The sequence below is a fragment of the Turicimonas muris genome, assembly GCF_002221595.1.
In the GTDB taxonomy this organism is placed as follows: Bacteria; Pseudomonadota; Gammaproteobacteria; order Burkholderiales; family Burkholderiaceae_F; genus Turicimonas; species Turicimonas muris.
This window is the reverse complement of record NZ_NHMP01000001.1, coordinates 283,408-341,078: the sequence shown is the minus strand read 5'-3', so window position 1 is coordinate 341,078 and position 57,671 is coordinate 283,408. Positions and strand designations below refer to the sequence as shown.

The following is a 57,671-nucleotide window of genomic DNA, read 5'->3' as shown; positions in this document are numbered from 1 at the left end:
GAACGGGTCGCCTGTCATCTGCTTGACGCCGAGAGAGATACGTTCGCGTTCTACGTCGATGGAGAGAACTGTAGCTTCGAGTTCGTCGCCCTTCTTGTAGTTGCGCTTGGCTTCTTCGCCTGGTTCTGTCCAAGAAAGGTCAGAGAGGTGAACCAAACCGTCGATGCCGCCTGGCAAGCCGATGAATACACCGAAGTCAGTGATGGACTTGATCTGGCCGCTGACTTTGTCGCCCTTCTGGTGAGAAGCTGCGAATTCTTCCCATGGATTTGGTTTGCACTGTTTCATGCCAAGGGAAATACGACGGCGTTCTTCGTCGATTTCGAGAACCATGACTTCAACTTCGTCGCCGAGCTGAACAACTTTCTTCGGATCAACATTCTTGTTTGTCCAATCCATTTCGGAAACGTGGACAAGACCTTCGATGCCTGTTTCGATTTCAACGAAAGCACCGTATTCAGTGATGTTGGTAACTTTACCGAACAAACGTGTGTTCTGTGGGTAGCGGCGTGCAATACCGAGCCATGGATCTTCACCAAGCTGTTTGATGCCGAGGGAAACACGGTTCTTGTCCTGATCGAACTTAAGAACCTTGGCTGTGATTTCCTGACCTTGTTCAAGAACTTCGCTCGGATGACGTACGCGTCTCCAGGCCAAGTCGGTGATGTGAAGAAGACCGTCGATACCGCCGAGGTCAACGAATGCACCGTAGTCGGTAATGTTCTTGACGATACCCTTAACAACTGCACCTTCCTGAAGGTTTTCAAGAAGTCTGGCTCTTTCTTCGCCCATGTTGGCTTCAACAACGGCACGGCGGCTGACAACAACGTTGTTGCGCTTGCGGTCAAGTTTAATTACCTTGAATTCCAGTGTCTGACCTTCGTAAGGAGTAGTGTCCTTAACCGGACGTGTGTCAACCAAGGAACCTGGAAGGAAAGCACGGATGCCGTTTGTCATAACAGTCAAGCCGCCTTTGACCTTGCCGGTAACTGTACCAGTGACTAGTTCGCCGGATTCAAGAGCTTTTTCAAGATTCATCCAAGCAGCAAGTCTCTTGGCTTTGTCACGGGAAAGAATTGTGTCGCCGTAGCCGTTTTCAAGACTTTCGATAGCAACGGAAACGAAGTCACCCGGTTGAACGTCAACTTCACCGCGATCGTTTTTGAACTCTTCGATAGGAATGAAGGATTCGCTCTTCAAGCCTGCGTTAACAACAACAAAGTTATAGTCAACACGAACAACTTCAGCAGTGATGACTTCGCCTTGTTTCATTTCTTGTTTAGCAAGGCTCTGTTCAAAAAGATCGGCAAAGGATTCTTTTACGGGTTGGTTTTGTTTATCTGTCATGTAAATAAATAAGTTGTTTTAAAGAGACAAGTTCTTTAAAACGGGTTAGTTAGATTCCCATATTCCAACGCGAAATACAGGGGCACACTTCTAAGGCTTAAGCCTCGGTTCCGCGGTACCACTCCAGAACCTGGTTAATCGTTTCTTCCAGCGTCAAGTCCGATGAATCAAGGATCTTCGCACCGGGTGCGGGAACTAAAGGAGCTACCGAACGCTTCAAATCACGCTCGTCCCGCTCTTTCAAATCCTTCACAAGGTCAGCAATGTTACTATGAATTCCTTTCTCTTTCAACTGGTTATAACGTCTTTTTGCTCTAGCTTCGGCAGAAGCTGTGAGGAAAATTTTCAATGTCGCTTCCGGAAAGACCACGCTTCCCATGTCCCGGCCATCAGCCACCAGCCCCGGAGCCTGCGCGTATTCTCTCTGAAGCTTGAATAATGCTTTTCTCACCTTGGGGTGCACTGCCACTTTGCTTGCGGCCAAACCCACTTCTTCCTGACGGATGGCATCGGTGACATCTTCCCCTTCGAGCAAAATCTTTCCGCCTTTGAAAACCGCTTTCAAATTGACAGCCGTCTGTTTAATCTGCTCTTCATCCTCCAGAGGTTTCTGCTGCTGTAACGCCGCATAAGCCGTCAAGCGATAAAGTGAGCCGCTGTCGAGAACGTTAAATCCTAAAACTTTAGCAACACCGGCAGAGACACTGCCCTTGCCCGAAGCGACCGGTCCGTCAATCGTAATAATCGGAATGTTCTGCTCCATGCTTACTCCTTAATGACCGAAGCCAGTCTTTCAAAATAATCCGGGAATGTCTTGGCTACGCAGCCCGGATCGCGAATCTCTACTTCAACACCTCCGGCTGCAATCAAAGACATGCACATCGCCATGCGGTGATCTTTATACGTATCAAATGTAGCGCCCTGCAGTTTTTCAGGGGGCACAATCCTCAGCCAGTCTGAGCCGGAAGTTATTTGACATCCCACCTTTCTCAGCTCTTTTGCCATCGCTTCAATACGATCGGTTTCTTTAACGCGCCAGCTGGCGATACCTCGCAACGTTGTCGGACCCTCGCACATCGGTGCGATAGCAGCAATTGTCATCGCGGCATCCGGAATCTGCCGAAAATCTTCATCAATTCCTTGAAGCTTCGGACCATAGATGGAAGGAGCTGTCTTAATCCAGTTTTCTCCCCGGATAACCGAAGCACCGGTTTTTGCTAAATACTCAACAAAAGCCGCATCCCCCTGCAGACTGTCCCGACCCACGCCTTTGACGGTCAGCGGACCGACTAGAGCTCCTAAAGCAAGAAAGTAGGATGCACTCGAAGCATCTGCCTCTACCATCATCTCACCCGGAGAAATATAAGGATGAGAGGGAACAACATAGGTTTCTACGTCGATTGAAACGATAACGCCGAAACGAGCCATCAGTTTGCATGTCAAGGAGACATAGGGAGAGCTGACCAGCTCTCCGTCAATGATGATATTGAGACCTTGGGAGGGAGCCACGAGCGGAGCGGCCATTAAAAGTCCTGAGGCAAACTGACTGGAAACGTTTCCTTTAACGTGCACTACATCGCTCGTAATTCGTGTGCTCGGATAAATCTTTAACGGCGGAAAGCCTTGTTCTCCCAGACAAACGATTTGGGCGCCGATGGAGTTCAGTGCTTCGACCAAGTGTCCCATCGGTCTTTCACGCATTCTTTGAACTCCGTCTAAAACGTACTCGCCGCCGGAAAATGCCAAGGCAGAAGCCAGTGGTCGCATAGAAGTTCCGGAATTGCCTAAGAACAAATCGGCCCTTTTAACAGGAAAATTTCCCTCGCAGCCTTGAACGATGACTTCATCGCCGTGTTGCTCAAGCTTGACTCCCAATTCTTTGAGCGCGCCGATCATCATGTCGGTGTCTTCCGCAACCAGCAGATTCTTTAAATGCGTTGTTCCTCTGGACAGTGCCGCTAAAAGAAGAGCACGATTAGAAATGCTTTTTGAGCCGGGAAGACTCACCGTACCCCCGACTTTCTTAATGGGTTTAATGACTCTTACTTCTTCCATCGTCTTTTCCTAGATCTTGTTTACTGGCAGAAAACACAAGTCCTCTGCGGTTCTTCATGGCGTTTTCAAAGCAGGCTTCCAGCTTTTGCGCATCTGAGTTTTCAATGGCTTCTTGAAGTTCTTCAAGCCCTTGTCTATAGCGCTTCAGCTCTTTGGATATCGCCGTGCGGTTGCTCAGGCAAATATCACGCCACATCGCCGGAGAACTGGCAGCGATTCTGGTGAAGTCACGGAATCCGGCCCCGGCCATACCGAGCTTTTCTTTCGCATATTTTTCTTTGCTAATCATATCTACCAATGCGTAGGCAAGAACGTGCGGCAAATGGCTGACCGAAGCGAAGATAGCATCGTGAAGTTCGGGCGACATCACTTTGATCTTTGCGCCCGCTTTGGTCCATGCATCTTCAATAAATTTAACCTTCTCCGGATCCATTTCATCGGTCGGCGTAGAAATGACCCACTTGTCGTTGAATAAATCCTTCGTGGCGTAAGCAACGCCGGGCAGTTCTCCGCCGGCAATAGGATGGCCCGGCGCATATTGGCAGAACTTCTCTTTGAGTCCTTTTCTGGCCGCCTCAATAACCGTCATGCGAGTTGAACCGACATCGGTGACGACTGCGTCCGGCTTGAGATAGTCTGCTAAATCAGAAAATACCTTTTCCATCGCTTGGACCGGCACGGCCACGACAACAATATCTGCGTCTTTTACGGCTTCCGGAATGGAAGTGGTCCAGCTGTCGGCCGCTCCCATTTCCTTAGCCAGCTTCAGACTTTCCTCCCGGTGTCCGCAAGCGATAACTTCATCGACCAACCGGGCCTGCTTCCAGCTCAATGCCATTGAGCCGCCAATCAGACCGAAGCCGATAACTGCCATTTTTGTCATTCTTTACGATTCCTTGCTTACAGAAGCTCTTTCAACTCTTCTAAAAATCTTTCGTTTTGCTCTTTGGTCCCGACTGTTACTCGGATCCATTCAGGCAAATCGTAAGAGTTCATCTTGCGGACAATAATGCCCTTCTTTAGAAGCTCTCCCACAATCTTAGCCCCGTCTCCGACTTTGACCGTGATGAAATTGGAATGAAGTCCCATGTAGGAGAGTCCCAATTCATCAAAAGCTTTAGCAAGCTGTGCAATTCCTTCTCTATTGTTTTTCAGCGTTGTTTCCAAGAACTCCTGATCTTCTAGGGCTGCGATAGCTGCAAGCTGAGACAAATCGTTCACGTTGAACGGATGGCGTACACGGTTAATAAGCTCAAGCAACTCCGGCTGAGCAATGCCGTAACCGACGCGGCAGCCGGCCAGACCATAAGCCTTAGAGAAGGTTCTGGCAATAATCACGTTCGGGAAGCGTTTAACGATTTCCAATGAATCCGGCTGGAGTTCTTTTTCCAAGAATTCAACATAGGCTTCGTCAAAGAGCACGACGACATTAGAGGGAACTTTTTCTAAGAAATCGATGATTTCTTTTTCAGACAGATATGTACCCGTCGGATTGTTGGGGTTAGTTAGGAAGATTAATCGAGTGTTTTCGTCGATTTGTTCAAGAATTCTCTGCAAGTCGGCATTGTAATCACTTGTTGCCGGAACCTCTCTGATCTCAGCCCCGCAAAGTTTAGCAACCATCGGATACAAGGAAAAGCTGTATTGCGGAATAATCGCATTCTTTCCTTCAGATAAAACAGTTTGAGCAGTTAAACCCAATAGTTCGCTCGAACCGCTGGTAACCACAAACCAGTCTTGCGGCAGACCGTATTTCTTGGACAAAGCTTTCTGCAGATAGCAGGAGTCGGCATCCGGATAGCGGTTTAAGTTCAATGCGGCGTGAGCAATCTTATCTTTGACCTTTTGAGACATCCCATAAGGATTTTCATTGGCCACAAGCATGATGATTTCTTTTGGCTCAAGCCCTAAATCAGCAGCTAATTCTTCAATCGGCTTACTGGCAACATACTTGTCTAAAGCTTGAACCCATGCAGGAGTAGAAGTTGCAATAGTGGTCACAGTTTTGCTCCGGTATTGTGTTTCGGTCCGAAATCCTGTTCAATGGGATAAGACCCTAAATTTTTAAAAAATGCGCATTCGTCTTTCAAATCATCCAAGGCGCGGATGATGTCCGGGGATTTGCAATGTCCTTCAATATCAATATAGAAGTAGTACTCCCAGGTACCGCTTCGTGCCGGACGGCTCTCGAACTTGGTCATCGAGACATTGTGATAATCAAGTGGCTTTAAAGCATGGTAAATCGCACCGGCCTTATGAGGAACGGAAATAATCAACGAAGTTTTGTCTTTGACCGGAGCCTTGGAAGGCTCGGTTCCTTGCTTTGCCAATACCACAAAACGTGTACGGTTGCCGGCATCGTCCTGAATATGTTCAAAGACCGGTTTCAACCCAAAAGCTTCAGCTGCGGTTTCACCGGCAATGGCCGCAATGGTCGGATCTTCCGATGCCTTTTTAGCAGCCTCTCCGTTGCTTGAGGCAGACATTCTCGGCAAATCTGGAACATTGCTGTTAAGCCATCCGACGCATTGGCCTAAAGACTGCGGATGAGAATAAATTCTGGTGATGCCTTCGAGCGTGCCGGACTTTGTCAGCAGGTTATGATGAACCGGGACGGATACTTCGGAGATAATTGACAAGCTGGTCCTCAGCAGAGCATCAAGGGTACGGTTTACCGAACCTTCCGTAGAGTTTTCCATCGGTACGATGCCGAACTGCGAGGTACCGGCTTCAACTGCGCGGAAAACTTCTTCAATCTGGTCGCAGGCAATCCCTTGAATGGAACGGCCGAACTGCTTAAACATCGCCATCTCGCTGAAAGTTCCGCGAGGGCCCAAAAAAGCAACGGTCGTCTTTTTTTCTAAAGAACGGCATGCACTCATAATCTCCTTGAAGATGCTGGAGATTCCTTCGGGCTTGAGTGTCCCATCACTGTGGTTTACAGCCATCAGAATGACTTCATTTTCACGCTCGGGACGGTAGACGGGAGAGTCGGTTTTGCCCTTAATTTCTCCAATCTTTCTGGCGTTCTTTGCTCTTTTATCCAGCAGTTCAACGATCCGAGCGTCAATCTGATTGATTTCTTCCCTCAGGGGCTGGATTTCTTTATCAGTAGATTGAGATTCTTGAGACATTGGAACCTCTTAGTGAGAAGCCTTGAAATCTTTCATAAACTCGGCCAATTTCTCAGTCGCTTCAATCGTCACGGCGTTGTACAAGGAAGCCCTCATGCCTCCGACAATGCGGTGTCCTTTGATGTTAACGATGTTTCTTTCTCTGGCCTTAGCGAGGAATTCATCATTGAGAGATTCATCAGCCAAATTAAACACTACATTCATCAAAGAGCGGCTGTCTTTTTCGACTTTATTGGTGTAGAAACCGGCCGAACCATCGATCACATCATAGAGCATGGAACTCTTAACAACGGAGCGGCGCTGCATTTCTTGGACGCCTCCCTGATCTAAAAGCCATCTGGAAACCAAACAGGAAACATAAATTGCAAATGTCGGCGGCGTGTTGTACATCGACTCCGAATTAGCATAGGTTAGGTAATCCAGCATGGAGGGCGTTGTCGGTGAACAGTTGCCCAACAAATCTTTCTTAACTATGACTACGGTGAGACCTGCCGGACCGAAATTCTTTTGTGCACCGGCATAAATCAATCCGTACTTGGAAATATCGACGGGCTTGGACAAAAAGTCGCTAGACATGTCGCTTACTAAAATAGCCTCGGACTGCGGCACATAATGATATTGAATGCCGTTGACGGTTTCGTTGGAGCAGTAATAAAGATAGCCTGCTTCTTCTGACATCGCGATTTCATCTTGTCTGGGCACTCTGTTGACAACGCGGGCAGCTTCAGCGGCACTGCCGAGCTTAACGGCTTCTTTGAAGGCCTTTTGAGACCAAACACCGTTGACCAGATAGTTGCCTGTGCCGTAGAAATTGAAATTCAGCGGAACCATGGCAAATTCCATGTGGCCTCCACCCTGCACAAACAAAACTTCGTATTCATCAGAGATGCCGTAGAGTTCACGCAGATTCTTTACGGTTTCATAATAAATACCCATAAAATCTTTACTCCGATGGCTCATCTCCAAAACGGAAATGCCCGTACCGTTCCAGTCGGGAAGTTCCTTTTGGACTTCCAACAAAACTTCAAGAGGCAGCGGGGATGGCCCCGGTGCAAAATTCAGAACTCTATTCATCCTTTTTCTCCTCGTCATCGATTTCTTCGATGATTTCACCGGCAATGATCTCATCATCGCGTTTCTGGATTTCTTCCTGCTTTTCTTTTTCTTCGGCAACGGCTTCGGCTTCGAGCTGCTTAGTTTCGTCTTCAGCAGCGCCGTCATCGTTTTCCGTGACGCGTTCTACACCGATAACTGTGACGCCCTGATCCATGGAAATTAAGCGGACACCCTGAGTGTTTCTTCCCATCACGCGGATTTCATTAACTCTGGTTCTGACCAGTTTGCCAGCAGAGTTGAGCAGAATAATTTCATCATTGTCGTTGACGAGCAAGGCGGACACGACTTTACCGTTTCTTTCGCTGGTTTGGATGGAAATCATCCCCTTAGTTCCGCGGCCGTGACGGGTGTAGTCATTGATAGGAGTACGTTTGCCGTAGCCGTTTTCGGTCACAGTCAAAACAGTTACGTCGTCTTCTTGAGCAACAAGCATGGCAATAACCTTCGAGTCCCCTTCCAATCTCATGCCGCGAACGCCAGTGGCGGTTCTACCCATGCTTCGGACATCTTCTTCGGCAAAGCGCACTGCCTTACCTTCATCGTTAAACAGCATGACATCATGAACTCCGTCGGTGATAGCGGCCCCAATAAGATAGTCGCCTTCAACAAGGTTGACGGCGATAATGCCGGCCTTTCTCTGATTCTTGAAATCGCTGATCGGCGTCTTCTTGACTGTACCGTTGGCTGTTGCCATAAATACATACAAGTCTTTTTGGAAGTCCTCGTCGGAAATCGGAAGAACCACGGAAACTTTTTCGTCGTTAAGTTCGAGAAGGTTGACGATAGGACGGCCCTTGGAGTTGGAAGAACCTTCCGGCAAGTCCCAAACGTTGAGCCAGAACATTCTGCCCTTATCGGTGAAGCAGAGAAGAACATCGTGTGTCGTGGCAACGAAGAGCTTGCTGATGATATCTCCTTCTTTAACCTCGGTAGCTTTTCTGCCCTGACCGCCTCTTTTTTGAGCACGGTATTCGGCGGAAGCTTGACTCTTGATATAGCCGGTGTCGGTCATGGTAACGACCATTTCGCGAAGCGGAATCAAATCTTTAGTCTTGAAGTCTTTGGCGTCGGCAACGATTTCGCTTCTGCGGGCATCTCCGTAGCTTTCTTGAACTTCACGCAAATCAGCGGCAATCTTCTGCTGCATCAAATCGCGGTTGTTGAGCAAGGTGACCAATTGATGAATCTCTTCAGCCAATTCTGCGTAATCTTTTTCGATGCGTTCATGTTCTAAGCCGGTCAGAGTCTGCAGTCTTAACTGCAGAATATTCTTGGCCTGCGCACTGGTTAAGTAGTATGTGCCGTCAGACTGCAACCCCTTGGTTAAGTCTTCGCCTTCCGGGCGGAAATACTTCGGCTCGAGTTTGGTTCTGGAAATAAGTTCTCCCACCAAAGCAGACGGCCAAGATCTAGACAGCAATCGTTCTTCGGCTTCGGCTCCGTTAGCGCTTGTCTTAATCACCTCGATAAATTCATCAATGTTTGCCAATGCAACAGCCTGGCCTTCTAAGAGATAAATCTTGGAGCGTGCCGTCTTCAACTGGAACAAGGCCGCACGGGTCGTAACTTCCCAGCGGTGGTTGATGAAAGCCTCGATGATTTCTTTGATATTAAGAAGCTTAGGTTGGCCGTCGACCAAGGCAACTAAGTTGATGCCGAAGCTGCTTTCCAATTCCGTAATTTTGTACAGATTGTTAAGGACAACTTCTGTATTAGCGCCTCTCTTTAATTCGATAACACCACGAATACCGTCTTTATCGGATTCATCACGAACGAAAGAAATGCCCTCAATCTTCTTTTCTGAACCGAGCTGGGCGATTTTTTCCAACATCTGACTCTTATTAACCTGATACGGAATTTCTTTAACGATGATGGCTTCTCTGTCGGTGCCTTCGATTTCTTCAATTTCCGTCTTGGCACGGATAATAGCTTTGCCACGGCCGGTTCTGTAGGCCTCGCGGATGCCGCCTAACCCGTAAATGATGCCGCCTGTCGGGAAGTCAGGAGCCGGCAGCAATTCCATGATTTCATCGATGGTACAGTCAGGACGGTCAAGTACTAAAAGACAAGCATTAATGGCTTCAACAATATTATGAGGAGGAACGTTGGTGGCCATACCAACGGCAATACCAGCAGAACCGTTAATCAAGAGTGTAGGCACTCGGGTCGGAAGAACGGTCGGCTCCACTTCGCTGGCGTCGTAGTTTGGCACGAAGTCAACAGTCTCTTGATCAATGCCCGCAAGCATATCGGAAGCGATGCGGGTCATTCTGACTTCGGTATAACGCTGAGCAGCCGGGCTGTCACCATCAACCGAACCGAAGTTGCCTTGCCCGTCGACTGTGCAGTAGCGCATGGAGAAGTCTTGAGCCATACGGACAATAGTTTCGTACGCAGCTGCATCTCCGTGAGGATGGTATTTACCGATGACGTCACCGACCACACGAGCTGACTTTTTATACGGACTGCGGTAAGTATTGCCGAGCTCGCTCATGGCATAAAGCACACGGCGGTGAACCGGCTTTAAGCCGTCTCTGACATCCGGCAGAGCACGTCCCATGATCACGCTCATGGCGTAATCCAAATACGAGGTCTGCATCTCGTCGGTCAGATTTACTTTCTCGTAATGAGTCTCGAGAATGTCGCGGATATCGTCTTTATCTTTAGGTGACTTGGCCATCTAAATATTCCTTCTAACTTATATACAGATATAGTGAATCTGTAGATTTTAATTTAGATAAGCCTTTAAATCGCTCAAAAATAGCATTATTTTATTTTTATAATATCGTCTTACGATAGTATCGTTAAGAGTAAGTATTTATGAATAGTCGAATTGTTCACCCAGGAATTATTTTGAAGCAGTCTTTCTTAGAACCACTCAAAATCACGGCTTACCGACTGGCTAAAGAGACAAAAATCAGTCAGACAAGAATCAGCGAGATTATTCAAGGCAAAAGAGCTATCTCTATAGACACAGGCTTAAGGCTTTCCAAATTCTTTCGGCTTGATGACTCATTTTGGCTGCAAGCTCAAATGATCTACGACATTCAAAAAGCAAAAGAGAAATTGGAAGAAGAGATAGAAAAGATTCGGCCTTATGACGCCTAAATGATTTCAAATATTGAATCGAATTCCTTCAATTCGAGCATTTTTATAAAGTGGAAATTATTCGCAAAGGGACTTTCGAAACAGTTTTTCGGAAGCAAAACTTTACTAGGCGCAACAACAGCTCTTTGTGAAAGAATCTTCTTCCTATTCAAGGAATTAAGACTCTAATATCACTTTTCTTCCTATTTGCCAACAAACATAATTGCTACTTTTAATTTCCAAAAGCGTTACAATCCGTTTCCGTTAGTTGGCATCAAAAATAGTGCTGACTCTTTTGTTTTCGGCATAGGTGCTTCTCAAGCGTTGCCCGTTTTGGAGGTCGAAGCAGATCCAAAATGTTTCGTTAGTACACAATTACAAACAAGATGTTTTGGATGGAAAATTTTACTGTTGTTTAGAAACAACAGTAATTTTCGAAATTCACGGAACGGAGGCGCGACTCTCGGAAAGAAACGCTATGTCGTGGCAAAATAGTGAGTGTGAGATACTATGGGCGGCTAATTTAGTGCGCCGTTTGGTACACTCGATATTGATTACGGCCGTTCCCTATAAAAATGCCGTATCATGTTGTTTTATCTGCATCAAAGAGGAAAATGATGAATACAAAGACAAAAATCGGAATGCTTATTGCTTCCCTCGCAATGGCTGCTTCCGGAGTAGTTTGTTCAGCTGATGCGCCTGCAAATCCTTACGTTCAGGCCGCTGGCAAGACATTGAAGACAGCCTACGGTTTGTGCGTTCGCACTGGTTACTGGACACCTGCTCTTGCTGAAGCTCAGGGCGCTCTCGGCCAGAACTGCGACTGCGATACAGACATCATCAAATGTGAAGCCGGCGCTGAAAAAGTTGTCCTTTCTGCTGACACACTCTTCGCTTTCGACAAAGCTGTTCTTAAACCTGAAGGCAAGGCAATGCTCAAGGAACTCACAAGCCGTATGGCTGGTTTGAACCTCGACGTTGTTATGATCAACGGCTATGCTGACCGTATCGGCGGTGCTGCTTACAACTTGAAGCTCTCTGATCGCCGTGCTAACGCTGTTAAGGCTTTCTTGGCTGAAAACGGTGTTCCAGCTGCCCGCATCCACGCTGAAGGTAAAGGTCAGGCTGATCCGGTTGTTGATTGCCCGAACCCATCCAAGGCTGGCGAAATCAAGACATTCCAACAGTTGATCAACTGCTTGCAGCCTAACCGCCGCGCTGTTATCGAAGTTGTTGGTACACGTCCAGCAAAGTAATGCATAACTAATGCGTACAGGGACCTCCGGGTCCCTTTATTTTTATGACTCCAGAAATCTTTCTTTTTGACTTTGACGGTACGTTGGTTGATTCTGCTCCTGACCTTGCAGCAGCGGCCAATCATTTGCGCCTGGTAAGAAGCCTCCCTCCCGTCCCCTACGATAAACTCAAGGTGACCGCCTCCAGCGGAGCCAGAGGTTTGATTAAAGCCGCCTTTGACATGGATCCGGGCTCTCCGGATTATGAAGAGATAGTCAAGGAGTTTTTAGATTACTACCAGGATCATTTAGCTGACCACAGCGGCCTCTTCCCCGGAGTGCAAGAAGTTTTGAACTGGTTTGACGATAATTCGATCGTTTGGGGTGTGGTTACCAACAAACATGAACGTTTTACTTATCCGCTTATCGAGGCATTGAGAATCCATCCTCATGTGGTCGTGTGCGGAGACACGCTTCCGGAAAGAAAACCCTCTCCTCTGCCCTTGATTTACGCGGCAGAAAAAGTCGGTAAAGACATCACCAAGGGTATTTATTGCGGCGACGATAAACGCGATATTACGGCAGCCAACTCTGCTGAGTGCTTTAGCATTGCCGCCCAATGGGGATATCTCGGAAAAACCAATCCGATTGAAGAGTGGGGAGCCGATTTAATCATGCGCAATCCGAGCGAGCTAATTCGTTTTCAGATCCCCTAATTTGCCATACTTAAGACAATCTTTTGGTAGAAAAATAATAAGGGGTTGTCATGGGCAAGAAACTGTATATTACCGGGGGTATAGCAGCCGGCTTAATTTTGGTTTATGTAGCCGGCGGTTTCTGGGCCATTCCAGCAAGCACTAACTGGGCTCTCAAAAAATACGTTGATCCTTTGATTGACCGTGAGGTCACAACAGAAAAGGTGGAATTTAATCCTTTTACTCTGCATTTGAACGTCAAAGGACTCAATGTTCAGAAATCAGGCACCCCGGACGCCCTTCTCCGCATCGAAGAAATCGATACAAAGCTCAAATGGAGCTCACTTTTCAAGTTTGCTCCGCTGGTTCAGCATTTTAAAGTTAACCAGCTTCAAGCCAACATCGTTCGTACCGGATTAGCAACTTTTAATTTCTCGGACATTATTGATAAATTTGTTAATCAGCCCGAAGAACCAAAGGAAGAAGACAAAGACAAAAAAACTCAGAAGTTCAGTATTGATAACTTCGAGATTATTAATTCCGGCGTTAAACTTGACGACAAATTCAGAGGAAAAGTAGACGAGATAACAGATCTTCAATTTGCGCTCCCTTTAATTTCCAATTTCGAGACTCAGGCAGAAAACCCAATTACTCCGAAATTGTCTCTTAAATTTGACGGTGAACCTTTATCCATCGATGCTAAGAGTCTTCCTTTCTCGATTTCGAAGAAGACCGGTGTTGATTTCGAACTGAAGTCGCTGAATCTTTCCAATGCCGCTTCCTTTAACCCGGTTCCGCTGAATGCACATATCGTTGGGGGCACAGCAGACGCCAAACTTAACTTAGCTTTTGCCAATGAAGACGCCAAGATCCATGAAGTTAAGCACTTGCGGCTCAAAGGTCAAATCACAATCAACAATCTCGTCGTTCAAGACGATGTTAATAAACCGTACGACGTCTTGAAAGTTAAGAGAATTGACGCAAACTTGAAAGAATTTGCGCTTTTTGCTCAACGCCTCGATTTCGGAGAAATCAAGGTTACGGATCCGGATGTTGTAGTGACAAGAAATACCGACGGATTAAATCTCGCGATTTTGGCTCAGAACATTATCAAGGAGGACGGTTCCGTCAAGTCTGAATCTCAAGATCGGACACCTTCCACAAGCAAGGAAACAGCAAAAGAATCCAACGAAACCGCTTCCGCTCAAACAGATCATTTCGAATCCAAGGCTTCTGCTGAAGAAGCTGTCACGGCTCAAGCTAAACAGGAACCAGCAGCTCCTGCAGCGACAACCGCTAATAATGAACCATCCCTTGCAGCAAAGACAGCAGAAGCATCAAAACTAACTTCGGATACTCAAGTTCAAGAAAAAGAAAAGGTTGAAGCAGCTTCGGAAGAAACAGAACAAAAACCGGAACCTGCTGCTAAGTCAGAAACAAAGACTGCACAAGATAAGTCCGATACACAGTCCGCAGATACAACCAAGGCGGAAGCTAAGCCGGGAGATAAACCTGTTGCCGAAGCCCCAATGAAAGCTGCTGATGTTCCTACAGCAAAACAAACTGCAGAAACTGCAACACCTCCTGTTCCTGCCAATGTCAATGAGAAGGCAGAGCCAGCAACAAAAGCCGAAGCAACACCAGCTTCTGATCTAACAACTCAACCGGCTTCCGACAATAACGCTAAGCCAGAAAGCAAACCTAAGACTGAGCCAACTTCTGAAGCCGAAAGGAAGGAAACCTCGGTTAATGTTGGTAAAGAATCTGGTGAAACTCAATCGGCTAGTGAAAATAAGCTAGAAGCACAAGAAAAAGCAGAACCAATTTTCAAAGCTGTTGAGAAAGCAAATTCTGAGGAACAGCAAAAAGCTATTTCCGATACGGAACCAAAACCGGCTTCCAATGGTGTAGCTAAGACCGAAAGCAAGCAGGACACAAAAACAGCTGAACCTGTGAAGACGGGAACTTCTATCCCGGCAGCTAAGGAACCTGCTGCAACTGAGTCTGTCACAGCGACCCAACCGACAATGCAAAAAGCAGAAGCCACCGCAAAGGCCGACAATTCTGCAGTTCAAAACAAAGCAATTAAATCGGCTCCAAAACCTGCTGTAAAGACTTCTCCAAAGAAAGAACCCAAACCAGCTCCAAAAGTTGCATCTAAGCAAACAGCTCCTTCGCAGCCTGTTGTTAGTGCAGCAGAATCTGTGGCACCCGCTCCTCAGAGCAACGTCATCAGAGAAACAATTGAGTACATTCCGCAGTCTGCTCTGCCGGGAACCTCTACCCCCGTCCAAACGCAGCCACAAGTTCAGCCGGCTCCGGACACACCTGCAGCAACGCCGGCACAAGAAACGGTAGTGCCCGGAGCAACGTTTATTCCGCCCGGAGAAATAAGAGAAACGGTCACACCGCTTTCTCAGCTTGAGTCAGCTCCTTCATATGCCAGAATTGAATCGGTTCAGGCATCAGCCGGATCCGTGACTAGCACTTCTGCTGCTGTGAACCTAGTTAACTATCTGTTGAGTCCTGCCTCAGCTCAAACAACAGACAAGGCTGAACCTGCGGCCGCTGAAGAACCGTTAAAAGTTGCTGAGACATCTAACCCTGCAGCGGTGGCCCCAACTGGACTTGAACCTGATAAGTCAAAGGTAGAAACTTCTCCGACTGCACCTGCAGCGTCGGAAGCCAATAAACCGGATACATCCTCGCAGCCAGCTACACAGACCGCTGAAGCTGAACCAAAGGTTTCTGGGGAAACTCAGGCTGCTAGCCCGGCTCCTCAGACAGCTCAACCTGCGGGGCTGCCTTCTGAAGGCCAGGCCGATACCTCAACTCAGAAAACAGAAGAAAGCATCTCAGCTCCTCAGCGAATTCAACAGGGTGCAGAATCCGTCGCCAAGACAAACGTTGAACAATCAGTTCCCGCTGCACAACCTGCTGACTCAGGAACGCCATCGGCTTCCAATCAGCCTGCGTTGAACTCAGCTGAAGCAACCGAGCAGCCAGCTTCTGAGCCACAGGAAAACGCTCAAACTGCTGAAACCGCCGCCCCCGGTTGGTATTGGAATTTCGATAAGATTGCAGTTATAAACGGAACGGTTAACTTCACTGACAATACGGTTAAATTCCAACAGAACCTTTCTAATATCAACGCAACCATTTCTTCTCTTAACGGAGAAAAAGGCAGCAAAGCTAACTTTGAAGCTAATTTGAATGTTCTTGATGGAAATATCGAAGCAAAAGGTGACGTAGGTCTCACGCCTTTGCTAATCAACATTGAAGAAAACACAAAAGATCTGAGTATTCCTAAAGTAATGCCGTATATCAGTCCCTTCGTGGCGGCCAAGATTAATGACGGCAAACTTTCTAATCAAGGCAAGATTACTCTTGATTTAAGTCAGGCAACGCCTAACATTGCGTTTACAGGAAGCGCGGGGGCGTCTTCCGTGGCAGTTGCTGATGCTAACAATGCTCAGGTCGCTAAATGGAATTCTTTGAATGTCAGCAATATCGACGTGAAGAGCGGAAAGGATATTTCCGTTGCTTTGGGAGATATCGCATTGGCAGGACCATCTGTGAACGTTATTAGATTCTCCGATGGTACGTTTAATTTTGACAAGCTGACTAAGAGCGCATCCTCGACTACGCAAACCGCTACACCTAAGACTGCGGCTAAAGCCGAACCCGCTCCTGCGGTTTATTGGAATATTGGCAAAGCCACGGTCTCCAACGGCCAGATCCAATTTAATGATCAGACCGTTAACTTCAGCAAGACCATTTCTAACCTTGCAGCTACGGTTTCGGGACTGTCTAGTCAGCCGGGCACGTCCTCAGCCTTTACAGCATCTTTCGGTGCTCTTGGCGGAAGCTTGAATGCATCCGGATCCTTCAACCTATCTCCGTTCAAACTTAACCTGAAGGAATCGGTTAAAGGACTCCATCTCGCTGAGTTAACTCCTTATATCAAGCAGTTTACAAATGCCCACGTCGTCAACGGTCAATTGACAAGTCAAGGTGATGTTGCGGTGAAATTAGGAGGATCAGCTCCAGAGATTACTTTCAATGGAAATTCTGAAGCAACTTCCATTAACCTGACGGATGCACAAGGAACACCCTTTGCTAAGTGGCAAGATCTAAAAGTAACGGGAATTAATTTCTCAAGTGACTCAAAGCTATCCCTTGTCGTTAAGAACATTGCCTTATCTTCTCCTTCTTTCTATATTGCAAAGAGTGCCAAGGGCAAATTCAATATCGAGACTCTGGTTAAGTCAGAGAGCAAAGCTCCTGTGAAAACAGCGTCTTCCGCAAAAGCGACGATTAAGACAAGCAATTCTAAAGCCTCAGGCACTTCGTCCGGACTTCCCAGCATTACCCTGGACAAGATATCCATTAACAATGGATCTGTCTTCTACAAAGACAGCGCAATGGAACCTGAATTCACTCTTCACTTATCAGCTCTTAAAGGAAGTCTCACAGACTTTACGACTGCTAAAGGAACACCGGCTAATTTAGATGTCACCGGTAACCTTAACGGAACGCCGATGAGTGCGAAAGGCTCCATTGCTCCGTTTGCTAAATCGTTATCTCTAAACTTAGATGGTTCGGTCACTTCTCTGAATATGCCGATCCTCTCGCCTTACTCAGTTGAATTTACCGGCTATCCGATTAAACAAGGCCAGGTGACATACAAAGGGGCGTATAAAATTGACAATGGAGAACTGACATCCACCAATAACATCGTAATTAACAAACTTGAATTCGGAGCCGTCAGCCCGAAAGCAAAAGAAACTTTGCCGGTGGGCTTAGCTGTCTCTCTGCTTCAGGACAGATCCGGGCAAATTGATTTGAACCTTCCGGTCACTGGTTCGTTGAATGATCCTGAATTCTCTGTTGGCGGCATTATCGTCAAGGTAATCGTCAACTTAATTACGAAAGCTGTAACGGCCCCGTTTGCTCTTATCGGCTCGATGTTCGGAGGAGAAAATCTTGATTTGAATAATCTTGCCTTCGTAACCGGCTCAGCCCGTTTGAACGATCAGACTGAAAAAGCTCTTGCCGTTGTCGGCAAAGCCATGACTGAAAGACCAGGCATCAAGATTCAAATTACCGGCATCGGCAATACTGCTCTGGATGAAAAAGGTCTCAAAGAAAAACGCTTAATGAGACAAATGATCTTCTCAATTTACCGTGACAGTACAAGTTCTACGGATGCGAAGAAATTGACGCCGGTTCAAATGAACCAAGCCATTAGGAATCTTTTCAAAGAAAGTGATGCTCCGAATAAGCCGAAGACAGATAAACCTCAGGAAATGATGGACTTCTTAATGCAGAACATCAGAGTACCGACGCAAGATCTGCAGGAATTAGCAACAAGAAGAGCAGAAGCCGTCAGAAATTATCTGATTAACAAAGAAAAGATCAAACCTGACCGTCTGTTCGTGGTGGCCGGTGATGTCATTGACAATGCCGGAAATACTGCTGGCGTTAAACTCGAACTCCAGCAATAAAAATAACTTGACAGATACCCCCGCATGAAATATACTGAAATATTAGCACGTGGGGGCGACCTGGTTTCGACAGGGGTCATGAGATGATTGGACGCGTGCCGAGGTGTGAGTCCCTCGCTAAACCACTTACGAAAAATTAAACGCCAACGATGAGCGTTTCGCTCTCGCCGCTTAATTAGGCGAGACGCTGCAACCGGTTCGCTTTTAGATCGGGCTGCGAAAGCAGCGGCAGCGACATACTATAAAAGCTAGTCAGTTTTGGAGTTGTGACGAAGCTGGCGAAGTTCAGCAACTGGCTGTTGTCCGGCATCGCTAATTTGCAGAGATAACAGTGAGAACTAAAATGAATTAGACACGCACGTAGAGGCTGTTGTTGATAACTTCTGGACGCGAGTTCGATTCTCGCCGCCTCCACCAATTTGAATTCCCAGGACATCCAAAGATGACTGGGATTTTTATTTAAATCAAGTAGTTGTCACGCTTTATTATCCAATACTGTCTAAGAAAATCTAACTAAATCCTGCTTTTTGTGATGGTTTTTATGATGGTTTTATGAGTTCAAAGTTGTAAAATACAAAAAGACCATCATAAATAGAGGACAGATCAATGCCTAAAAGGGTTCCTGAATTAACAGCATTACAATTAAAAAACTTAAAAAATGGAGTGCACAATGTCGGAGGAGTTAAAGGCCTTTACTTTAAGAAGACAGACACACAAAGCCGATTTTTTTTAAGGTACTCCGATGAGTATGGCCGCCACGATTTCTCTCTTGGCTGCTATCCCCAACTCTCCCTTGCTCAAGCCAGAAAAAAAGCTTTTGATACTTGGCAGCAGATTGATTCTGGGAAAGACCCGATCAGAGAAAGAAAAGAAGAGAGAAAAAACAAACAAAAAGCGATTGAAGATCAAAAACAGGCGGAAGAAAGCCGAGAATTAACTTTTTCGAATGTTGCCAAGCAATGGATAGAAGATCGGGAAAGTCACGGCTACTGGATTAATAATATCAGGGAACCAAAGTGCACCATACAAATCTTAGAAAGAAACGTCTATCCGTTTATAGGACAAAAAAACATTGAAGAAATTAATCCCGAGATAGTGAGGATAATCCTTGAACCTATATGGCAAACAAAGCCAAGCACTGCTAAGAAAGTGAAAACTTATTTACGACAGATTTTTCAGTGGGCTATCGCATTAAAAAAAAGGAAGGACAAAGAAAATCCAGCGCAGATGGACGGCACCTTAGGCGTCCTGTTGGAACCTTTACAAAAGAACAAGAAAGAAAGACAAAATTATGCTTCATGTCCTGTTGAAGATATTCCTAAGCTAATGGCCGAGATTCATTCTTATAACTCCATTTCTGCTCGTGCTTGTGAATTCTCTATTCTGACTGCAACCCGCTCTAAAGCGGTTAGATTCGCCCTTTGGGATGAATTTGAATTGGAGAAAGGCATTTGGGTAATCCCGATAGAACACGACAAAATAAAAATACCCAATAGGGACCGAACAATCTTCCTTTCTAAGCAAGCTTTGAACCTACTCAAAAATCTACCTCGATTTAACAATACAGAACTAGTTTTCCCTAGTAATAGGGGCTCTCATCTGTCAGACTGCGGAATCAATATGTTTCTACGAGGGCTTCACGAAAAGAAGCTTGCTGAAGACGGTATCGGCTGGATAGATCCGCACAAGACAGAAAAGACAGGAGGTCCATGCACTATCACCGTCCACGGCACCGCGCGGGCCACATTCCGCACTTGGGCAAAGGACGATGAATTAGGCAATAATAGAAAATTTGACCAGGAAGCTGTCGAATTATGTTTACTGCATTCAAAGAACGATGCTTATAACGGAGCCTATGACCGTGCCAAATTAGAGAAAGAACGACGCTTCATCATGGATTGCTGGGGAAAGTACTGCTACAGCCAATTGAAGAAATAGCCCCGCTTCCCGCAATGGCAAGTTCTCTGTGTTTTTGCAGGGATTTGGTTTTAAAAGCCCTGCATTACAACCCCTTGATTTAATGAAAAATTTATCCACTTGCGGGGAGATGCAGGGTTTTGTTTAGCCAAATGAAAAAACTGTCAAGATACTTTTATCGTGACTGATAATAAAAACAGTTTTTTTGACAGTTTTTCCAATCCTGCGGGAAAAGCCCCGCAACTCCCCGCAAAGCCCCGCAGTATTCTTTAAATTCAATGAGTTACATTATGGGGCTTTTGTAGAAAACCCCGCAACTTTTTCTGCCTTTAGAAAATCTCAATTTTGCACATACAAAAAATTAAGGAGCCACACGGTCTTGAGTGACTCCCTCTTTACTTTTAACCCGCCCCTAGGGGTTGTTTTTACCAAACGACATTATCCTTTGATTTAACCGCTTCACTTTTTCATCAAAGGCTTCGTCGGCTTTCACTTCTGCCTCCAAAAGAGTCTCTCTCAAACGATCGTAGGTTTTCTGATGCATTCCCTTTGGCTTGATCCAGTATTCGCTTCCCAGCTTTTCTTTGAGCTTAAGGGCCTTACTGCGTAACCTCTCAAGTTCATCCTCATTCTCTGATGGATAGGCTAAGTGTCCACAGTGCCTGCAACACCAAGTATCAGACAGGTATACCGAGCAGACACGGTGCCGGCAGACCGGACACTCAAACCAATACTGGAAGCCGCCATAACGACACGGAGTTTTCTGCAGTTTGATTTCTACGTCCTTATCCTCCCAAGGTCCGTCATTGCGGCTTTCTTTGTAAATCAGATGAATGTTGTCTGCTTCAACCAGGATTTCCATTTTCCCCCATGGTTTACCATTACGGCTCCAATTGATTGTTTTAACTCCTTTGTTTTTCAATAAACCGTGCTTATTCATCCAGCGAACATCTAAAAAGCGAAGATTTGTAATCAGTTCTCGCTCCCCGACACGACCACTTCCATATCCGCCCATCCGATTTTCTCCCAAATCTCTTGTTAATTCCATAATCAATTTTTCCTTTAGACACCACAAAGCCTTGGTTTACGGGGTCGGAGGAGTATTTCCGGAAAGACTCTTTAACTTGATAAGCATAGCCAGTGTCCGCTCATATTTACGATCCAAATGAGCTTCATATCTGGCAAATGAATCAAAATTTACTTGATTTATTGCATTTCCCAATGCCTGTTCTTTGATTTCAGAGACATGATTGGCAACCACCAGGATTTCTTCAATTGCCGTTTTTGCTTTTCCTGATAGGAACACCGTCAGTCCGTACCTATCGTGCTGAACATATTCATCCGAATACCAAAGATTAAGCAAAAAATCCCCGAGGCACGCTGCCGCCCTTTTTGTGCAGTTTTTCCCGCCTTGCGAAAGAATTTCTTCTGCTTGCTTTCTCTTTTGCTCTTCGGTTTCCAACTCTTTACGTTTTTCTTCCAGCTCCTCTGTTGAGAGCTTCAGAAATTCTCTTGCCTCGATTTTCTCATCCTCAATATGCAAAGACAAGGGAACCGAGCTATTTAAAAGCCTTTGAGAGAGATTCAAGACGTTTGAAAGTCCGTTGTTAATTTTGGCGTTTTCTGCCTTGAGAAGGCGTTTCTTCCGCCATACGATACTTGCCAACTCTTCTACTAAAGTTCTCTCGGTAGCATTGGCAGGAACAAAATCAGCTTCGTACTGAGTCAACAAGTCTTCAAATTCTTCTCTGGACTCATGCGGCAGGACTGCTTCTTTAGAAAGAATGCCATGCTTAACCGCGTTTAAGCGTCTTAGTTGATATGTCTTTTCCATAGTTGTTTACTTCCGATGCTTGTTGATAGAAAGTTGATATTTAGGTTGCTTGGTGTGAGTATCTACTGAGACCAGATTTAATCGAATACCATCAACTGTCCAGCCGACTTTTTTCCTTAACCACCAACCAAGGCGGCTGCGATTTATTGAATAGCCGTCGAAACAGCCTACATCCTCAAGTGGCTCTCTTAAGATTGTTGAATCAACAGAACTATTAACTCGCTGAAAAATATCTTTAACTGTGAACGGGGTCCCTCCGAATTCACGCTCCAAGCCGTTGAAGACTCTTCCTGCATTAACTCTTTCCGGGTCTTCTGCCATTGTCGAAAAAACGTTCCCTGCGGGATCTTCCATATCCAACCACAACAAGGGCTGCCGGCATAGTTCGGACCATCGGGCAAAAGAATTCAAAGTCTTGCACTGCGTAGTTGGTTTTCCTGCTTTGATCCAAGCCGAAATGATTGTGAGTGCACAGCTGACATAATGATGTCTATTTTGTTTTAACTGGTTAATTAAGTCCGGATTCTTAAACTCTCGTGATGCAGGGAATTCTTCTCTTGCATCGAGATTAATCGGAATAGTGCGCCTTGTCATATCTCCGACAGGAACAACATTATTGCCGTTGGCAAGAAAAAGCGTTCGAGTTCCAACCATTGCAGTTCTTGATTCCCCCAAGACTCTTCCGGTCAGGGTTTCAGAGGTAATTGCAGAACAGAGACTCTTGTGAGGATACAAGTCAGACGTAATATTGTCGAAAAACAGGACGGCCGGCGCCTTAAGGAGTTCCGCCAGCAAAAGTTTTTCGCATTCTGTTGATTCTTTTGGAAAAGGAAGCGGAGAAAGATTGGCAGAAGTGGCAAATAACGATATCAACTCTGACAAAACTCCTTTTCCCGTCCCCGGCTGATGAGCTTTTATTAAAAACATCGGAGCATACGGAAGCTGAGCCCTTATTGAAGCAGTCAGCATTGCGCAGAGTGCAGCTGATTCATCAACAGCATCTTCAAACTGGAACTCCTCCAATAAAGTTTCAAGTTCCTTCTTTGCTTCCAGTGCGTCTGTGTAAATTGGCTTATCCTTTACCTTGAATTTTTCTGTGTCAAAACAAGCATAGAGTTTTGTTACTTCGTCATAGCCTGTATCAAAAATGACTGAGCCGTCATTTCGAATAATCGGTTGTTGAGTAATTCCCTCAATGCTTTCGAGAAAACTATGTTTTTGATTTTCAAGGAGGGTTGTCAGACATTTAGTAGAGGGGTCAATCGGAACACTCTTCTTGACTCTCCCGTCGTATCTCTGCCAACGAGATAGCCTTGCCATCTCAATTGAAAGATCGTGGATGTTAAGTTCCTTGAGTACCGGACTTCCCTGCTGCTGATGTATCGTGACTACTCGTCCGGCTCTTTGGTAAAACAAACCGGTTTGCGCAAGAATTCTTTCGCCGGCTTCCACGATTCTATTTATTTCTCCCGGATTCACAAAGATTCGATCCTTCATATATGCGTCTTCCGCCTCAATTCCGAGAAACTCTAAAAGGTCGGAAATATTTTTTTTCTGACAGTGAGCGTGCTGACACTTATATGAGCCGATAGGGTGTTCATCATCGGGCTCCCAATAGCAGGCGCCGGAATCAACCTGATCGGTGTGTTCTTCACACCACGGACAAGTAATGTCATACTTTCCCTGTTCTATCGCCGACTTAATCAGTCCTCTTTCCCCGAGAGAATCCACTACAATATTGATCGATGGTTTTGGCTTCCAAACTGCATTACCGTCATAAGCGAGGTGCACCGTTTTTGCTTTGGCCGGCAGCGGTGCTTTTGCTTTCTTAGCATCAGACAGAGAGATGCCGTAAGCGTCCATAAACTGCTTAAAGCTATATTTGGTTTTAGGCGCCCAATGTCTCATTTGACACCTGAAAGACGGTTCCGCTTTGGTATTGGATGCATAGGGAAGACGCATTAACCTTGTAGACGGGCCGCCGGCGCCAGGGTCACTTAATCCTTTCCGAATAATCGCTTTGCTTAGTGCGTCCGCTGTTCGTACGTCAGTAATCGGCTCATCCAAAATATATCCGACTTGATAATTCCCTTTTGAAGTCTCTAATACCCATGACGGAGCTAACTTGATCTGGCTCCACGGAATCTGAGCTTTGGTTTTGCCCTCTACCGTTTGAGCGACTACATCGTCAAAGGCGACAACGAATTGACCGACGAACTGACTTTTCTTTCTTCGGTACTCCCCGTTTTCGTCAGGCTGGAAAGCCGAGATAGAGAAGTACGAATTGCACTTAACATCCTTTGGCTCATTCACCTTGTTCCAAGCAAAGCCATACCAATCAGCAGAACGAGCAGTTGCGGGAGAACGGCTAAAAGAAACGCACACAGGAGCACAGTCGGTTCCATTAAGTTCGGGTGCGCTGAAAAAAATGCTTTCAAGAAATTCATGGTTGGATACCTCAATCGATTGTGAAGAAAAAATGGTAGGAGAAAGGGGATTGACAGAACTAGACATTTGCCGCTCCTTCTGCCAAATGAACACGCTCTTTCACTAACCGCATGACCAGTGATTTGATTTCTTCGTCGTTTTTACCCAGAATCCGGGCGGCATTGACCGCATTGATTTCACTTTCAACCCATCCGACACTGCGGGGGCCAAGCTGAATCGATGGGGGAAGCAGGCCTTTATTGATCTGAGAATAGAAGCTTGAACGAGGAAGCCCTGTTACTTGCTGAGCCTGTGGAGCTCTTAATATCTTTAAAGTCATGTTTGGACTCCTTTAGAAGTCTGTTGAACATGACGTCAATTAGATGCGTACAACCTAGTTGTAAGTAAAGTTGTATATTAACTATTTGTTTTTAATATATTTTAAATGCGTTAGCTAATTGAGGTTTTATCCCTTTCTCTTTTGCTTTATTCAAAGCATTTTGAATTGCTGTAACAGAAATACCGTATTCAGTAGACAGGACCTTAAGAAAGGCCCGCTCTCCACTTCTCTGTAGTGCTGTTTTTCGGTCAACCAGTTCTTGTAGTCTCGCTTTCGTCCATTTTATCTTGGGAACTTTATATTCAACAAGTCCTTCCAACGCCTGTTTAAGCTTGTTTTCGTTGATTTGATACCGTTTGGCTTTCCACAAGAAAAGGTCAGGAAGCAAAAGCCTTGCTGATTCAATTCTCAATATCCAATTCGTTTTTTCTTTTTCGAGAAGATACTCATAGCCGCCGCATATGCAAATTTTTATTCCGTTTTCGTTAGGAGCATTTACGAAAGTACTTCTGAGATTATCGGCAATGAACCGTCCAAGCCCTAAGAGAGATAATCTCCACCTCTCTATTTCCTTGCTCTCTAACTCTCGCGGAGAGCTGTAATCTTCACAAAATAGAATGTACCTTCCCGAATCTCTAATAACATCTACCGTGCAAGAGCGGCCGCAGTAAGAACATCTCAAAAAAGCAGGAGCCGGCGCCGGTTCTAATAAACCCTGTCCCTTTAGATAAGTAACCTGAGCCGGCTCAAAGTTTTCTTCAAGCTCTTTTGAGGAAATATCTATTTTGGCGTCTCCTCTTGGATCGTGGAGACAATTTTGAATGAGAAAAGAGAGAAGATCAGGCATTGTCCTTCTTGTATTCCAATCCACTGTCTACAAGCACTCTCTTCAATTCCTCTGCATCATTATCGAGTCCCAAAGTACATTCATTGGGAAATTTGAGTGAGAAACGTCTAGAGCGTCCGTTTATCTTTTTGGCCTCAAATACCGCCTTGAATCTCAGAGCGTCTACTACATACAGACCCCTGATTTCTCTCGGAACTCTCTTATCAAATTCCTCATAAAGGGCGCTTTCATCTCGATTGGATTTAATCGAAATGTACCTGCGACTATCCTCTACCCGAGTTTGACACCTATTTTTGCAGATGAGACCAGACGCGCTCTGGGTTCCTCTGCAAAAAAATTTACCGTCTTTGTAGCGTAAAAGTAGCGTGTTTTAAAAAATTCAGGTATAATATCCTTACAGTAGTCGGAGTCGGAAAAATGCCTTTGCATGTTTCAGTGGTTAAAGTTAAAAATCATCAATACATCCGTGTCTATTCGAGTTATCGAAATGAAAAAGGACAACCTCGTTCTCGAATAATTGAAAACCACGGCAGACTTGATGCCGCTTTAGAAAAAGATCCTCAGTATGTGGAAAGACTCAAAGAACGCATTGCTAAGGAGAATGCTCTAGAAGCTCAGAACAAATCTCTGGAACTTGAAAATCAAGCCAAAAGAAGAATGGATAAGTTGGCTGATTCTGCTAAAGGTCTTAACGAGAAACCGGGCAATTTCAAGAGCCTCAATGTTGGCTCGGCTCTTATAAGGAAGGTGTGGTTAGATTTAAAAATGCCGGAGATGTTCCGCCATCTTCAAAAAGGCAGAAAAATCCAATATCCCTATGACCAGACTGCTTACCTTCTGACTGAGCAGAGGTTCTTAAATCCCTCAAGTAAGTTGAAAAGCTTTAATAACCGTGCTCATAGCATCATTGATCACGGCCAAGTCGATCATCTTGAAGATTTGTATAAAGTTCTCGATGTGCTTCAAGAAGATAAGAAAACCATCGTCAGACATTTAAATAAAGAAATCCAGAAAAGAACAAAAAGGACTGTCACGGCTGCCTTTTACGATGTGACCACCTACAGTTTTGAGAGCCACAGTGTCTCTGAATACAAGGATTTCGGTCTAAGCAAAGATCATAAGGTTAACGAGGTTCAGGTCGTGCTTGGACTTGTTATGGATGAGAACGGCATCCCCATTGACTATGAACTCCTTGCAGGCAACACCAGTGAATTCGGGACGATGGTGCCGTTGATTAAGAAAATAAAAAATACCTATCATCTCAAACAGCTGATTGTGGTTGCTGACCGTGGCTTGAATTGTGCTGAGAACCTATTTGCTCTCAAAGAAATTGGCTGCGACTTCGTTATTGCTCAGAAGTTTAAAAACTCTGCGGCGCAAATAAAGACTCAAATTCTGGATCCCGACAACTGGGAGGAGTTTATTTGCAAAGACGACGGAGAGGTTAAGTGTCAATATAAAACACTGAATGTGACTCAGGAACTGCACGAGAGGAAAGAAAGTCCGACTACTCATCGCCGGTACCGGGGCCCAAAGGTTCTAGGCACCATGGAACTAAATTGGATCGTCTCTTACAGCCCGGCAAGAGCGGCTAAAGATAAGGCCGATAGAGACAGAGCCATTGAGAAGGCAAAGAAGGCGGTCGATGATCCAAACAGACTTCGAAGCTGCGGGTATAAATCCCTTATTACGATCCCTAAAGGGACCGGTTCTCCTCGTATAAATTGGGACAAAATTGAAGAACAGGCCAAGTGGGACGGTTATTACGTTATTTGTACGAATCTTGAAATTTCGCCTCATGAAGCAACCAGTATTTATCGAAAACTCTGGCAAATTGAAGATTGTTTTAGAGTCTCAAAAACTCATCTGGAAACACGTCAGTGCTTCGTGTGGACGGATCCTCACATTTATGGACACTTCCTTAGTTGTTTTATAAGCCTGGTCATTGAAAAATACATGCTCTTCATGCTTAAAAGGGAGTTAGGCAAAGAAGAAATCACACACGACAAGATGCTTGAGAGCATCAAAACCGCCAGTGTTGTTTACGATGATATTAACCCTCAGGTGCCTCTTTATTTAAGACTGTATGAGGCTGGGTTGTTCGACCGAATGTCCACCGTATTTGGGCTGGACGCTCTCAATCGAGTGGAAACTCCGTCTTCTCTAAGAAGGAAATTACATTTGCCGATTGCAAAAACTTTAGCTACACAGACGTAATTTTTATAAAGTCTGGGAACCTCGATGGAGCCTAGGTTCCCGCAGATTTCTTGATGAATCTGGTGTCAAAGTCGGGAGCGTCTACTACATACAGACCCCTGATTTCTCTCGGAACTCTCTTATCAAATTCCTCATAAAGGGCGCTTTCATCTCGATTGGATTTAATCGAAATGTACCTGCGACTATCCTCTATATTGACCAACTGAATCTCGGTAAGAACAAGGCTCCTCAAATTCCGAGCTCGTATCAAATTGAACTGAAGCCTTTGAGTCATCACTTTTTGAAGATCGTAATTGCTTTCTGGGTTTTCCGGTGGCAATTTCTCGAGGTCCAAGAGTGTCTGTGCAAAAATTTTATACAGCGTCACGACACTTTTCCCGAGACTTTCTCCCCAAACTTCCAGCAAACCTTCCCGCGGAGTAAAAGAAAAAACGACTAAATATTCAGGTTTTCTCGTTACCGAAGACATCCGGTCAGCATCGAATTGATTTTCTCTGACCGCTGTATCCTCTTGATGAGCAAAGAACAAATATGTGCCGTCACGCTTTAGAAATTCAGTTACGCAGTGTCTTCCCTTCTTCTTTTTGTCATGAAAATAAACAGAAAGTTCCTTTGAAAACAATCTCTGAGATTCTTTATCCGTTAAAGGCGTTCTTGTATCAAAACCTTTACGCCTTTTCCATGCAGTGTCACGAATCTCATCAACAAAACAAAATTTTCCCGCTTTGTCTAAGAGGTCTCTATGGTTTAAATACAGCCAAACTGCCTTATCTTGAATAGCTTCAAGCGTCTCAAGTGATCGTTCGATACTTTCTTTGTCTTCTTTGGAAAGGCTTGAATAGTTAATCGCCTCTACTATAAAGGTGGGGCCGTTCTCTGTGCATAGCTTTGCAATCTCACCACAATCCAAGCGACAGTCATTGCGTTTATCTTCATCAACAGAATCTTCCCAATACTGTTGTCCATTTTCGCTTTTTAAAGTTTGAATATCTAACTCAAGTCCTTTGCGCTTGATAAATAACTCAAGCATATTTTCTGAAAGATTTTTGAAAAAACTAACTACATTGAGTGTTTGTTGAATTGCCATCTTCTCCCCTCCTTACGGTTCTTCGTAGTAGTAAGACTGTTCGATGCCTTTAAAAATCATTTCTCTGTTATCAACATCTTCTGTCAATGCCTGCTGAAGCAAGAACCTTAATTCCAAATCATTAATCGGACTTCTTTCCATCGCCTGAAGGTACAGCGTTTTATTAACCTTTTGCCAATCAACAACTTTTCCAAGACGCTTTTTCAAAATTTGATCAAGCCATATGCGGGTTGAGCGACCATTTTCCTCCATAAAAGGATGAGCAACATTCATTTCTACGTATTTGGAAATGATCTCTTCGAAAGAGTTCTCCGGCATTAGTTCAATCTTTGAAAGAGCCTCCACAAGATAAAGCGCATTTGCAAACCTAAAGCCACTCTTGGAAATATTTTGCTGTCTAACCTCTCCTGCGAAATCGTATAGTCCGTCAAATAAATACTTATGAATCTGTTGGAGTCCTTTGAAAGAGCCAATTTCAAACTTATTTATGGCGCCGGATGCGAACAATTCTTTTGCCTTTTCAAGGCTTTTCCGGTCTAAATCCCTCATTGAATCACTCCTGTTTTATGATGAGCAGCGCTTTGAACCATTGCCGGACAAGCTTTTTTTAGAAGTTCCTTTGCTTCTGATGCGATTTTTCTGGCTTCTTCAGCGCATCTATATAAAGCAACTATTGCCCTCTGCACCTCGATCGGAGGCAGCGGGATTTTTATCTCGCAGAACCTTTCCCAATCCAAGTTTGCTCTAACGCTTGAATCACTTTTGAACCAGCCTAATCTATCCATTTCGTTCGACTTAAAGTTCAAAAATAAGTATTCGCTGAGAAGGCCTTTCTCTTCTTTAACTTTAAATGTTGTATATGCCGGAGACAGGAGCACGGGAGAACTAAACTTAGATAGAGCGATGCGAATGCAGATATCTCTACCCGTTTGCATCCCCGAAAATACCAACTCGCCCTTTTCTAGGACCAAATATTTCTTTGGGTTTATGTCTTCTGTATTTGCCGTAGTAGGAACAATTTCTTTGTCTCTATTTATACCCATAAAAGGGAGATCACGTCCGTCTGTGTTTTTTCTTTCAAAACTTGATAGATAAGGACGAATCTCCACCATCGGCCACTTTTCGCGGCACTCAACAATACAAGCCTGAGCAGTCTTTTCAAGTTCTTTGACCAATGATTCATTCTGTTCAATGAGCGTAGTCAACCCCTGATAGGCTTTAACGTACGCCCTCTGCACCTCGATCGGAGGCAGCGGGATTTTGAATTCTCCGATATCTTTAAACCCAAACTCAGCTCTTTGACTTCCGTAATTGTGGTAGTCAACCATTCTATTAAATTCGTTTCTGCGGAAATAAAGCAACAAAAATTCAGAAAGTAAAACATTCGAAAACCCAGGCTTTATCCGGAAAACAACATACAGGTGGGAAACTATACATTTTTTCCCATTTCTTCTGTAAGCCAAAGAACCAATGCTCAATCGAGAGGGGTTGTATACAAAATCTCCTTTTTCGACCAATTTATAAGGTCTCATATCAACATTTTCAATTTGAGCCTTAGTTGGTACAAACTCTCCAAGATTATTTACTCCTTCGATAAGTTCAGGCCCATACTGAAGATGACTATTTCTTTTGTTTATTGGCTCTATGAAATCTCGAAGTTTCCTTTTGGGGAAAGACTCCATTAGAACATCAAATTCATTCTCCATAACCAAGCTCCCTAAACGCCTTCGCTAATGCATCCTGATTTTCAGCTTGTCGGCACAGAAGCTCGGAGACCTTTATTGAGGTCTCCTTCATTATGGATTGATAGTCAATATCTTGGTCACGATCTACAAATTCGATGTAGCGACTGGGCACTAAGGAATACCCGTTTTCTTCGATTTCTTTCTTTGAAACAGAGCGATACAACTCCGGCGCCGCAAACTCTTTTGAATCGTCCAACCCGTATTGTTGCCACTGCTGATAAATGCTTACTATCTTTTGGATTTGGTCCTCAGAAAACTGGACAAAGTTCTTTTCGTACTTATTCTGATTCCAAGTCCTAAGATCGACAAACAGAATTTCTCCTTCACGATTCCTGAGATTTCGCTTGTGATAAATTCCGCCTTTCTTATTTTGATTGAGAATCCATAAAGTCACACTGATATCCGTGGAGTAGAACATCTGACGCGGGAGAATAATAATGGCTTCTATCTTGTCGTTCTCAATGAGCTTCTTTCTTATCTCTAAAGAGTCTTCATCACCTAATGCCCCGTTAGCTAAAAGAAACCCCGCTACTCCTCTTGTTACCTCTAAATGAGAAAGCATGTGAAGAATCCATGCATAGTTGGCATTACCCACAGGAGGAACACCATAACCGGACCATCTCACATCAGATAACAGTTCTTGTTTCTCCCTCCATTTTTTTAGATTGAAAGGAGGATTTGCCATGATGTAATCGGCTTTAAGCGTTCTATGCTGGTCGCTCGAAAACGTAGAAACCGGCAGTTCTCCTAGATTTGCGGATATCCCGCGTACAGCTAAGTTCATTTTGGCTAAGCGATAAGTCTCAGGCTGACTCTCCTGTCCGAACACTGTCACATGCTCTCTTCTGCCGCCGTGAGCTTCAACAAACTTTGCGGCCTGAATAAACATACCCCCGGACCCGCAGCATGGGTCGTAAATAGTGCCGTCATAGGGTTCAATTAGTGCAGATATCAACTCAACAATTGAGTGCGGAGTGTAGAACTCTCCTTCCTCTTTATCGGCATTAATTGAGAAAGCCTGGAGAAAATATTCGTATACTCGTCCGATTAAGTCCTTCTCATGAAATTTCTCGGAACTAATCTTATTAATTTCATCAATTAACGCCTTAAGGACTTTACCTTCAATGCGGGAGTCTGTAAAAATTTTCTGCGGAAGTGCCCCGCGCAGAGATTTTTCCTCGCGGTCAAGCTTTGCTACTATGTTGTCAAGTGCTAAAGCAAGCTGATTGGATTCAATGTTCAGAATAGTCTCCCAGCGGCACTCAGTCGGAAGAGAAAAGACTCCGTTTTTTAGGTAGCTGAAATCAGCCTCTAGGAAAGCTTCCTCAGGGATAGGTCTCTTACTCTCAATTACTTTATTCTTTTCATTCCTGGCCCTTATCTCTTGAGAGATAAGTTCTCTTTGCTGATTGCGTTTCTCTCCGACAAACTTTAGAAAAACCAAAGTCAGAATGATGTCTCTACGTGTAGCTAGAGAAGCCTTACTGCGCAATATATCACGGCAGTTCCACAGAATATCTTCCAAGCTCAGCTCTTTTGCGACCTTTGTTTTTTTTACCTTTTTTACTTTCTCTGCCATTTATTTCTTACTGATATTTCTTATAATTTTCGACCTGCTCGATGACCTTTTCAAAAACTTCCCTGTTCCAGTCTGGGGGATAACCGTTCTCATACAGAAGCGCAGTCAGATCGAATTGAACTTGATTTCTCAGATTGTTGTTGTCCAGCCAATTAGCTGTCGGAACATACTCAATGAGTGTTTTAATCTCTCTGGCTAACTTAATCATCTTCTCTTCAGAGTACTCAAACTTATGCTTTTCCCTCTGGGATTGCAAAATATCGTAGAACGCTTTCTCCTCAAATGTGATTCCAAGCTTTTGGAAAGAAACTCTGTCTTCCTGAACTTTTGTCGCAAGTGCAATTACGTCATTAATCACGTCGGTAGCTACTTCACCGGCGAAGGTCAGATGATCTCTGTTGTTATAACGCTCCACTATCTCTTTTAGGCGCTCAGAAAATTCTCTAGCTTTCAGTCCATTCGTTTTGCCGTACTCTCGAATCTCTTTTTGGAGCATTTTCACCAGCAATTGAAAGCGGGTGTTGGGTTTAACTTGTTCTTCGAGCTCTTTAAGAAAACCCTCTGAAAAAATCTCCTCGGCTTTCTTTGCGTTCAAAACTGATTCAACTCCATTACATTGCAATGCAGCATGGACCATCGATTCAACCGTCTTATTCATTTTTTCAACGCTGATTCCGGTTGCTGTTGTTTTTGCAATTAAACTCAGTACGGTCATAAAAAAGTGGGCCCAGTCGATCTCTTGCTCACTTAGTTCTTCCGAATTCTTGCAGATTGAATAAGATGCTCTGAGCCTCTTGACTAAAGAAGAGAATAACTTTACAAAACTTATCTCATTACCATCAGAATCTTTCTCCCCGGTTGGAGGCTGCTGGAGAACAAAGTCTTCTGCCTCCTGTAAACACTCGAACCTTTTAATGCCTTGTTCCTTAAAGAAGTTAGAAGCATCAAATTCGTGGAACAATTCCTTTAATGTCATTAGCGTGTTTGCAAATACCTTATAAGCCTCTTTTGCTTCTTCAATCGGGTCGAGCCGCACTGGGTCGACCATCTCTTTACCATCGTCGAATATTTTTAACGCCTTTTTCATATTGTTGCGAATACCAAGGTAATCGACAACCAGCCCAAACTCTTTGCCCGGATACTTTCTGTTTACTCTCGATATCGCCTGAATTAACGTATGACGCTTTAGTGGTTTGTCGTTATAGAGAACAGCTAAACAAGGAACATCAAAACCCGTAATCCACATGTCCACGACAATGGCTATTTGGAAATTAGACTTCGGGTTTTTAAACAATCTATCCAACTTCTGACGGTGCTTCTTATCGCCCAAAAGTTCAAACATCTCTTTAGGATCGTTGGGAGAACGGGTAGCAACAAGGTTTAATTTTGGTATTGCATCCAGTGTTTCTAATTCTGCTTTCTGTTCAGGCGTCTGAAACTTTAGCTCATCCGGCGCCCGTCGTTCTGTAATCCAATCAGGTTTCAGCTTTGCGATCTCCTTGTAAAGATCGTATGCGATAGTTCTATTCGAACAAAGAATCATCGCTTTTTGAACGAGATCGGGTTTCTCAGAAATAAAGTTTTCATAATGAGTCGTCAAATCTGCTGCCAGTCTCTTTAATCTGTCTTTATCTCCAAGAATTAATTCCATGCTTGACATGGCACGCTTGCTTTTCTCTATAGCCTCTTCCGTTGCTCCATCCTCTGCACATTCACTGTAATAATCTTCAATCTCTTTTACTTGGTTTTCATTGAGAAATACTCGGGCTAAACGAGCCTCATAATGAAGAGGAACAGTGATTCCGTCTTCTACAGACTGCTGCATGGAATAGCTGTCAACGATGCCGCCAAATACTTGAATAGTTTCATCCAGGGGAGTCCCGGAAAAACCAACAAAGGTTGCATTAGGAAATGCGTCATGAAGAAATTGGGCAAATCCCTTGTGCTCTGAAACTATTTTCTTCTCTTTATCGACTTTAATAGTCCTTCCTAAACTTATCTGAGTCCGATGAGCTTCATCACTTAAACAAATAATATTTGAGCGTTCAGACAAAAGACCTGTTTCCTCACAAAACTTCTGAACTGTTGTAATAAAAACTCCACCGCTTTGTCTTACCGATAATTCCTTCTTTAAATCATCTCTGCTCGCGATTGCTCTTATTGACTGATCGCCGAGAAAATCAGTAGCAGCCATAAACTGCTTACCAGTTTGGGTCTCTAAATCTTCTCGATCTACGATTATGAGGATGGTAGGGTTGAGATTTGTGCGTTTGGCTAACTATCTGGCAAGAAAAAGCATCGTCATTGTTTTTCCGCAACCAGTGGCGCCAAAATATGTTCCACCTTTACCGTCTCCCCCTTCTTTCGTCTTTAAATGAGCAAGGATATTGGCGTAAAGCTTTTGCGTAGCAAAATATTGAGGATAGCGGCAAACAAATTCCAGTTCTTTTTGCTGAGCCTCCTTAATGTCAGGGAAAAATAGAAAATCTCTTAGTAAAGAAAGAATTCTTTGAGGACTCAAGGCTCCTCGAATAAGCGTGTCGATTTCTTTCAATCCCTTAGAGGCTTTTTCCTCATTTGAGACTTTTTTCCATGCGTAGTAATACTCCAATTGAGAAAAAGGTGTTCCCAACAAAGAAGCCCCGCCATCGCTAACGACTGACAAAGCACAATACTTCATCAAAGAAGGAATATCCCTTTTGTATCGAATATGTATTTGCTCCCAAGCACTTAAAACAGTTGCCCCTTCATCCGAAGGGTTCTTTAATTCCATAATACACAAGGGGATCCCATTCACATATAAAAGTACATCTGGCCTTCTTTCCTGACCTCTTTCCCTCATTGTCAGCTGATTAATTACTTTGAAAATATTTCCTTCCGTGCGGTCAAAATTCAAGTAATCAATATGGATAGCAGGCAAAGAAGTATCATCGCGCTCAAATGTAAATCCGTTTTGAATCAACTGAAACACAGCTCGAGAGGTTAAGTAATCTGTTGTTGAGGCTGTATTTCTGAGGTTTGCAATAATCCTTTGTATCTCCGACTCTGTAAGAGGAGAAAGCAAGGGAAGGGTTGCCAGATAATCTCTCAAATCTTCGGTAAGCAAGGCTTCATCCAGTCCGCGATTAATATCATCTCCTCTGCTATGCATCCAGCCTTCTTGTTTTAACTTTTCTACAATCGCCTCTTCAAAATCTGATTCATATATTTTGGACATGTAAACCTCTTGAGACTATCTCAGTCATTGTTAGAGGTCATTTTAATTAAAGAAGCAAGTTTTTTAGCTTCAATTTTTATGACCGCTATAATTTGCAGGGCTTTGCGGGGCTTTTTCAGCCGAGTTAGGAAAATATCAAATTAAAAAACGAGAGGAATAGAACCTAAGAAGATCTACCCAGCGAAGCTTCTATAAAGAAGCGTCGAGGGAGTATCTCAATATTTATTCTCATGTCTCTCTTCCAACTTGCTGGGAAAGCTCAGAGTTTCTACTCAAGGCTAGTGAGATGAACTCTTATGCAAATGACCAACCCGAACACAACTAGTTTGTCTCGCTTTGTTAGCAATTTCGTGCATTTGTTGAAGCTTTTGTCTTTCTATTTCAACTTGTTGTTTTAATGCCCATGCCTGTATTTCTCGTAAAGTCATTTGATGACGAACTTCTGTAAATCTTCCATCAGGGGCATAGCAAGAAATTTCTCCGTTTTTTTGTTCCTCGGTTTGATTGTATAACGCACAGTCTTCGCCGCCGATCATATAGTATTTCTCGCCAATAAGTCGTGGCCCAGAAGGGGAGTAAAATGCACACGATGTCAGTAGAGAAACAAAGGGCGCAACTAAGGAGGATTTTCTCATTACACTAACCTCAAGATTTTTACTTATACACATGAATCGATTTATTGGTTCTCTCGCAAAATTAAAATTCGGCTTTCCCACCAACTATTGAAAGGGAAAAATAAAAGACAACGTCTTGCGATTATGCAGCGCAATTCTTCAATTTGAAAAAAGTGCCTTGAGTTACACCCCTTTGAATGATATGGATTAACTTTACAAAGGCGTTAAGCGCCCCAGATTTGGGTGCATCGCCTCTCTTCTTCCGCACTCCCATAGAATTCTAACTACCAATAGTAATTTGCTTGAATTTTTGCACTAATGCCTTCACACTTACCAATAGAACCCCGAACACGTGTCTCAATGGAAAAGTTTTTAGTGGCTTTGTTTAGCAGAGCCACGCTTAATGCTCCTGTGTTTCCTCGTAAACCTTGACCATCGCTTCTTATCTTGTCAACAGAATTTTTAGTATAGCCGGCAAACTCCCGTTCGGCCGTCAAAGTAGCCCTTCCTATGAGCTTTTCGGAGAAGTCGTGCCTAATGCTCAGATTAAGTTGAACTCTGTGACTGTCAACAGAAGCAAAATGATAGCTGTTGTCTCCAATATTTAAGTCATCCGCTTCGAACACCCCATATATGTAACGAGTGCCAGCAGTAAAAGTATTGTCTTCGACTTTACGTCTATAACCCGCTCCTAATACCCCGGAAAAATAAAAGGAACCCGACCCGTAGGAAAGTGCTGAATTGTCTGTGTCTATAATCCCATTTTTTAATGTTGTTTTTAATTTGCCGCCTCTAATTGCTCCTTCCAAATAAGGACCAGTTTGAGCATGCCAGCGAACCAAAAAGCCGAGGCCTGAATACTTAATGTGCCCGCTGCCTTTCAACTCTGTATGTCTGAACGAGTTATGTGTTTTGTAACTGCCGAAACCAAACTCTGCAAACGCTCCCCACTGAATACTTCCAAAGTCAATTTGACAATGATCTCCGAGCCCAGCTATGACACTAACCGATTTTATTCGCAAAGAATCATTCCCTTTATATTTTGAGATTTGTCCGTAACTTGATAAAAAAGTTTGTATACCTTCGCTATCATGTAGAGAAAATGAATCCAAGACACTAAGCATATGATCATTACCCTGATTAACAAAGCTCAGAGAAGCTTCTCTTGAATCGTTCAATATATGGACTTGTTCATTAGGACGATTTCCTGACGTGCCGGGAAAAATTTCGTCTATCGGAGGAAGAGGATTAATAACTTCAGGAGGAATTGGATTAGTGACTTCTGGAGGACGTGGATTCGCTCCTTCAGGAGGAACCGGATCAGGCATAACCGGTTGCGGTTCAACAACTAAAAGCGCAACATTTCCCGCCGTAATTACTCCGGCTCGTTTTTTTAAAAGAGTCTGCGATTGTACCCAACCTCTTTGAGTAATTTTATAATCCGGAGAGGCTGTTATATCCTTAGGTCTAATTAGATACATGAAAGTTGGATAATTTCCTTTAGGTATTGCAGTATCAAAAACCATACTTCCGTCAACGTTATGCATCTTTACCATTACATCAGTTGCAGATAAATCTTGTACAAAGTCAGCTAAAATGACAGCGTTGCCGTTCCTCCATGCAACATCAGTTATTGATATACGATTGAAATTGTCAATCCCTTCGACTACACCGGACCATCTTTCAATCTCCAATGAGTTATCCGTTCCACGATTACCACCGTAAAGAGCAACTTTTGATAAATTAATGTTCTCAGGTGAACCGGAAATATGAATTTTATTTGATGAAGCGGCTCCGTTCTCGGAGAATCCCCCATAGACACTTCCTGATAAACTAGCACTGCTAAAGATTTTGACGGTATTTGAATTAGCATCCCCTACACCTGAGTAGCCTCCGTAAAGGTTGCCGGTAACCGCTGTTCCCTCATGAATTTCAACCACGTTAGAGTTAGCTAAACCGCGAACAGATAAACCTCCGTAAACGTTTCCTGTAATTTTAGAGTTACTTAAGTTGACAGTATTTTCTGAAACTATTTTATTCTTGGATTGACCGCCTACAACTGTTGTTTCTACAGTGGAATTAATGATATTTACTTCGTTTCTAGTGGAAATGTTTGTCGCATATCCTCCGACTAAAAAATCAGCAGAAATTTTCCCTGAATCTTTAATAATTAAATTATTAGAATCAGCGTACTCTGTCCCTTGGCCTCCGAAAATTTTACTGCTCTCACTTGTATCTTTTAAGTCAAAAATTGCTGAGTCAACTGTTAGCCTATTGTTTTGAACCTTCGCAGCCTGTGCGCCTGAAATAATAGTATCTCCGTTCGTACCTTTAAAGGTTATTAATCCGCTTATCGAGACGATATTACCGCATGCACTTAACTTTAAGTCAGAACCGAGACCGCCCAATCCTCCCACAACCATCTCTGTTGAAACGACTGCTCCACTTTCCCCGCTAATACTAACTATTCCACTATTTGCATCGAGATTGTCATTCCGAACCGCAAAGACAGAAGCCGTCAAGACAGAATTCCCTGCTAAATTAAGAGAAACCTGACCGTCCGTTGAAATACCAGTATCCCAGCGCCCTAAAAGGACATACCTCGGAGTAGAACTATCACCCGAGACATTGACAACTAAAGTTTTTTGTCGATTGAGAGAATCGACATATGTCGCTTTGCCGTCGGAACCCCAAGGAAAGTAAGGGTCATTTTTATTGTGGCTCATCCATGCAGATGTTCCGTGCATAACCAGCTTCCCACTGTCAATCGTTACGTCCGGAGCAGCAAAGGCAACTGGATTTAAGTTGAAATATGTCAAAACAAAGTATCCTGAAAGACAAAGAGTAGTTGACCGCCACTTTTTCATTTGCTTATCCTTAAATAAAGCTTTAGTAACTCCATAATAGAGAGAAATTGCTACGAAATGTAGTTGATTTAAAGTAAATGGGACTCAAATCAAGCGCTTTTTAGAAAGTACAAAATTAATCATCAAATGCTAAGTTGCAATCTGTTTTTACGAGAGAATTGTATTTTTTGAAGCAAAAAAGATGCGAAGTAGATTTATTCAAAACAATAAAAATGTAACTCATTGAATTTAAAGAATACTGTGGGGCTTTGCGGGGTTTTGCGGGGCTTTTTCAGCCGAGTTAGGAAAAATGTCAGAATAAGAATTAGACAAAGCACTAAGGGTACGTACCTAGTGAGATTTTTATGATGGTCTTTTTGATGGTTCCAAACAAATTTACAGACTTTAAAGCCGATAATTATTGATTAGTTCGATTCTCGCCGCCCCACCAGAACCGATTTAATCCGAGAGTAGAAAGCTCGGATTTTTTATTTATACTTTTAAGGTAAAGAAAGGGACTCGACTTCTTCCCGAATACCTTTTCCTGTAATTTAAGCGGCCTGAGTTTGATCGCTACGCAAGGTTTAATTCATGGAGAAGTGTCAGAGAAAGCTTCACTTTCGAGGACATGTACCGAGTGAAAATCCCCCTTCCCCCGATCGAGACGTAAAAGGCGATCGTTTCTTTGTATCACTGTGCAGAAGAGGCAAGAAAATAGCAGAAGAAGCCAGAGAAACTTTAAAAACGGCAATTCCTGCAATGATTCAAAGTGCGGCTCATCACCAATTGGAGGATTTACGTGAGAGAAATTGATAGAAACAGTCTCGAGAAAGCTAAATTGCTGTTTTCTACGGGCGCAATAAAAACAATAGAAGTAGGAACCTTCAAAGGTTTGCAAGAGATCCATAAATATCTGTTTGAAGGCCTATACGACTTTGCCGGAGAGGTGAGACAACAGAACATTTCTAAAGGTGGGTTCAGGTTTGCTAATGCTTTGTACCTTGTAGAAGCTTTGTCAAAGATCGAAACAATGCCGGAAGGGTCATTTGAAGAGATAGTTTCAAAGTATGTAGAAATGAATGTTGCTCATCCCTTCATGGAGGGAAATGGTCGATCAACCCGCATATGGCTTGACCAAATTTTGAAAAAGCGTCTGGGAAAAGTTATTGATTGGCAGAAGGTTGATAAAACACTTTATCTTCAAGCGATGGAACGAAGCCCGATTAATGACTTGGAACTTCGGTTCCTTCTTCAACAGGCGTTAACTGAAGATGTGGAAGATCGGGAAATGATTTTTAAAGGAATCGAGCAATCTTATTATTACGAAGAACCGTAAGGAGAATAAACAGAATATAGCAGTTCATCAGGCATTAAGCGTTGTTTACTTTTTCAAAGGATTATCTAAAGGCATTCTTGAACTCTATCTTGAGTCAAAGAAGTTGAACCTTGATATTGAACGGCTAATTAGAGATGACGGACAGTCTTACTGGAGAGAGCGAGTTGAAGAGGAGAAAAGAAAGGAGTGCCGTTTGGATTGCGGAGAAATTGCTAATCTAATACATAATTCTAAAAATCTGTTATCTATTTTAGGCGATGGATTATAATTGGTCATAAATATGGAGTTTATTTATGGCTGGCAGAAGACGAAAGTACGTTCCCTAAGCGACTTGGACAGGAAAACTTTGAGTGAAATTCTTTCTTCCCGCAAACAGGAACTCAGAACCTACCAGAGGGCTCAAATGATTTTTTTAGCCGCAGAAGGCAAGATCAACACCCAAATTAGCGAAGAACTGAAAGTGACCCGTCCTGTCGTCAATAAAATTATTAAACGTTTTTCCTCAGCCGGTCTCGACGCAGCTCTTAGTGATGCGGCACGCAGCGGACGCCCTAAAGAGCTCAGCCGAGAAGAGCGCGCTTGGATTTTGGGATTGGCCTGCACTAACCCTAAAGATTTACCGGACGGCCCGGTCATGCAGCTATGGTCAAATTCGGCATTGTCTCAATACGTCCGGGAGCACTGCGAACAAATGAACTTTCCCCGTTTACGTACTGTCGCCGATTCAACGATCTGGTATTTGTTAAATGCCAATGAATTAAAGCCGCATAACATCAGATACTACCTTGAAAAGAAAGACCAAGAATTTGAATATAAAGCTCAGAAGGTTCTGTTGCTCTATAAAAGAATCGAATGGATAACGCAATTATCGAAAAGATATGGACACGCTGAGCAGTGCGAACTCTTGAGTTCTGAGGTTTTTATTTCTTACGACGAAAAGTCGGGAATTCAGGCCATTGAAAATTTGCATCCGGACCGCAGTCCAAATAAAAATAATGGCTTTGTTCGCCGAGACTATGAATACGTTAGACACGGCACAATCTCATTATTGGCAGGGATAGACTTAATTACCGGAACGGTGCATGGACTGGTTAAAGAATCTCACAAATCATCGGATTTTATAGATTTCCTCAAGGCCATGGACGCCCGTTATCCTGAGGCTCAAACCATTAATATCATATTAGATAATCATTCAGCTCACCGTTCGAAAGAAACATTAGCTTATTTAGCGACCGTTCCTAACAGATTTAAATTTACATTTACGCCCAAACACGCCTCGTGGCTCAACCTTGTAGAGGCCTTCTTTGGGAAAATGGCTCGAACCTGTTTGAAAGGGCTTAGAGTTAAGTCAAAGGAAGAGCTGACTGAACATATAACCAGATGGCTTGAACACATCAACAATGATCCCATTGTGTACAGGTGGAAGTGGAATCTAGAAGATATTGAGCACGCCTTTACGTAATTGATAACGAATTTTTAGAATCATGTACTAGCAAACGAAAACGGCTTAAATTTTATTTCTGAAGCTATTGAGTATTCACCTTTTTCAATGCATGTTATGCGACTACGTAAATTACCCTCAAAATGAACACACCTTTTTTGAGACACTTAAACGGCCGAAATTGGTGTTTTTGTCTCCTTCAATTCTAACCCTAGAAATCTGGTTGAATTACGGACTCTTCAACCGATGGCAGTGCTGAAGGCTCAGGGATCTGCCTCAATGGTCGTAGAGGGAAAGCGAAGAGTACAGTCTGGTTGGCTCATGGCAGATTCTTTGTGAATGATTGATGAGCCTATTGTCACCTTCATCAAAAACTCTTCATCACAGTCATGGGAACCTTACAATTTTACTTTGGACATTAGTGATTCATATTAGATTGTTGCATACCTATACTTTTTGGCTTTTGGCCTTTTATCAAGTCTTTTATGGGTTAGTCGTAATTGACAGGTCGTACGGAGAAACGACGAGGTTATAATCAACTGAAGATACTTCTTCAATTCTCGATAGATCAATATTGAAAGCTTCTTTTGCTTGTTCACGAGAAACTAGAGGATCGTAAACGTCAACTAGAACCCCTACTTCTTCAAGGAGAATTTTTAAAGCCGGAACTTTACTGTTCCTCAAATCTGTAACGTTCGGTTTAAAGGAGAGTCCTTTTATCAAAACTCTTTTACCTTCATAGGGAAATTGGAGAATTTGCAAAATTCTCCGATAGAGAGAGAAAATGATACTTTCGTTAGTAACGCGAGCCTGTTTTACTAAAGGAAGAACAATACCTTTCTCTTGTGCTTTCTCTATTAGATAATAGGGATCAACAGCTATACAATGTCCACCAACTAACCCCGGATGAAATTTTATAAAGTTCCATTTTGTTGAAGCGACACGAAGTACTTCGTCTGTTGAAATATCCAGTCTTGTTAAGCAAGACCATATCTCGTTCATTAGGGCTATATTGACATCCCTTTGAATATTTTCCAACAGCTTAGCCGCTTCGGCTACCTCTATTGATGATGAAAGACATACATCCCGAACAATTAATTTGTAGAGATTTGATATGTTGACAAGACTTTTTTCGTCAATGCCCGAAACTACCTTTACGATGGTAGATATCGTATGCTGCTTATCTCCGGGGTTGATCCGTTCAGGTGAAAACCCAAGAAGAAAATCACTTCCGACTTTTAATCCCGAGACCTGCTCTAACAAAGGAAGACAAACTTCTCTAATGCATCCGGGATATACCGTTGACTCATAAACAACGCAGGTTCCGGTTTTCATCACTTCACCGACTAACCTAGTTGCAGATAAAAGACAAGACAAATCTGGCTTATTATTCTCATTCACCGGAGTCGGAACAGTAATGATATAAACGTCCCTATCCATAAGCTCACTCGCATCTGACTCTAGCCGTCCAGTCAGGTTCAAAAGAATTTTGTCACCAAACTCACCATTACAGTCTACCCCCCCCCGTAACGCTGTTATTCTTCCCTGATCAACATCGAAACCCACAACGTCATCTAAAACTTTTGAAAATTCGATGAACAAAGGAAGACCAACATAACCACAACCTATTACAGCTATTTTGGGAGAACACTTAGTCTTTAACATCAACTCTTCAGTTCGCATATTCTTCTACTGAATTATCTTTTAAGAAATACTTATGAGTGCAATCTGGATAGTTTGCCCAGCCGTTATTATCAAATTCTAATTTATTGCCGAATCGATCTACCCATCCTCTATGCCGGGCAGGATTTCCGGCAACAAGCTCAAAATCTTTAACAGATCTTGTTACTACAGAACCGGCACCCACAAGAGCATATCGCCCGATTTCGTTATTACACAAAATTACGGCATTCGCACCTATCGAGGCTCCAGTTTTGATAAGAGTCTTTTTAAACTCATGTTTCCGATTAATCTCAGAACGAGGGATAAGAATATTGGTAAAAACACAAGAAGGACCCAAAAAAACATTGTCTTCTATTTCAACTCCCGAAAAAAGTGAAACATTGTTCTGAATTTTTACTCCATTGCCAACTTTTACATTTGGGGCCACGAAGACATTTTGTCCTAATGAACAGTTCGTACCAATTTTTGAACCTGTTGATATATGACAGAAATGCCAAATAACAGTCCCCTCCCCGATCTCTGCTCCCCTATCTACAACTGATGAAGGATGAATTTTTACATAGGCCACATTAACACCTAAAAAAATGTTTGACAGTATCTATCACTTTCTCCTGTTCAAGCTCTGTCATTGAAGGAAAACATGGAAGCGACAAAACAACATTAGCTAATTGTTCAGAAACATGCAGATCCGAGCCCTTTCTAATAAAAGAAGAATATGCCGATTGACGATGAATTGCCTGCGGGTAATAAACCCGAGCGCTGATTCCATGAGACAATAAGTAATCTTTGAGAGCATCCCTCTGTTTTTGGTCAACCTTTATTGTGAACAAGTTAAGAACTTCCAATCCTCCGCTATCTAAAAGCAATTCGATTTCTGAGATTTTTTGAAATTCCGACAGGTAACGTTGGGCGATCTCCTTTCTTTTTGTGAATGCAGCATTTAGAGTGGACATATTCTGAAGCAAAACCAATGCTTGAATAGTGTCAAGACGAGAGTTGAATCCAATTTCATCATGAAAATATTTTCTACTCTGACCGTGACTCAAAATACGACGAATTTTAAGAACCAATTCATCTTCCTCTCTGTTGACAAAAATAGCCCCTCCATCGCCCCAGCATCCTAGATTTTTCGTTGGAAAGAACGAAGTACATCCAAGATCGCCTATCGTCCCCAATTTTTTTCTTTTCCCTCCAACGAAACATTCACTGCCGAAAGATTGTGCTGCATCCTCGATCACAGGCAAGTCATTCGCCTCAGCAAACTGCATAATTTCATTCATCGAAGCTGCCGAGCCAAATAGATGAATTGGAAGTATCGCCTTTGTCCTCGAAGATAAAGCGCCAGCTAAAAGTGCTGGCTCCATATTGCATGTGTTCCAATTAACATCAATAAGAACTGGTCTAATGTTAAGGATGCACATCATTTCAACCGCTGCAGGAAAACCAAATGCCGGCGTGATAACTTCATCCCCCGGCTTCAAATCTAGGGCCATCAAGGATGCCATTAGAGCATCCGTCCCATTTGCCGTTGTCAGTACCGAATAAGTTTCGAGATAGTTCGTGAGAGTATTTTCTAACTCATGCACCTCCTCTCCTCGTATAAAAGCTCCTCGAGAAATGAGACTGTCAAGACGTTGTCTAAATTTTTCAGACACTCCGTGACATACGCACTCAGGTCGAAATATGGGGACATTCATTTTTCGTAAATTTCCCCAAGATTATGACCAAGACGGATACTTTCACATAAACTTACCGTTGCCCAAGCATCTTCCAAGCCGAAACCGCGCCCTGCAAGTATTTCTTCATAGCTTTTCGTATGCAAGTCTGTAAAACCTTTTGTGAAGTCCACAGAATGACCATTTAACGTCATTTCTCTATAAGAAACTTCTCCGGCTTCTCTGGTTTTCTCCGGAAGATCCTCTTTTTTAATGCTTAGAAAAAAATCAACTTCCGCCCGAGGCGTTATCAACGAACCCTGCAATCTTTCGGACGTTTTCTCCCCGATAGAGTAAGAAGACGGAAAGCCGAAGAGCTCAATGAGCATATCGAAGAAGTGAATTCCTATATTAGTTTCTATTCCCCCGGCTTTTCTTACATCATATTTCCAACTTTTTTTATACCAGGGTCCCCTGGAGGTAACATATGTAAGAGAAACCTTGAGCTTCTCCTTTAGTTCCTCGTCTGCAAATTGCCCATCTAATTTCTTCTTTAATTCTTGGATGTGCGGATGAAGACGAAGCTGGAGAATGCAATAGACTTTACGTGCATACTTTCTCTCCAACCGTTCTATCTCCAGCAAATCGTTAGTTGTCAGCGCAAGAGGCTTTTCGCAAATCACATTGAATCCATGGGACAATCCAAATGAAATATGAGGAACATGAAGATAATTAGGTGTACAGATAGTTAAAAAACGCGATCCAAGAGAACTATTTTTGACGTTACAAAGGGTAGGATCCTGTAATGCCTTATCAAGCTCTTCCATCGATAAAACAAATTTGCAATTAGGAAAGTAACGATCCAAAACCCCTACACTATCTGAAGTATCGCATGCATAAATAAGCTCACTTCCTGTAGACTGAATTGCTGCCATATGCCTGGGAGCAATATAACCTGCGGCTCCAACTAATATAAACTCATTGCTTGCCATGTTTGTCCTTTTCCAAGCCTCCGGCTGGGCTTAACCAACTTAATCGGAAATTTTCCCAGAGAACAGTTTTTCTCATAGCACCTAGAAGAGGCAGATTTTAATTGATGAATTTTGAATATTAAGACACTTTACTGATCGTGCAGGAGTTAGTTTAACAAGTCCTGCATATGGGAAACTTAAGTATTTGCACGTAATTTAGGGCGTAAAGAAAATTTTTTTATCTTCGAGCTCTAACATATCAGAAATCATCTTTCTTATTACAAATATTATGGATATTTCAGTTATTGTTCCGGTTCATAACAGTGAGATATATTTAGAAGCTTGCTTAAAAACTCTCCATGAACAAACACATCAAGCAGCAGAGTTTATCGTTATAGACGACGGCAGCGATGACAAAAGCGGCGCCATTTGCGATGCTTTCGCCGCGGTCGACAAAAGGTTTGTCGTCATACATCAGAAACCAGCCGGAACCTTAGTAACTCGAAAAAGAGCTTTCGCCCTCGCTACGGGAAAATGGTGCATCTGTCTGGATGCTGATGATAAGCTGCCGTTTAATAGAGTTCTTGAAATTGAAGTTAAGTTAGCTAACCATCATGACGTGGATATACTTCGTTTTGACATGGAGTGTTTCGGAGCAACTCCAGAAAAAATTAAAAATTATTTGAATTTTAGAAAAGAATGGCAAGGTTCTATTCATTCTCCATATCTGATATTGGACGCAATTTACAACAAAGCTCAAATTGGCTGGGGAATGGCTGACAAAATCTATCGCACCGCTACGGTCCACAAAACACTCCCATTTCTTGAAGAACCTTTTCTTTGTTGCGGAACTGATTGTTATCAGCTGTTTCTTATTTCTTATTTTTCCTCAACCTTCAAGTCCATCAAAACTGAACCCCTATACAGTTATAGGATCGGCTCAGGCATCTCCACTTCTGAAACAAATCTCGACAAATTTAAAGAACAAGCTAAGATACTCTTTATTCCAAATTACCTCCGAGATTTTCTGACCAAAGAACGACAACTTTCAAAATACGAAGCTATGTTATCTGCATTGAGCTTCCGCCTTATTGATGCCACCATTAGCCGGTTCGACCTCGTCCAATATCCTGATTCAAATAGTGCTTTTGATTTACTTCTTCTCAATCCGTCATTAATAAAAGAAGTTATTGAACAATTAATCCGACGATATCAAACAAACCAACTCGAACTTGCAGAAAAAATTTCCGAAAGCAGAATCTTTGAAGGCAAACCAAAGAAAATAAAAAGAGTAGGGATCTTTTATCATCGCTACTTTAATGGCGGCACTGAAAAAGTTATCTTCCACCAAATTCCGCTATTAATAGAGAACGGTTTCGAAATTTTTTTGATTACAGAGATTATTGATAAGAAGCAGGAGTACTTCCTACCTTCGGAAGTTAAAAGGATCTGCCTTCCTAAAGAATTCCAGAATGGACGTGCACAAGGACTTTTTCGCGCCTTACAGCACAATAAAATAGACCTCATCATATATCACGCCCCGTGCTCCCCTACTTTGTTTTTTGACAACCTCGTCGTTAGGTCTTGTGGTTCTGCATTTATCGTAACTTGTCATAATTTTGCGCCCTCAACCATCTCTTTATTTAGCCCTCATTGGGGGAAATACTCTAGTTACTTTAAAACCGTCGATGCCTTAATTACTTTAACTTCTGTCGAACGCGATCTTTTCTCTGCTTATGAAATTCCTTCTTTTTTAATACCAAATCCACTTTTTCCTCCAATTTGCGCAAAAGGAGCTTCCGATTTGGAACCTCGTCCCTCCTCCTTCGATAAGAACAAGAAGCACATTATTTGGATTGGAAGACTAGAGAATATTCAGAAAAACTACATAGAAGCCATGGAGATATTTAAAAACATCTGCTCGACTTTACCTGATGTTACTTGTCACATAATTGGTAAGGGAGAAACTCCCTTAGAAGAAAAATATGTTCGGCAATTTATCTCAGATAATGATTTGGAACAACGAATCATTTATGAAGGCTTCTTAACCTCGGCCGACAAGTGTTTCAAGTACGCCGACATTCATCTTATGACGTCAACATTTGAATGCTTCCCCATGGTTCTTTCTGAGGCTATGAGTTATGGCGTACCAACTGTTCTGTATGAAATGCCTTACTTAGAACTTATTAAAAATAACAAAGGCTGCATTTCTGTGCCCCGACATCATGTAGAGAAAGCTAGTCAAGAAATTTTAAGACTTTTAACGAACGAAACTGAAAGACACGATTGTTCTCAAAAAACTTCAGAAGCCTATCGTTCATACCTCGCCTCCAACCTAAGCCACATTCAAGGACTAATGAGCTTAATTCACAAAATAGAAGAGGCTCGTGTAGCCAAACCTCAACGAAACGATAGTTTTATAGAACTTTGGGAAAGCTTTGTTTCCTTTCAAACGGAAACTAATTATCAACCCAAAGTTAACATTAAAGAAATCCAAATTTCTGCCTATGATCAAAAAAAGATTTCACGCTATGACAACTGTCTAAGTTTTTTTCTTAATTTTGCGCCTAAAGACAGCTACAGATATTCTTTCTCCAAAAGAATAGCAAAATGGCTGTATTCAATCATTAAGGATAAGAATATCAAACGACAAGATTGATCTTCCTACGAATAAATGTAAACACACTATCGAGTGGCAAGCCCCTACTAAATTAGGGGCGTTATCTTAATTACGAGTTCTTTTAGAATGGTAGTTTCAGAGGAAAGACCTTGTATAGTTAAAGCCGAAGTCAAGTTTTTTCATCGTCTTTCCCAGTCCACCCGTAATTATTGACTAGAGTTGTCCACTACGTTACTTTTTTCAACATCTTCCGTCCACGCTTTACTCTTGCAGTAGACAGCAAGTTTTTTAGCATATTCAATTAACCAACCTGCGATGTCATCGATTCCATAGAGTTTGCCGGTTTCCTAAATGCCCTGAAGACCACACAACACTTCTATTCCCTTGATGGACTGGGCAAAGCCGGCATTCTTTCGGAGGATTATTAATGATCTGAGACCTCTCAACATCATTGGTATGAGAGCATATTCTGGCATCTTCAAAAAATGTACGTATCTGGTCTCTGTTGTGCATGTAATAGACGCTGCTTGCCAAGTACAAAGCTCGCGGAGCCGATTTATATTTCCCATTGTCTTTGACTGTCTGACTCTGTAATAAAAATTCCATCATCCAGTCAATTCTGTCCACATAAAATCAGCAGTTCTCTCCCTGTACCATTTCTAATCTCATCAGTTCTCCGAGAAAATTGTACGTCGGACTCCTCTAGCTCTCTCTTCAAAGAGTTTTCCTTATCTGAGATTGCGTTTTGGTCTTTAAGGACAGCCATTAGAAGCATTCGAGGATTGCGTTCGACTATCTGACTGTCAAGCTGTCTTACCGCTTTCATAAGTTGTCATAATACTTTCCCGAAAGAAATTAAAGGAAAGAAATATGGACAAACGATCTTTGAAATACTCTAAGGAGTTCAAAGAAACAGTGCTTCAAGAGGTTTCGGCAAGTAAATTGTCTTGTTCAGCCATTGCCCCGAAACATCAAGTTTCTGATTGGACAATAAGAAGGTAGCAAAAGGCATCGCTATAAACTGACTCCAGCTTGTTAAGCCTTTAGCTCCACGATCTGAAGCGTGTTTTTGAACTAAATTATTAAATTCCAACCTGCAGTTCAATGAAGGACAAGTTGCGCAAACATAGATTGTTGCTCTCTGCATGCCGGCTCCTTTCTGAAGTATTTGGTTCAAAATCTACGTTATCAGGAGACCGGCATGTTTGCTTATGGAATTTTCGCTTTCAGAGAAACCAGCGAAAATTTATTTTCGACACTAGTGAATTAAATCCTTTTTCCGTCAATAAGTTAGGGTTTTCCTATGTTGCCATTTTGAATTTATGAATTATTAATTCCTACAATTTTTTTATCCTACCGATCCCATTAATGGAGAAAAACATGAGCGTCTGGCTACAAACAAAAAGCTGGGAAGAAGCCAAAGAAGCCATCAAACAAAGTAAAGGCGTGGCAATCGTCCCAATCGGAAGTGTTGAACAACACAGCTATCATCTACCTGTCGGAACCGATACTTACGTTGCGATGACAATTGGCGAAGAAGCCGCTGAAAAAACAGGCGCCGTTCTCACACCTCCGGTTTGGTTTGGCTGGAGCCCTCACCATATGGTGCTTCCCGGCACACTTACAATCAGACCGGAGGTGCTCTCCGAACTGACTTACGACATCATCAAATCCTTAGTAGCCCACGGCTTAAACAAAATTATCCTTATCAACGGCCACCGTATTGTCAACGTTGTCTGGATGCAGCTGTGCGCACAAAAAGCTCAGTCAGAACTCGGCTGCACCGTCAAAATTTTTGATCCGGCCTACATGAGCAAAGACATTGTGAAGAAACTCGGATTCGGGCCCGTTGGTCATGCAGAAGAAATTGAAACCTCTCATATGATGGCCCGCTATCCTGACTTAGTTCATCTTGAAAAAGCCGTTGATAATCCGATTAAAGATACTCCGCTTTACTCGGTTGATCCAACTTATGAACACGACACGCTTTGCTATGTTCCAAGCACTTTAGAACATGCAAAAGCAGCCGCGGAAAAGTCCGGCGGGTGCACAGGCAAACCAAGCAAAGCTGATGCCGAACGCGGGCAAATCTACCATGACCACTTAGTTGAAAACCTGGTCAAGGTAGTCAAAGATTTGCAGAACTCATAATCTGGGAGGACCCATGAAAAGCCTAGGACACAAACTCTTTTACGCCATTTTGTTTGTGAGTGTGTTGATGGTCAATCCGCCTATCGTCTTTTGGGTCAATGACTACTGCACTGCTCACCCCTTGACTTTCGGCTGGCCAACTATGTATTTATGGTTGGAATTTTGGTTCCTGGTCATGATTGCCAACTTTGTCGTGGCAGCATGGAAACTTAAGGCTTGGAACTGCCGTCAAGACAACCGTCCAATCGAACAAGTCGCCCGACCCGAGCTGTAGGAGCCAATCATGAATGTAGGTTTAGTTATTCTTGTTGTCTATCTGGCGGTGCTTCTTGGCATCGCACTCTACGCATCAAAGCAAGATAAGAAGAACATTAAAGACTTCGCCACCGGAGGCGGACTCGGAATCTTCATCCTCACCCTGACCTTCTCGGCCACTTACCATAGTGCTTATGCCTTCATGGGAGCTGGCGGATTTGCTTATAAAAACGGTATCGGCTGGTGGTGCAACGGTTTATGGACAGTTCTGCCAGGTGTTCTCTTCTGGGTTTGGGGTCGTAGATTTTGGTATCTCGGCAAGCGTTACGGCTATCTTTCCATCTCTGACTACGCCTCTGACGTCTATCAATCTAAAACCATTGGGTTGCTGGTAACCTTGATCACCATGGTATTCACCATTCCATACGTAGCTATACAGGCCATCGGCTGCAGCTATATTTTCCAAACAATCTCCGGAGGTATGCTGAGTTACACTGTCGGTGCCTTAATTTTCTTTGCTCTGATGATTGCTTTGGTATGGCTCGGAGGAATGAAAGGCGTGGCAATTACCGATGCTGCGCAAGGTGTCTTCATGTTTGCAGGCTTGCTTGGAGGCTCTCTTTGGGTAATCCTCGCCAACTTCCCGTCTGTCGCGGATGCCTATCAATCTGCTTACGCTCATACACCGGAATTATTCACGATGCCCGGACCAAATGGTGTTGTCACCCCGCAAGACTGGGTTTCCCGTTGGGTAGTAATCACTTTCGGAATGATGATGTTCCCGCAAGTCACCCTGCGTTTCTTTGCAGGAAAGAGCCTAAATGTTATGAAATGGTCGGCGGTATTCTCTTCAATCTATCTGACTATGATTTATGTATTTACGCCATGCGTCGGAATGATTGGCCGTTTATTGATGCCGGATATTGGTGCTCCGGATACGATCTTCCCGGAATTGCTGCTTAAATACACGCCGGCTGTCTTTGCAGCTCTCATCATCAGCGGTGCTTTAGCGGCAGCAATGTCCACCGGTGACTCCCAGCTGCATGCAACTTCCACAATGGTCGCCACGGACATCTACAAGAAATACATCAACAAAAAATCCGACGAAAAAACTCTCTATAACGCAGCTAAGGTTGGTGTGCTGATTATTGGTCTTGCCTCCGTGGTCTTTGCATTAACTCGTCCTACAGCTCTTGCAGACTTGTTGGTTCTATCCAACGGCGGTGTTGCGGTCTTAGTTCCAACTGTTATAGGCGGACTTTATTGGAAGCGTGCAACCAAAGAAGCTGCTTTAGCTTCAATCATCATTGGTGAAGTCTGCATGATCAGCATGACCTTCATCTTCAAGATCGCTCCATTTGGTTTATCAGGCGCTTTCTGGTCAATGATGATTTCTTTAGCTATCTTCTTTGGAGTATCTCTTGTCACCAAGCCACAAGCTCATACCGCCTCCGTGGTTGATTCTCTTAATAACTTCTTCGCTGAAGAAGACGAACAAGAGAAAGAAATTGTCCCAAGCAACCTTGTAGCTGATTAAGACGAAAACTCTTCCATGCAGAGCGCTTGGTAAATTCTATTCATCTCACGCTCTGCAGAATAAAAAAATTACTTAAGCAAATGAGAGAGCAAATAAACAAATTGCTTTCTCGTTTTCTTTTTGCCTTTAGAGGACCTCAAGCTTGACACGAATTGTTCCTGTCTCCTGGAACCGTTTACTGGCAACGGTGACATATTCATCATCCTCTTCACTTGCTCTAATTTTTTGGAAAGGAAGTTCTTTAGTTTCATCTACGTAAGTCGACCCTCGCTGACAAAGTTTCCCAACAGTCATTCCATTTGTTTCCAAGACGGATTTTGCTGAACCTAGAGTCTCATTTAAAACTTCAACGAGGCCAGAACATCTGCCATTTATTCCTTGTCCGTTGTCTGCTCAAGCACGGTTTCCACTATTCTCTGCCGATGCTTTCACGATGGTCTGCACGGAGGCTGCAGCGCTCGTTGTAGATGATGCCGCGGTTTTCTTTTTAAGTGAAATTTTGCGGACGAGATAACTAGCAAAAATTCCCGAAGCCACAATAATGATCATGCCGACGACGACCGGAACGGTCACAGGTTCAGCAAACAAAATTTCGCCGAAGATCGTGGAAAACAGAATCACGGAATACTGCAGTGAACTGGATAGAACAAGATTTCCGCGGCTGAAAGCCATTGTCAAGCACAACTGTCCGAGATTGGCACACAAGCACAATGCAAGAATGTAGATAGCACTGGTCCAAGTCCAAGCAGAAAATCCGCCTGTCATCACCACGCCTACCGTACCAGCCACAGCACCCACTGAAACTAGGTAGAAAATGATCCTCGTTTCCGGCTCCATAAGCACGCCTAAACGTTTAACGAACCCGGATGCCGTTGCAGTACACAACCCTGCAAATAAACCTACACAGGCTGCAAAATACTCATGCGGACCAATCGTAGGTCCAAGCATGATAACCACGCCTAAAAAACCGGTCACTAGAGAGGCAATCAATCCCCAATTGATGCTTTGGTGTCTGAACAAAGAGAAACCGACTACGCCGGCACCCAAAAACAAAGGAGCGGTAAAGTTCAGCGTCATCGCTAGACCAAGATTCAGATGCATCATGGAATAGATGCCGGCAAGAATTGAGGCAGTGCCAGCTAATGAACGAATAATATGTTCAACCGGATGAGATGTAGTCACACGAATGCCTTTAGCTCTCATCAGGATATAAAAGACAACTACGCCGAAAACAGATCGGTAAAAAAGAATCTGCCAAGAATTAATAGAACATTCACCGGCTAACTTAATGAATACACCATAGAGCGCGTAAAAAACGCCCGCTACAAGCATCCAGAGGGACTGCATTTTTATTCGAAATTGACGGAAGAAATAGTTACGGCCTCTGATCCTACTCGCATCAGAGGCCGTTTCTTAAAGTTTTACTTAGAGGATTACACAGGCAGTTTAAAAACGTCGCCAAGAGCAATACAGACCAAACTAATCACAATGATAGAGATAACATTCAGCCAGAAACCCGCTCTAATCATTTCACCAATCTGGATACGGCCGGTACCGAAAATAATCGCATTCGGCGGAGTTGCAACCGGCATCATAAATGCAGCGGAAGCACCGATGGTGGTAACAAGAAGAACTTGCTCAACTGGGACACCGAGTACCGGAGCAGCAGCTGCCAAAAGCGGAAGCATAGTCGCGGCCAACGCTGTATTGCTGGTAAATTCCGTCGCGAACACAACCAGAGTACAGACACCGAAGAGGACGAGCCATACCGGCAATCCGACGAAAGCTGTCGCTTGAGCGGCGATAAGAGAAGCTGCCCCCGTAGACTGAATAGCAGCTGCCATGGACAAGCCGCCGCCGAAGAGGATCAGCACGTCCCAAGGAATGTTTTCGCAGTGTTCCCAGTCCAAAACTCTTTCGCCTCTCTTGAAGTTAGTCGGAATACAGAACAGAGACACGCCTGCAGCCATCGCAATAACGGCATCGCTGACCTGCTTGAACGGACGGGAGCCGTCTTCAAGGGTAAAGGAGCGGATCGGAGAACCGAAACACCACAAAATAACCGTGATTACGAATACAACCAATACAGCCTTTTCTCCTGGGGAAAGCTTGCCGAGCCTTTCGAGCTCATGGGCAATCCACTTCTTGCCGCCGGCGATTTCCTGGATTTGTGTTTTAAACAAAACCTTTGTCAGGAGAAGCCAGGCCAACGGGAGAAGGATAAGAACAATTGGCATACCGACTTTCATCCATTCGACAATGGTCACTTCCATGCCGTACGTTTGTGTGACGAAGCGAACAAAGATACCGTTCGGTGGAGAACCGATAATAGTACCCATACCGCCGATGGAAGCTCCGTAAGCAACAGCTAAGAGGATACAAATACCGAAGTTCTTTTCGTCTTTAGTAATGGTAGGAGAATCAGAAGCTTGACGAATTACGCTCATCACGGCCATAGCGATAGGAACCATCATCGCTGCAGTTGCAGTGTTGGAAACCCACATGGAAATAAAAGCGGTAGAGAGCATAACACCAGCGACGATGGCACCGGGAGAGGTACCGACAACTCGCATGGTATTAAGCGCAATACGCTTATCCAGGCCCCAACGCTGAATACCGGCAGCCAAAAGGAAGCCGCCTAAGAAGAGATAGATAGTGTCAGAGGCATAAGGAATTAAAGTCTTCGCTAGTGTGGTAACGTCGCACAATGGATAAAGAATAATTGGCAGAAGAGCCGTTACAGCAATAGGGACTGTTTCGGTAAACCACCAAAGAGCCATCCACAAGAGAATGGCTAAACATGCTTTTGCTGAATGGGTAATTGTAACAACCTTACCTGCTCCGTCTACGTAAGAGTCAGGCAACACGAAGTACAACAACAGGGCAAGAAGCGGCGCAAATATAAGGGCGAACCTTTTTGAATTTTTCGAAAAGGAACCCATTTGTGTCGTATTCTCCATAGGAGCTCCTGATTTAAAATGAAGCAACAAATTCAGTTAAGTTTCTGAACAAAGCGAAACTTAATGAAACCAACTTCAGTATTTATACACAAAAAAACAAGAATTCTTGGATTTTAAAAGAAAAAATTTTCAATTTACGTATCTCTACTTCCACATTGCGGAATTTTCATTCCGTTACATGAACAACTTTCTCCGACTGCGGAAATAACGAAAGCCGCCGAAGCAGCTTTCATCCATTAAGACAAAGTACGAAAATTAATCGTTGGACTTCGCTGAAGCGTCATGAGCTGATTTGTCATTGAATTGAATGTTATAGAGATGAGCATAATGTCCGCCCTTCTCTAAAAGTTCGAAATGCGTACCGCATTCGACAATCGCACCGTTGTCCAAAACAACAATCATATCTGCATTAACAATTGTGGAAAGACGGTGAGCCACAACAAAGCTTGTACGGCCTTGCTGAAGCTCTTCCAGAGACGCCTGAATATATTTTTCGCTTTCTGTATCCAACGCACTGGTAGCTTCGTCTAACAACAGAATCGGTGCGTTCTTCAATAAAGCTCTGGCAATGGAGACTCTTTGTTTCTGTCCGCCGGAGAGCTTAGAACCTCTTTCACCGATAACCGTGTTTAATCCTTCAGGAAGACTTTCAATCAAAGGCATCAGATAAGCAGCTTTTGCAGCCTGAATAATCTGCTCCTCGGTTGCGTTCTCTCCTGCTCCGTAAGCAATGTTGGCGGCAATGGTGTCGTCAAATAAAACAACGTCTTGTGTTACCAAAGCAATCTGGTCTCGGATGCTCTTTAATGTCAGCTGATTTTGAGATATGCCGTCAAAAAGAATTTCTCCCTGGTTCGGAACCAAAAAGCGTGGAATAAGGTTAATCACCGTTGTCTTGCCGGCACCGGAAGCTCCGACTAAAGCAACCATCTGGCCTGCTTTAACTTTGAGACTAAAGTTAGTCAATGACGGTTGCTCGGCGCTCGGATACTTATAAGAAATATTCTTAAATTCAACGTCGCCTTTAATTCTGCCGATTTCTCTGTCTCCCGGATTCTTTTCAGTCGGAATATCCATCATTTCGTACAAGCTGGCTGCCGCAGCGGACATTCTGGCAATGTTGCCGTTCAAGTTGGCAAGTTTCTTAATAGCAGGAAGCATTAAGAGCATGGCGGAAATATAAGTAACAAACTCGGAGAAGCTGAGCATATTCTGCTGAGCCTGGATAAGCGCAACGAATACCACCACGGCAACACCTATCATGCTCACAATCTGTGTCAGCGGTGTACCAAGACTTTGAACAACCTTGCTCTTAATGGCCAAACCCTTAAGCATTCGGTTGACGTGAGAAAATCTTTCTTCTTCGAACTTGTAAGCGTTGTAAATCTTAACCAGTCTCTCGGCCTGATAAATTTCCGTCAGAAGAGAAATCATGACGCCAAAAGTCTGTTGGTTCGTCGTCTGCAGTTTTTTCATTCTCGTGCTGACGGCTTTAAGAATAAGAATAAGGAAGGGTCCGACCACCAAAGTTACAGCCGTCAGCTGCCAGTTGTGCCAAAGAAGCAGGAACAGCAAGCCGATAACCTGCAGGGAGTCGCGAATCATTACTGTCAGAACTTCAGAGGCGCTGCTCAGGGCCTGGCTCGCTTCATTAACGTATCTCGAAATGACTCGGCCTGAAGATTCTTTCTGAACAGTCTCATCGGGCCAATGAATCATTTTCTCAAACATCTCCGTACGAACTTGCAGAAGAACGGACTGAGAAACTTTTTGCAGAAGATAGTTGCTGCCGAACTGACCTGCCCCGTGAAGAATAGAAATGCCAATCAGCGCTAAAGGAGCCCAAATGGCTACCAAACCGTTCTTTTCGTAGAAGCCCAAGTCTGTCAGTTTTCCTAAAAGCATCGCCATCAAAGGAGAGGTCGAGGCCGATACAATCATGGAAATCAATGCCGCTCCAATAAGCCACTTATATGGAGGCAGATAGGAAAACAGTCGCCGTAAAGGCTCTTTCTGGAATTTTGTCGTGTCCAAGGCTTCCTCTGAAAGACAAATTAAAAGTATTATTCTAAATTGATTACACTAAGCAGATTACACAGCTATAGAAACAAAAGTATGTCCAAATTATTCGTTCGCCTTCCCAATCATATTGGCGATGCCTGTATGTCTATGCCCGCTTTGGACCTTCTGGAAGCCTCAGGTTTCGATCTCTGTCT

The 57,671-nt window shown here is 43.5% G+C and carries 44 protein-coding genes, 1 other RNA gene and 1 pseudogene (2 of these 46 only partly in view); 15 read left to right on the top strand and 31 right to left on the bottom strand.

Translation table 11 applies throughout. The features are described 5' to 3' along the window. The 8 genes from rpsA to gyrA form a co-directional block, all read right to left on the bottom strand. On the bottom strand, positions 1 to 1,347 hold the 5' portion of the coding sequence (rpsA, locus tag ADH67_RS01745) for a 30S ribosomal protein S1 (protein WP_066591067.1). 351 nt of this gene lie to the left of the window's left edge; the window shows 1,347 of its 1,698 coding nt (coding positions 1–1,347); it begins with the start codon at positions 1,345 to 1,347; the stop codon falls past the left edge of the window. Positions 1,348 to 1,444: 97 nt separating this feature from the next. Further along, complete coding sequence (cmk, locus tag ADH67_RS01740; RefSeq protein WP_066591065.1) at positions 1,445 to 2,110, bottom strand: (d)CMP kinase; 666 nt, start codon at positions 2,108 to 2,110, stop codon at positions 1,445 to 1,447. 2 nt (positions 2,111 to 2,112) lie between these two features. Continuing rightward, entirely contained in the window at positions 2,113 to 3,402 is a 1,290-nt protein-coding gene (gene aroA, locus ADH67_RS01735; protein ID WP_066591063.1) for a 3-phosphoshikimate 1-carboxyvinyltransferase, read from the bottom strand. Next, positions 3,380 to 4,285 carry a prephenate dehydrogenase gene (locus ADH67_RS01730; protein WP_066591061.1) on the bottom strand — a complete coding sequence of 302 codons (906 nt, stop codon included), beginning with the start codon at positions 4,283 to 4,285 and terminating at the stop codon, positions 3,380 to 3,382. Before ADH67_RS01730 ends, aroA begins: the two co-directional genes overlap by 23 nt. Positions 4,286 to 4,302: 17 nt before the next feature. After that, entirely contained in the window at positions 4,303 to 5,403 is a 1,101-nt protein-coding gene (hisC, locus tag ADH67_RS01725) for a histidinol-phosphate transaminase (RefSeq protein ID WP_084081400.1), read from the bottom strand. Then, the gene (gene pheA / locus ADH67_RS01720) at positions 5,400 to 6,536 is read right to left on the bottom strand and encodes a prephenate dehydratase (protein WP_066591059.1); all 1,137 of its coding nucleotides are present in this window, start codon (positions 6,534 to 6,536) and stop codon (positions 5,400 to 5,402) included. The genes hisC and pheA overlap by 4 nt, the downstream gene beginning before the upstream one ends. 9 nt (positions 6,537 to 6,545) lie before the next feature. After that, a complete protein-coding gene (gene serC, locus ADH67_RS01715) occupies positions 6,546 to 7,610 on the bottom strand; it encodes a 3-phosphoserine/phosphohydroxythreonine transaminase (RefSeq protein ID WP_066591057.1) in 1,065 nt (354 codons plus the stop codon). Then, positions 7,603 to 10,332 carry a DNA gyrase subunit A gene (gene gyrA / locus ADH67_RS01710; protein ID WP_084081399.1) on the bottom strand — a complete coding sequence of 910 codons (2,730 nt, stop codon included), beginning with the start codon at positions 10,330 to 10,332 and terminating at the stop codon, positions 7,603 to 7,605. The genes serC and gyrA overlap by 8 nt, the downstream gene beginning before the upstream one ends. A 140-nt stretch (positions 10,333 to 10,472) precedes the next feature. Between gyrA and ADH67_RS01705 the strand changes: the two genes are divergently transcribed. The 6 genes from ADH67_RS01705 (at position 10,473) to ADH67_RS01675 (ending at position 20,114) form a co-directional block, all read left to right on the top strand. Continuing rightward, positions 10,473 to 10,760 (top strand): HigA family addiction module antitoxin, encoded by a 288-nt coding sequence (locus tag ADH67_RS01705; RefSeq protein WP_066591055.1) that lies wholly within the window; start codon positions 10,473 to 10,475, stop codon positions 10,758 to 10,760. Positions 10,761 to 11,356: 596 nt separating this feature from the next. Further along, complete coding sequence (locus tag ADH67_RS01695) at positions 11,357 to 11,995, top strand: OmpA family protein (RefSeq protein WP_066591050.1); 639 nt, start codon at positions 11,357 to 11,359, stop codon at positions 11,993 to 11,995. A 44-nt stretch (positions 11,996 to 12,039) separates the two neighbouring features. Continuing rightward, on the top strand, positions 12,040 to 12,690 hold the full coding sequence (locus ADH67_RS01690; protein ID WP_066591046.1) for an HAD-IA family hydrolase: 651 nt from the start codon (positions 12,040 to 12,042) through the stop codon (positions 12,688 to 12,690). Between the two features lie 50 nt (positions 12,691 to 12,740). Next, positions 12,741 to 18,176, top strand: coding sequence for a DUF748 domain-containing protein (locus tag ADH67_RS01685; RefSeq protein ID WP_066591045.1), 5,436 nt, complete (start codon positions 12,741 to 12,743; stop codon positions 18,174 to 18,176). A 51-nt stretch (positions 18,177 to 18,227) separates the two neighbouring features. After that, positions 18,228 to 18,593, top strand: a transfer-messenger RNA (tmRNA) gene (ssrA, locus tag ADH67_RS01680). Between the two features lie 189 nt (positions 18,594 to 18,782). Further along, complete coding sequence (locus ADH67_RS01675; protein WP_066591043.1) at positions 18,783 to 20,114, top strand: tyrosine-type recombinase/integrase; 1,332 nt, start codon at positions 18,783 to 18,785, stop codon at positions 20,112 to 20,114. 391 nt (positions 20,115 to 20,505) lie between these two features. Here the strand turns inward: ADH67_RS01675 and ADH67_RS01670 are convergent, their stop codons facing one another. The 5 genes from ADH67_RS01670 to ADH67_RS01650 form a co-directional block, all read right to left on the bottom strand. After that, positions 20,506 to 21,141 (bottom strand): hypothetical protein, encoded by a 636-nt coding sequence (locus ADH67_RS01670; RefSeq protein WP_066591041.1) that lies wholly within the window; start codon positions 21,139 to 21,141, stop codon positions 20,506 to 20,508. A 36-nt stretch (positions 21,142 to 21,177) separates the two neighbouring features. Beyond that, positions 21,178 to 21,927, bottom strand: coding sequence for a hypothetical protein (locus ADH67_RS01665; protein ID WP_066591038.1), 750 nt, complete (start codon positions 21,925 to 21,927; stop codon positions 21,178 to 21,180). A gap of 6 nt (positions 21,928 to 21,933) precedes the next feature. Then, positions 21,934 to 24,441 (bottom strand): hypothetical protein, encoded by a 2,508-nt coding sequence (locus ADH67_RS01660; RefSeq protein ID WP_066591036.1) that lies wholly within the window; start codon positions 24,439 to 24,441, stop codon positions 21,934 to 21,936. Then, positions 24,434 to 24,694: a helix-turn-helix transcriptional regulator gene (locus ADH67_RS01655; RefSeq protein WP_066591034.1), complete on the bottom strand. Its 261-nt coding sequence runs from the start codon at positions 24,692 to 24,694 to the stop codon at positions 24,434 to 24,436. The genes ADH67_RS01660 and ADH67_RS01655 overlap by 8 nt, the downstream gene beginning before the upstream one ends. Before the next feature lie 91 nt (positions 24,695 to 24,785). Continuing rightward, positions 24,786 to 25,541: a hypothetical protein gene (locus ADH67_RS01650; RefSeq protein ID WP_066591032.1), complete on the bottom strand. Its 756-nt coding sequence runs from the start codon at positions 25,539 to 25,541 to the stop codon at positions 24,786 to 24,788. A gap of 417 nt (positions 25,542 to 25,958) precedes the next feature. Between ADH67_RS01650 and ADH67_RS01645 the strand changes: the two genes are divergently transcribed. Then, entirely contained in the window at positions 25,959 to 27,758 is a 1,800-nt protein-coding gene (locus ADH67_RS01645) for an IS1634 family transposase (RefSeq protein ID WP_066591215.1), read from the top strand. A gap of 31 nt (positions 27,759 to 27,789) precedes the next feature. On the opposite strand, the gene ADH67_RS01640 is transcribed toward ADH67_RS01645, so the two are convergent. From ADH67_RS01640 to ADH67_RS01610, 9 genes and pseudogenes are all read right to left on the bottom strand, one after another. Next, a complete protein-coding gene (locus ADH67_RS01640) occupies positions 27,790 to 28,845 on the bottom strand; it encodes a hypothetical protein (protein WP_066591028.1) in 1,056 nt (351 codons plus the stop codon). Between the two features lie 12 nt (positions 28,846 to 28,857). Then, positions 28,858 to 29,394, bottom strand: coding sequence for a protein adenylyltransferase Fic (fic, locus tag ADH67_RS01635; protein WP_066591026.1), 537 nt, complete (start codon positions 29,392 to 29,394; stop codon positions 28,858 to 28,860). Then, entirely contained in the window at positions 29,391 to 30,551 is a 1,161-nt protein-coding gene (locus tag ADH67_RS01630; protein ID WP_084081397.1) for a restriction endonuclease subunit S, read from the bottom strand. The genes fic (ADH67_RS01635) and ADH67_RS01630 overlap by 4 nt, the downstream gene beginning before the upstream one ends. After that, positions 30,541 to 32,169 carry an N-6 DNA methylase gene (locus tag ADH67_RS01625; protein WP_066591025.1) on the bottom strand — a complete coding sequence of 543 codons (1,629 nt, stop codon included), beginning with the start codon at positions 32,167 to 32,169 and terminating at the stop codon, positions 30,541 to 30,543. The genes ADH67_RS01630 and ADH67_RS01625 overlap by 11 nt, the downstream gene beginning before the upstream one ends. A 7-nt stretch (positions 32,170 to 32,176) precedes the next feature. Beyond that, on the bottom strand, positions 32,177 to 33,712 hold the full coding sequence (locus tag ADH67_RS01620) for a type I restriction enzyme endonuclease domain-containing protein (RefSeq protein WP_336581058.1): 1,536 nt from the start codon (positions 33,710 to 33,712) through the stop codon (positions 32,177 to 32,179). Positions 33,713 to 33,883: 171 nt separating this feature from the next. Then, a pseudogene (locus tag ADH67_RS13700) lies at positions 33,884 to 34,423 on the bottom strand (DEAD/DEAH box helicase family protein); the annotation flags it as partial. 24 nt (positions 34,424 to 34,447) lie between these two features. After that, positions 34,448 to 35,386, bottom strand: coding sequence for a type I restriction endonuclease (locus tag ADH67_RS13305; RefSeq protein ID WP_201415702.1), 939 nt, complete (start codon positions 35,384 to 35,386; stop codon positions 34,448 to 34,450). A 278-nt stretch (positions 35,387 to 35,664) separates the two neighbouring features. Then, on the bottom strand, positions 35,665 to 35,922 hold the full coding sequence (locus tag ADH67_RS01615) for a hypothetical protein (protein ID WP_066591024.1): 258 nt from the start codon (positions 35,920 to 35,922) through the stop codon (positions 35,665 to 35,667). Between the two features lie 362 nt (positions 35,923 to 36,284). Further along, positions 36,285 to 38,867, bottom strand: a complete 2,583-nt coding sequence (locus tag ADH67_RS01610) for a hypothetical protein (RefSeq protein ID WP_066591022.1) — start codon at positions 38,865 to 38,867, stop codon at positions 36,285 to 36,287. Positions 38,868 to 39,437: 570 nt separating this feature from the next. On the opposite strand from ADH67_RS01610, the gene ADH67_RS01605 reads away from it, so the two are divergent. The 3 genes from ADH67_RS01605 (at position 39,438) to ADH67_RS01595 (ending at position 41,644) form a co-directional block, all read left to right on the top strand. Further along, positions 39,438 to 39,659 (top strand): hypothetical protein, encoded by a 222-nt coding sequence (locus ADH67_RS01605; RefSeq protein WP_066591019.1) that lies wholly within the window; start codon positions 39,438 to 39,440, stop codon positions 39,657 to 39,659. Further along, the gene (gene fic / locus ADH67_RS01600) at positions 39,646 to 40,182 is read left to right on the top strand and encodes a protein adenylyltransferase Fic (RefSeq protein ID WP_066591017.1); all 537 of its coding nucleotides are present in this window, start codon (positions 39,646 to 39,648) and stop codon (positions 40,180 to 40,182) included. Before ADH67_RS01605 ends, fic (ADH67_RS01600) begins: the two co-directional genes overlap by 14 nt. 280 nt (positions 40,183 to 40,462) lie before the next feature. Further along, the gene (locus tag ADH67_RS01595) at positions 40,463 to 41,644 is read left to right on the top strand and encodes an IS630 family transposase (RefSeq protein WP_066591015.1); all 1,182 of its coding nucleotides are present in this window, start codon (positions 40,463 to 40,465) and stop codon (positions 41,642 to 41,644) included. Between the two features lie 462 nt (positions 41,645 to 42,106). Here the strand turns inward: ADH67_RS01595 and ADH67_RS01590 are convergent, their stop codons facing one another. Genes ADH67_RS01590 through ADH67_RS01575 form a run of 4 tightly spaced genes read right to left on the bottom strand, consistent with a single transcriptional unit; the run spans position 42,107 to position 45,953 of the window. Beyond that, positions 42,107 to 43,288 (bottom strand): nucleotide sugar dehydrogenase, encoded by a 1,182-nt coding sequence (locus ADH67_RS01590; protein ID WP_158212608.1) that lies wholly within the window; start codon positions 43,286 to 43,288, stop codon positions 42,107 to 42,109. Between the two features lie 7 nt (positions 43,289 to 43,295). Next, entirely contained in the window at positions 43,296 to 43,874 is a 579-nt protein-coding gene (locus ADH67_RS01585; RefSeq protein ID WP_066591011.1) for an acyltransferase, read from the bottom strand. A 1-nt stretch (position 43,875) separates the two neighbouring features. After that, positions 43,876 to 45,003, bottom strand: a complete 1,128-nt coding sequence (locus tag ADH67_RS01580; RefSeq protein ID WP_066591009.1) for a DegT/DnrJ/EryC1/StrS family aminotransferase — start codon at positions 45,001 to 45,003, stop codon at positions 43,876 to 43,878. After that, complete coding sequence (locus tag ADH67_RS01575; RefSeq protein ID WP_066591007.1) at positions 45,000 to 45,953, bottom strand: Gfo/Idh/MocA family protein; 954 nt, start codon at positions 45,951 to 45,953, stop codon at positions 45,000 to 45,002. Before ADH67_RS01575 ends, ADH67_RS01580 begins: the two co-directional genes overlap by 4 nt. 268 nt (positions 45,954 to 46,221) lie before the next feature. On the opposite strand from ADH67_RS01575, the gene ADH67_RS01570 reads away from it, so the two are divergent. Continuing rightward, entirely contained in the window at positions 46,222 to 48,591 is a 2,370-nt protein-coding gene (locus ADH67_RS01570) for a glycosyltransferase (protein ID WP_066591005.1), read from the top strand. An 865-nt stretch (positions 48,592 to 49,456) separates the two neighbouring features. Here ADH67_RS01570 and ADH67_RS01555 read toward each other — a convergent pair. Next, on the bottom strand, positions 49,457 to 49,699 hold the full coding sequence (locus tag ADH67_RS01555; protein WP_066591001.1) for a DUF4372 domain-containing protein: 243 nt from the start codon (positions 49,697 to 49,699) through the stop codon (positions 49,457 to 49,459). Positions 49,700 to 49,932: 233 nt separating this feature from the next. Here ADH67_RS01555 and ADH67_RS01550 point away from each other — a divergent pair, with 233 nt between their 5' ends. From ADH67_RS01550 to ADH67_RS01540, 3 genes are read left to right on the top strand one after another with little or no spacing between them, the layout of a single operon-like run. Next, the gene (locus ADH67_RS01550; protein WP_066590999.1) at positions 49,933 to 50,703 is read left to right on the top strand and encodes a creatininase family protein; all 771 of its coding nucleotides are present in this window, start codon (positions 49,933 to 49,935) and stop codon (positions 50,701 to 50,703) included. 13 nt (positions 50,704 to 50,716) lie between these two features. After that, positions 50,717 to 50,977 carry a hypothetical protein gene (locus tag ADH67_RS01545; protein ID WP_066590996.1) on the top strand — a complete coding sequence of 87 codons (261 nt, stop codon included), beginning with the start codon at positions 50,717 to 50,719 and terminating at the stop codon, positions 50,975 to 50,977. 9 nt (positions 50,978 to 50,986) lie between these two features. Then, a complete protein-coding gene (locus ADH67_RS01540; protein ID WP_066590994.1) occupies positions 50,987 to 52,495 on the top strand; it encodes a sodium:solute symporter family protein in 1,509 nt (502 codons plus the stop codon). Positions 52,496 to 52,621: 126 nt separating this feature from the next. On the opposite strand, the gene ADH67_RS13225 is transcribed toward ADH67_RS01540, so the two are convergent. From ADH67_RS13225 to msbA, 4 genes are all read right to left on the bottom strand, one after another. Further along, the gene (locus ADH67_RS13225; protein WP_158212606.1) at positions 52,622 to 52,789 is read right to left on the bottom strand and encodes a hypothetical protein; all 168 of its coding nucleotides are present in this window, start codon (positions 52,787 to 52,789) and stop codon (positions 52,622 to 52,624) included. Positions 52,790 to 52,888: 99 nt separating this feature from the next. Beyond that, the gene (locus ADH67_RS01535; RefSeq protein ID WP_066595586.1) at positions 52,889 to 53,827 is read right to left on the bottom strand and encodes a DMT family transporter; all 939 of its coding nucleotides are present in this window, start codon (positions 53,825 to 53,827) and stop codon (positions 52,889 to 52,891) included. A gap of 101 nt (positions 53,828 to 53,928) precedes the next feature. Continuing rightward, positions 53,929 to 55,455, bottom strand: coding sequence for an SLC13 family permease (locus tag ADH67_RS01530; RefSeq protein ID WP_066590992.1), 1,527 nt, complete (start codon positions 55,453 to 55,455; stop codon positions 53,929 to 53,931). 255 nt (positions 55,456 to 55,710) lie between these two features. Next, complete coding sequence (gene msbA / locus ADH67_RS01525; protein ID WP_084081396.1) at positions 55,711 to 57,489, bottom strand: lipid A export permease/ATP-binding protein MsbA; 1,779 nt, start codon at positions 57,487 to 57,489, stop codon at positions 55,711 to 55,713. 81 nt (positions 57,490 to 57,570) lie between these two features. Here msbA and ADH67_RS01520 point away from each other — a divergent pair, with 81 nt between their 5' ends. Beyond that, positions 57,571 to 57,671 carry the 5' portion of a glycosyltransferase family 9 protein gene (locus ADH67_RS01520; RefSeq protein ID WP_066590988.1) on the top strand. The gene runs 844 nt beyond the window's last position, so the window shows 101 of its 945 coding nt (coding positions 1–101); it begins with the start codon at positions 57,571 to 57,573; its stop codon lies off the right edge, out of view.

What these genes read in the sequence shown, in the direction of transcription:
- cmk (WP_066591065.1), bottom strand. Translation starts at nt 2,110, where the DNA reads ATGGAGCAGAACATTCCGATTATTACGATTGACGGACCGGTCGCTTCG.
- ADH67_RS01555 (WP_066591001.1), bottom strand. Translation starts at nt 49,699, where the DNA reads ATGCAGAGAGCAACAATCTATGTTTGCGCAACTTGTCCTTCATTGAAC.
- ADH67_RS01695 (WP_066591050.1), top strand. Translation starts at nt 11,357, where the DNA reads ATGAATACAAAGACAAAAATCGGAATGCTTATTGCTTCCCTCGCAATG.
- ADH67_RS01540 (WP_066590994.1), top strand. Translation starts at nt 50,987, where the DNA reads ATGAATGTAGGTTTAGTTATTCTTGTTGTCTATCTGGCGGTGCTTCTT.
- ADH67_RS01645 (WP_066591215.1), top strand. Translation starts at nt 25,959, where the DNA reads ATGCCTTTGCATGTTTCAGTGGTTAAAGTTAAAAATCATCAATACATC.
- ADH67_RS01620 (WP_336581058.1), bottom strand. Translation starts at nt 33,712, where the DNA reads ATGATTCTTTGTTCGAATAGAACTATCGCATACGATCTTTACAAGGAG.
- ADH67_RS01730 (WP_066591061.1), bottom strand. Translation starts at nt 4,285, where the DNA reads ATGACAAAAATGGCAGTTATCGGCTTCGGTCTGATTGGCGGCTCAATG.
- ADH67_RS01660 (WP_066591036.1), bottom strand. Translation starts at nt 24,441, where the DNA reads ATGTCTAGTTCTGTCAATCCCCTTTCTCCTACCATTTTTTCTTCACAA.
- ADH67_RS01625 (WP_066591025.1), bottom strand. Translation starts at nt 32,169, where the DNA reads ATGGCAGAGAAAGTAAAAAAGGTAAAAAAAACAAAGGTCGCAAAAGAG.
- pheA (WP_066591059.1), bottom strand. Translation starts at nt 6,536, where the DNA reads ATGTCTCAAGAATCTCAATCTACTGATAAAGAAATCCAGCCCCTGAGG.
- ADH67_RS01640 (WP_066591028.1), bottom strand. Translation starts at nt 28,845, where the DNA reads ATGGCAATTCAACAAACACTCAATGTAGTTAGTTTTTTCAAAAATCTT.
- ADH67_RS01590 (WP_158212608.1), bottom strand. Translation starts at nt 43,288, where the DNA reads ATGTTAAAGACTAAGTGTTCTCCCAAAATAGCTGTAATAGGTTGTGGT.
- ADH67_RS01670 (WP_066591041.1), bottom strand. Translation starts at nt 21,141, where the DNA reads ATGGAATTAACAAGAGATTTGGGAGAAAATCGGATGGGCGGATATGGA.
- ADH67_RS01535 (WP_066595586.1), bottom strand. Translation starts at nt 53,827, where the DNA reads ATGCTTGTAGCGGGCGTTTTTTACGCGCTCTATGGTGTATTCATTAAG.
- ADH67_RS01675 (WP_066591043.1), top strand. Translation starts at nt 18,783, where the DNA reads ATGCCTAAAAGGGTTCCTGAATTAACAGCATTACAATTAAAAAACTTA.
- ADH67_RS01655 (WP_066591034.1), bottom strand. Translation starts at nt 24,694, where the DNA reads ATGACTTTAAAGATATTAAGAGCTCCACAGGCTCAGCAAGTAACAGGG.
- ADH67_RS01530 (WP_066590992.1), bottom strand. Translation starts at nt 55,455, where the DNA reads ATGGAGAATACGACACAAATGGGTTCCTTTTCGAAAAATTCAAAAAGG.
- aroA (WP_066591063.1), bottom strand. Translation starts at nt 3,402, where the DNA reads ATGGAAGAAGTAAGAGTCATTAAACCCATTAAGAAAGTCGGGGGTACG.
- serC (WP_066591057.1), bottom strand. Translation starts at nt 7,610, where the DNA reads ATGAATAGAGTTCTGAATTTTGCACCGGGGCCATCCCCGCTGCCTCTT.
- ADH67_RS01570 (WP_066591005.1), top strand. Translation starts at nt 46,222, where the DNA reads ATGGATATTTCAGTTATTGTTCCGGTTCATAACAGTGAGATATATTTA.
- ADH67_RS01575 (WP_066591007.1), bottom strand. Translation starts at nt 45,953, where the DNA reads ATGGCAAGCAATGAGTTTATATTAGTTGGAGCCGCAGGTTATATTGCT.
- fic (WP_066591026.1), bottom strand. Translation starts at nt 29,394, where the DNA reads ATGAGGGATTTAGACCGGAAAAGCCTTGAAAAGGCAAAAGAATTGTTC.
- ADH67_RS01615 (WP_066591024.1), bottom strand. Translation starts at nt 35,922, where the DNA reads ATGATCGGCGGCGAAGACTGTGCGTTATACAATCAAACCGAGGAACAA.
- ADH67_RS01610 (WP_066591022.1), bottom strand. Translation starts at nt 38,867, where the DNA reads ATGAAAAAGTGGCGGTCAACTACTCTTTGTCTTTCAGGATACTTTGTT.
- ADH67_RS01665 (WP_066591038.1), bottom strand. Translation starts at nt 21,927, where the DNA reads ATGGAAAAGACATATCAACTAAGACGCTTAAACGCGGTTAAGCATGGC.
- ADH67_RS01685 (WP_066591045.1), top strand. Translation starts at nt 12,741, where the DNA reads ATGGGCAAGAAACTGTATATTACCGGGGGTATAGCAGCCGGCTTAATT.
- ADH67_RS13225 (WP_158212606.1), bottom strand. Translation starts at nt 52,789, where the DNA reads ATGACTGTTGGGAAACTTTGTCAGCGAGGGTCGACTTACGTAGATGAA.
- ADH67_RS01545 (WP_066590996.1), top strand. Translation starts at nt 50,717, where the DNA reads ATGAAAAGCCTAGGACACAAACTCTTTTACGCCATTTTGTTTGTGAGT.
- ADH67_RS01550 (WP_066590999.1), top strand. Translation starts at nt 49,933, where the DNA reads ATGAGCGTCTGGCTACAAACAAAAAGCTGGGAAGAAGCCAAAGAAGCC.
- ADH67_RS13305 (WP_201415702.1), bottom strand. Translation starts at nt 35,386, where the DNA reads ATGTCCAAAATATATGAATCAGATTTTGAAGAGGCGATTGTAGAAAAG.
- ADH67_RS01580 (WP_066591009.1), bottom strand. Translation starts at nt 45,003, where the DNA reads ATGAATGTCCCCATATTTCGACCTGAGTGCGTATGTCACGGAGTGTCT.
- ADH67_RS01705 (WP_066591055.1), top strand. Translation starts at nt 10,473, where the DNA reads ATGAATAGTCGAATTGTTCACCCAGGAATTATTTTGAAGCAGTCTTTC.
- ADH67_RS01595 (WP_066591015.1), top strand. Translation starts at nt 40,463, where the DNA reads ATGGAGTTTATTTATGGCTGGCAGAAGACGAAAGTACGTTCCCTAAGC.
- ADH67_RS01690 (WP_066591046.1), top strand. Translation starts at nt 12,040, where the DNA reads ATGACTCCAGAAATCTTTCTTTTTGACTTTGACGGTACGTTGGTTGAT.
- ADH67_RS01630 (WP_084081397.1), bottom strand. Translation starts at nt 30,551, where the DNA reads ATGGAGAATGAATTTGATGTTCTAATGGAGTCTTTCCCCAAAAGGAAA.
- ADH67_RS01605 (WP_066591019.1), top strand. Translation starts at nt 39,438, where the DNA reads ATGGAGAAGTGTCAGAGAAAGCTTCACTTTCGAGGACATGTACCGAGT.
- ADH67_RS01650 (WP_066591032.1), bottom strand. Translation starts at nt 25,541, where the DNA reads ATGCCTGATCTTCTCTCTTTTCTCATTCAAAATTGTCTCCACGATCCA.
- gyrA (WP_084081399.1), bottom strand. Translation starts at nt 10,332, where the DNA reads ATGGCCAAGTCACCTAAAGATAAAGACGATATCCGCGACATTCTCGAG.